This is a genomic window from Segatella maculosa DSM 19339 = JCM 15638 (assembly GCF_000382385.1).
Classification (GTDB): Bacteria; Bacteroidota; Bacteroidia; order Bacteroidales; family Bacteroidaceae; genus Prevotella; species Prevotella maculosa.
Genome location: NZ_KB908329.1, coordinates 1 through 57,671, shown reverse-complemented (window position 1 = coordinate 57,671; position 57,671 = coordinate 1). Strand labels below are relative to the sequence as shown.

General features: G+C 46.2%; 42 protein-coding genes, 1 tRNA gene, 1 rRNA gene and 1 pseudogene. 32 read left to right on the top strand and 13 right to left on the bottom strand.

The genetic code is table 11. The features are described from left to right. Positions 1 to 329: 329 nt before the first annotated feature. From queF to H164_RS0109785, 3 genes are all read right to left on the bottom strand, one after another. Complete coding sequence (gene queF / locus H164_RS0109800) at positions 330 to 785, bottom strand: preQ(1) synthase (protein ID WP_008564242.1); 456 nt, start codon at positions 783 to 785, stop codon at positions 330 to 332. Between the two features lie 279 nt (positions 786 to 1,064). Next, positions 1,065 to 1,841 carry an ABC transporter ATP-binding protein gene (locus tag H164_RS0109790; protein WP_008564241.1) on the bottom strand — a complete coding sequence of 259 codons (777 nt, stop codon included), beginning with the start codon at positions 1,839 to 1,841 and terminating at the stop codon, positions 1,065 to 1,067. Further along, complete coding sequence (locus H164_RS0109785) at positions 1,838 to 2,596, bottom strand: MlaE family ABC transporter permease (RefSeq protein WP_019968455.1); 759 nt, start codon at positions 2,594 to 2,596, stop codon at positions 1,838 to 1,840. Before H164_RS0109785 ends, H164_RS0109790 begins: the two co-directional genes overlap by 4 nt. A gap of 136 nt (positions 2,597 to 2,732) precedes the next feature. Between H164_RS0109785 and lptB the strand changes: the two genes are divergently transcribed. From lptB to H164_RS0109765, 3 genes are all read left to right on the top strand, one after another. Beyond that, entirely contained in the window at positions 2,733 to 3,512 is a 780-nt protein-coding gene (lptB, locus tag H164_RS0109780) for an LPS export ABC transporter ATP-binding protein (protein WP_019968454.1), read from the top strand. A gap of 598 nt (positions 3,513 to 4,110) precedes the next feature. After that, a complete protein-coding gene (locus H164_RS0109770; RefSeq protein WP_019968452.1) occupies positions 4,111 to 4,530 on the top strand; it encodes a hypothetical protein in 420 nt (139 codons plus the stop codon). Positions 4,531 to 4,742: 212 nt separating this feature from the next. Continuing rightward, positions 4,743 to 7,061, top strand: a complete 2,319-nt coding sequence (locus H164_RS0109765) for an outer membrane beta-barrel family protein (RefSeq protein WP_026356331.1) — start codon at positions 4,743 to 4,745, stop codon at positions 7,059 to 7,061. 48 nt (positions 7,062 to 7,109) lie between these two features. Here H164_RS0109765 and H164_RS0109760 read toward each other — a convergent pair whose 3' ends face one another. After that, entirely contained in the window at positions 7,110 to 7,427 is a 318-nt protein-coding gene (locus H164_RS0109760; RefSeq protein ID WP_019968450.1) for a MarR family transcriptional regulator, read from the bottom strand. Beyond that, positions 7,421 to 7,867 (bottom strand): cupin domain-containing protein, encoded by a 447-nt coding sequence (locus tag H164_RS0109755; protein ID WP_025829913.1) that lies wholly within the window; start codon positions 7,865 to 7,867, stop codon positions 7,421 to 7,423. The genes H164_RS0109760 and H164_RS0109755 overlap by 7 nt, the downstream gene beginning before the upstream one ends. A 229-nt stretch (positions 7,868 to 8,096) precedes the next feature. Between H164_RS0109755 and H164_RS0109750 the strand changes: the two genes are divergently transcribed. The 7 genes from H164_RS0109750 to H164_RS0109705 all read left to right on the top strand — a co-directional run bounded on the left by H164_RS0109750 (position 8,097) and on the right by H164_RS0109705 (position 18,451). Beyond that, positions 8,097 to 8,465 carry a winged helix-turn-helix transcriptional regulator gene (locus tag H164_RS0109750; protein ID WP_025829914.1) on the top strand — a complete coding sequence of 123 codons (369 nt, stop codon included), beginning with the start codon at positions 8,097 to 8,099 and terminating at the stop codon, positions 8,463 to 8,465. A 53-nt stretch (positions 8,466 to 8,518) separates the two neighbouring features. Further along, positions 8,519 to 9,376, top strand: coding sequence for a BRO-N domain-containing protein (locus H164_RS0109745; protein ID WP_019968447.1), 858 nt, complete (start codon positions 8,519 to 8,521; stop codon positions 9,374 to 9,376). Between the two features lie 214 nt (positions 9,377 to 9,590). After that, the gene (locus H164_RS0109740; protein ID WP_008564232.1) at positions 9,591 to 11,780 is read left to right on the top strand and encodes a glutamine synthetase III family protein; all 2,190 of its coding nucleotides are present in this window, start codon (positions 9,591 to 9,593) and stop codon (positions 11,778 to 11,780) included. A 729-nt stretch (positions 11,781 to 12,509) separates the two neighbouring features. After that, positions 12,510 to 15,326, top strand: coding sequence for a M16 family metallopeptidase (locus tag H164_RS0109730; RefSeq protein WP_019968444.1), 2,817 nt, complete (start codon positions 12,510 to 12,512; stop codon positions 15,324 to 15,326). Between the two features lie 631 nt (positions 15,327 to 15,957). Continuing rightward, positions 15,958 to 16,350 carry a TerB family tellurite resistance protein gene (locus tag H164_RS0109720; RefSeq protein WP_025829915.1) on the top strand — a complete coding sequence of 131 codons (393 nt, stop codon included), beginning with the start codon at positions 15,958 to 15,960 and terminating at the stop codon, positions 16,348 to 16,350. Positions 16,351 to 16,356: 6 nt separating this feature from the next. Then, complete coding sequence (locus H164_RS0109715) at positions 16,357 to 17,592, top strand: hypothetical protein (RefSeq protein WP_019968441.1); 1,236 nt, start codon at positions 16,357 to 16,359, stop codon at positions 17,590 to 17,592. Positions 17,593 to 17,770: 178 nt separating this feature from the next. Then, positions 17,771 to 18,451, top strand: coding sequence for a hypothetical protein (locus tag H164_RS0109705; RefSeq protein ID WP_019968439.1), 681 nt, complete (start codon positions 17,771 to 17,773; stop codon positions 18,449 to 18,451). 130 nt (positions 18,452 to 18,581) lie between these two features. Here H164_RS0109705 and H164_RS0109700 read toward each other — a convergent pair whose 3' ends face one another. Beyond that, complete coding sequence (locus H164_RS0109700; RefSeq protein ID WP_019968438.1) at positions 18,582 to 18,986, bottom strand: outer membrane beta-barrel protein; 405 nt, start codon at positions 18,984 to 18,986, stop codon at positions 18,582 to 18,584. Between the two features lie 812 nt (positions 18,987 to 19,798). Between H164_RS0109700 and H164_RS0109690 the strand changes: the two genes are divergently transcribed. The 8 genes from H164_RS0109690 to H164_RS0109655 all read left to right on the top strand — a co-directional run bounded on the left by H164_RS0109690 (position 19,799) and on the right by H164_RS0109655 (position 30,141). Next, positions 19,799 to 21,919, top strand: coding sequence for a protein-disulfide reductase DsbD family protein (locus tag H164_RS0109690; RefSeq protein WP_019968436.1), 2,121 nt, complete (start codon positions 19,799 to 19,801; stop codon positions 21,917 to 21,919). A gap of 11 nt (positions 21,920 to 21,930) precedes the next feature. Beyond that, positions 21,931 to 23,223 (top strand): L-cysteine desulfidase family protein, encoded by a 1,293-nt coding sequence (locus H164_RS0109685; protein WP_019968435.1) that lies wholly within the window; start codon positions 21,931 to 21,933, stop codon positions 23,221 to 23,223. A gap of 164 nt (positions 23,224 to 23,387) precedes the next feature. Then, complete coding sequence (locus tag H164_RS0109680; protein WP_019968434.1) at positions 23,388 to 24,656, top strand: ATP-binding protein; 1,269 nt, start codon at positions 23,388 to 23,390, stop codon at positions 24,654 to 24,656. 167 nt (positions 24,657 to 24,823) lie between these two features. Beyond that, positions 24,824 to 24,895 (top strand) — tRNA-Arg (locus H164_RS0109675). A 54-nt stretch (positions 24,896 to 24,949) separates the two neighbouring features. Next, positions 24,950 to 25,738: an ADP-ribosylglycohydrolase family protein gene (locus H164_RS0109670; protein WP_019968433.1), complete on the top strand. Its 789-nt coding sequence runs from the start codon at positions 24,950 to 24,952 to the stop codon at positions 25,736 to 25,738. 30 nt (positions 25,739 to 25,768) lie between these two features. Beyond that, positions 25,769 to 26,767 (top strand): bifunctional diaminohydroxyphosphoribosylaminopyrimidine deaminase/5-amino-6-(5-phosphoribosylamino)uracil reductase RibD, encoded by a 999-nt coding sequence (gene ribD, locus H164_RS0109665; RefSeq protein ID WP_019968432.1) that lies wholly within the window; start codon positions 25,769 to 25,771, stop codon positions 26,765 to 26,767. Positions 26,768 to 27,013: 246 nt separating this feature from the next. Next, positions 27,014 to 28,888 carry a DEAD/DEAH box helicase gene (locus H164_RS0109660; RefSeq protein WP_025829917.1) on the top strand — a complete coding sequence of 625 codons (1,875 nt, stop codon included), beginning with the start codon at positions 27,014 to 27,016 and terminating at the stop codon, positions 28,886 to 28,888. Positions 28,889 to 29,016: 128 nt separating this feature from the next. Further along, the gene (locus tag H164_RS0109655; RefSeq protein ID WP_019968430.1) at positions 29,017 to 30,141 is read left to right on the top strand and encodes a TlpA disulfide reductase family protein; all 1,125 of its coding nucleotides are present in this window, start codon (positions 29,017 to 29,019) and stop codon (positions 30,139 to 30,141) included. Positions 30,142 to 30,884: 743 nt separating this feature from the next. On the opposite strand, the gene H164_RS0109650 is transcribed toward H164_RS0109655, so the two are convergent. Beyond that, the gene (locus tag H164_RS0109650; RefSeq protein WP_019968429.1) at positions 30,885 to 32,429 is read right to left on the bottom strand and encodes an AraC family transcriptional regulator; all 1,545 of its coding nucleotides are present in this window, start codon (positions 32,427 to 32,429) and stop codon (positions 30,885 to 30,887) included. Between the two features lie 287 nt (positions 32,430 to 32,716). On the opposite strand from H164_RS0109650, the gene H164_RS0109640 reads away from it, so the two are divergent. Next, entirely contained in the window at positions 32,717 to 34,195 is a 1,479-nt protein-coding gene (locus tag H164_RS0109640) for an L-fucose/L-arabinose isomerase family protein (protein ID WP_019968427.1), read from the top strand. 125 nt (positions 34,196 to 34,320) lie between these two features. Here the strand turns inward: H164_RS0109640 and H164_RS16105 are convergent. Beyond that, a pseudogene (locus H164_RS16105) lies at positions 34,321 to 34,401 on the bottom strand (transposase); the annotation flags it as partial. A 422-nt stretch (positions 34,402 to 34,823) separates the two neighbouring features. Here H164_RS16105 and H164_RS0109635 point away from each other — a divergent pair. Then, positions 34,824 to 35,324, top strand: coding sequence for a DUF192 domain-containing protein (locus H164_RS0109635; protein WP_248616197.1), 501 nt, complete (start codon positions 34,824 to 34,826; stop codon positions 35,322 to 35,324). A 294-nt stretch (positions 35,325 to 35,618) separates the two neighbouring features. Here the strand turns inward: H164_RS0109635 and H164_RS0109630 are convergent, their stop codons facing one another. From H164_RS0109630 to H164_RS0109610, 5 genes are all read right to left on the bottom strand, one after another. Further along, the gene (locus H164_RS0109630; RefSeq protein WP_019968425.1) at positions 35,619 to 35,810 is read right to left on the bottom strand and encodes a hypothetical protein; all 192 of its coding nucleotides are present in this window, start codon (positions 35,808 to 35,810) and stop codon (positions 35,619 to 35,621) included. Positions 35,811 to 35,821: 11 nt separating this feature from the next. Further along, positions 35,822 to 37,195 (bottom strand): leucine-rich repeat protein, encoded by a 1,374-nt coding sequence (locus H164_RS0109625; RefSeq protein WP_019968424.1) that lies wholly within the window; start codon positions 37,193 to 37,195, stop codon positions 35,822 to 35,824. Between the two features lie 412 nt (positions 37,196 to 37,607). Further along, the gene (locus H164_RS0109620) at positions 37,608 to 39,272 is read right to left on the bottom strand and encodes a putative transporter (protein WP_019968423.1); all 1,665 of its coding nucleotides are present in this window, start codon (positions 39,270 to 39,272) and stop codon (positions 37,608 to 37,610) included. Between the two features lie 5 nt (positions 39,273 to 39,277). After that, a complete protein-coding gene (locus H164_RS0109615) occupies positions 39,278 to 40,096 on the bottom strand; it encodes a bifunctional hydroxymethylpyrimidine kinase/phosphomethylpyrimidine kinase (protein WP_019968422.1) in 819 nt (272 codons plus the stop codon). A gap of 118 nt (positions 40,097 to 40,214) precedes the next feature. Beyond that, a complete protein-coding gene (locus H164_RS0109610; RefSeq protein ID WP_019968421.1) occupies positions 40,215 to 41,450 on the bottom strand; it encodes an XAC2610-related protein in 1,236 nt (411 codons plus the stop codon). A gap of 182 nt (positions 41,451 to 41,632) precedes the next feature. Here H164_RS0109610 and H164_RS0109605 point away from each other — a divergent pair, with 182 nt between their 5' ends. The 12 genes from H164_RS0109605 to H164_RS0109545 all read left to right on the top strand — a co-directional run. After that, positions 41,633 to 42,007, top strand: coding sequence for a pyridoxamine 5'-phosphate oxidase family protein (locus H164_RS0109605; RefSeq protein ID WP_019968420.1), 375 nt, complete (start codon positions 41,633 to 41,635; stop codon positions 42,005 to 42,007). Between the two features lie 946 nt (positions 42,008 to 42,953). After that, positions 42,954 to 43,508 (top strand): RNA polymerase sigma-70 factor, encoded by a 555-nt coding sequence (locus H164_RS0109595; protein ID WP_019968418.1) that lies wholly within the window; start codon positions 42,954 to 42,956, stop codon positions 43,506 to 43,508. Positions 43,509 to 43,658: 150 nt separating this feature from the next. Continuing rightward, on the top strand, positions 43,659 to 44,522 hold the full coding sequence (locus tag H164_RS0109590; protein ID WP_238315173.1) for a FecR family protein: 864 nt from the start codon (positions 43,659 to 43,661) through the stop codon (positions 44,520 to 44,522). Between the two features lie 683 nt (positions 44,523 to 45,205). Then, positions 45,206 to 48,601 (top strand): TonB-dependent receptor, encoded by a 3,396-nt coding sequence (locus H164_RS0109585; RefSeq protein WP_025829922.1) that lies wholly within the window; start codon positions 45,206 to 45,208, stop codon positions 48,599 to 48,601. A 13-nt stretch (positions 48,602 to 48,614) separates the two neighbouring features. Then, positions 48,615 to 50,009 (top strand): RagB/SusD family nutrient uptake outer membrane protein, encoded by a 1,395-nt coding sequence (locus H164_RS0109580; RefSeq protein WP_026356329.1) that lies wholly within the window; start codon positions 48,615 to 48,617, stop codon positions 50,007 to 50,009. Positions 50,010 to 50,070: 61 nt separating this feature from the next. After that, positions 50,071 to 51,114: an MBL fold metallo-hydrolase gene (locus tag H164_RS0109575; RefSeq protein ID WP_019968414.1), complete on the top strand. Its 1,044-nt coding sequence runs from the start codon at positions 50,071 to 50,073 to the stop codon at positions 51,112 to 51,114. Between the two features lie 2 nt (positions 51,115 to 51,116). After that, positions 51,117 to 52,016, top strand: a complete 900-nt coding sequence (locus H164_RS0109570) for a glycerophosphodiester phosphodiesterase family protein (RefSeq protein ID WP_025829923.1) — start codon at positions 51,117 to 51,119, stop codon at positions 52,014 to 52,016. Between the two features lie 22 nt (positions 52,017 to 52,038). After that, entirely contained in the window at positions 52,039 to 52,938 is a 900-nt protein-coding gene (locus H164_RS0109565) for a glycerophosphodiester phosphodiesterase family protein (protein ID WP_025829924.1), read from the top strand. Positions 52,939 to 52,952: 14 nt separating this feature from the next. Next, complete coding sequence (locus tag H164_RS0109560) at positions 52,953 to 54,296, top strand: MFS transporter (RefSeq protein ID WP_019968411.1); 1,344 nt, start codon at positions 52,953 to 52,955, stop codon at positions 54,294 to 54,296. A 217-nt stretch (positions 54,297 to 54,513) separates the two neighbouring features. Then, entirely contained in the window at positions 54,514 to 54,639 is a 126-nt protein-coding gene (locus H164_RS16085; protein ID WP_019968410.1) for a hypothetical protein, read from the top strand. Between the two features lie 84 nt (positions 54,640 to 54,723). Further along, a complete protein-coding gene (locus tag H164_RS0109550) occupies positions 54,724 to 56,859 on the top strand; it encodes a heparinase II/III domain-containing protein (protein ID WP_019968409.1) in 2,136 nt (711 codons plus the stop codon). A gap of 434 nt (positions 56,860 to 57,293) precedes the next feature. Then, positions 57,294 to 57,671, top strand: a 16S ribosomal RNA gene (locus H164_RS0109545); the annotation flags it as partial.

The window sequence follows — 57,671 nt, the reverse complement described above, 5'->3', positions numbered from 1 at the left end:
TACCGTTGGCTGAAAGAAAACGAGAGTCTCCCGCGGCCCATTCAAAGCAGGGGAGCAAAAAACGGAAGCCTCCCCCAGCCCCTCCAAAGGAGGGGAGCAGAAACCGGAGCAGATTAGCCCGCAAGCTCGTTCTCCCCTCCTTTGGAGGGGTTGGGGGAGGCTCTCAGCTATTCTCCCTCCCTTCGGGAGGGCTGGGGTGGGGCCCATCTACGAATTCCCTCTTTCGTGAGGACTGGAACAGGGCCCTTTGAAAGCCGGTAGAGTTCGCAAGCTTGTTCTCCCTCCCCTTGGGAGGGTAGGGTGGGTGTTTAGGGGCGGGAAAGGCCCCTTCACTCTCTTTCCATCAGCCGCCGCTCTGCCATTGCGGCATACTTCGTCCCGGGCTTTCCGTAGTTGGCGTATGGGTGGATACTGATGCCTCCGCGCGGAGTGAAAAGGCCCGTGACCTCGATGTACTTCGGTTGCATCAGTCGCACGAGGTCTTTCATGATAATGTTCACGCAGTCCTCATGGAAATCGCCGTGGTTTCTGAAACTGAACAGATAGAGCTTCAGGCTCTTGCTCTCGACCATCTTCTCGGCCGGAATGTAGCCAATTCGGATTTCAGCGAAGTCCGGCTGACCGGTGATTGGGCACAGCGACGTGAATTCCGGACAGTTGAAACGCACCCAGTAGTCGTTCTCGGGGTGTTTATTGTCAAAAGTCTCCAAGATTTCGGGCGAATAGTCCGAGCGATACACCGTCTTCGTCCCTAAGGCCTTCAAGCCTTCGTTTTTTCTTTCCATTTTTATTGATTTGCTGTTTTCTACGCGTTGGGATTGATGGCAGACGCCGTCGGCCGTCTGGATTTTCCCGCAAAATTACGGAAAAACACAAAGAAACGCAAAGAAAACGGAGATAATTTGCAGGCGACAGCCCGTTGCCCCCGGAAACTGTGCGCGAAAGGCGCGTGAGGAGCGTGGGCGCGCGTCGGTCGGTCGTGAAAAGCGCACGAAAGGAGTGGGTGCGCGTCGGGCGGTCGTGAAAAGCATGTGAGAAAAGCGGGCGAGGCGCGCGCCGGGTTGTCAGTCGCCCGGTGGCAGTGTCTCCATCTCCACCTCTTTCACCTTTTTAAATAGGTTGCTGGCAAACACGAGCGCGTTGAGCCGTTTGTTAGTGGAGCTCATCACCTCGTCCTTCGTCCCCTGCCATTCCTTGCGCCCATTGTAGATGAAGATGATATTTTCGCCGATACCCATCACCGAGTTCATGTCGTGCGTGTTGATGATGGTTGTCATGTTGTATTCCTTGGTGAGCCCCGAGAGTAGCTCGTCGATCACCAGCGACGTCTTCGGGTCGAGTCCGGAATTCGGCTCGTCGCAGAAAAGATACTTCGGGTTCATCACGATGGCACGCGCGATAGCCACACGCTTCTGCATTCCTCCCGATATTTCGCCGGGGAACTTCAGCTGCGCGTCGATGAGGTTCACGCGGTCGAGACATTCCTGCGCCCGCTTCACGCGCTCGCGATAAGTCATCGCCGAAAACATGTCCAACGGGAACATCACGTTCTCGAGCACCGACAATGAGTCGAACAGCGCCGCGTTCTGGAAAATCATGCCCATTTCTCGGCGCATCGCAGCCTTTTCCCGCTTCGACATGGCGACGAAATTGCGCCCATCGTAGAGTACCTCTCCGCGCGTCGGCGCGAGCAGCCCCACGAGGTTCTTTATCAAGACCGTCTTGCCGCTTCCGCTCTGCCCGATGATGAGGTTGGTCTTCCCGGCCTCGAAAACGGTGCTGATATCCTTCAGCACCTCTTTGTCTCCAAACGATTTGTACAGGTGTTTGATTTCTATCATGACAGTAATTGGGTTAAGAACACATCCGAAAATAATATCAATACGCTACTGCAGACGACTGCATCCGTGCTTGCTTTCCCCACTTCGACCGAGCCGCCTTCCACCTGATAGCCGAAGAACGACGAAACACTCGCGATGATGAACGCAAAGAACATGCTTTTGATGATGCTCATCCAAATGAACCACGCGTTGAAGGAATGCTGGATACCGAGTGTCAGGTCGTCGGGCGGCAGCAAGTGGCCCACGTAAGCCGTGCTGTAAGCCCCAACGATGCCCATGGCCGAGCTGAACACAACGAGGAACGGCATCATCGTGACCAATCCCAAGAGCTTAGGAAGTATGAGATAATTCGCAGAATTCACGCCCATGATGTCCAGCGCATCTATCTGCTGCGTCACGCGCATGGTCCCGAGCTCGGATGCAATGTTCGAGCCCACCTTTCCGGCTAAGATCAGACACATGATGCTGCTCGAGAACTCCAAAAGCATGATTTCGCGCGTCGTATATCCCGACACCCAGCGCGGCATCCACGGGCTCTGAATGTTCACTTTCATCTGAATGCAGATCACCGCACCGATGAAAAAGGAAATCAAGAGCACGATGCCGATGGAGTCCACGCCCAGCTGCGACATCTCTTTCAGATAGCGCTTGAAGAACATTCTCATTCTGTCAGGCACGGCAATCGACCGCCCCATCAACAGCAGATAGCTTCCGAAAGTGGTGAGATACTTGCAAAGCAGGTTGAATATAAACATAGTTGTATCCTTAGTTCTTATTGGTTGCAAAAGTAACCAAATTCCTCTGAAAAACTGCTTAAACCATATAGTTTTTGTTTTTTTATTTTGTTATCCTCTTGAATTCAACTAACTTTGCAGCAAAACAAATGATTTTATGGACGAAACGCAGCTGACGACGCTCCGAACGGAGGGACTTGTGAAACGTTATGGCAAGCGAACGGTGGCCAATGGCGTGAGCATCAACGTCAAACAAGGCGAGATTGTGGGCCTTCTCGGGCCTAATGGTGCAGGCAAGACCACCTCTTTTTATATGACAACGGGCAACGTTGTGCCCAACGAAGGCCATGTTTATCTCGACGAAGAAGAGATAACCAACTACCCCGTTTACAAGCGGGCGCGAGCTGGAATTGGCTATCTTCCGCAGGAAGCCAGCGTGTTTCGCAAGATGAGTGTAGAGGATAACATCATGGCAGTGCTTGAGATGACGAAGCTATCGCATGCAGAACAGCTTGATAAACTGGAGAGTCTTATCGGCGAATTCCGCCTGAATAAGGTGCGAAAGAACAAGGGAGACCAACTCTCGGGAGGCGAACGTCGGCGCACGGAGATAGCACGTTGCCTCGCCATCGACCCCAAATTCATCATGCTCGACGAGCCTTTTGCGGGCGTAGACCCCATTGCTGTGGAGGATATTCAGCACATTGTGTGGCGCTTGAAATACCGAAACATCGGCATACTCATCACCGATCACAACGTTCAAGAGACGCTTTCGATTACCGACCGCGCCTATCTCTTGTTCGAAGGTCGCATTCTTTTCCACGGAACACCCGAGGAATTGGCCGCCAATCCCGTGGTACGCAAGAACTATTTGAGCGAGAACTTCGTCTACAGGAAGTTCAAACCCAACGAAGAAGACGAGGCTTATGAAAAGTAAGAAGAGGCTCCCTCTTCGGAGAGGAACTTCAGACGAGGCTCTATTTTTGTAAATTTTATAACTCTGTTTTTAACACTTCAGCAGGCTATCATTCAGAGATGAGAAGCCCATGAAGGCCGTATTCCCATACGATAGTGTAGGGGAAAGCGAGCCAAAACAAGACATTTCGTTGAGAAAAGTAATCGGATAACGATGCCGTATGGGCCGTTCCGCCTTGCAACATCACCCATTTTATACGTCAAAGTGACCCATTTTGCGCGCCGAAATGGCTGATTTTGCAGTGCAATTCCATTGAAACAGGAACGGATTTCGCAGGATTTCATGCCCGAAACTACATCATTTCCGATAACCATTTGATTGTCAGTGCCTTGCAAAACCACAAATTCCGGCGCGTATTTCGGGCGAAAGTGCATCTTGTTTCAAATACGCAAGCTGTGCGAAAGCAATTGTAAACATTTGCGATTAGATTCGATATGTCTCACACGCTAGCGGTCCATGCAAAACAAAATATCTGCCGATACATTGAATTTTTCTCGAAAAAATTTGCAGGATTGGTGCTTTCTCTCTATATTTGCACCATAAATATCTAAAAGATTGTATGATGAAAAGATTATTAATTATCTGTACAGTAGTGTTAACCGCTTGCACCACTTTCACACAAACAGGGGGTTTGGTGAAAGATTTGAAACAACAGAAGAAGGTTTTGATGCTTAATGCTAAGTTGAAAAAGCTTCAAATAGACTTTGAAAAGGAAAGAGCTAACTTCGATAAACTAACAAAAGAGGCTGCAGAGGCTAATGCAACAGCTAATTCTGTAACCACAGACTTCAGCACTTCTGATGCATCAAGCACCGTGGAAGATGCTAAAGCAACGATTAAGAAGCTTAAGGAGGCAAAGAAAATAAACAAGAAGTTGGCCAAGAGTCAGAAGAAGTTGGACTGCTTGCAAAAGAAGATTAGCAAGACACAAGACGACATTGACAAGATGGACAAGACGGTCGAGATTTATAACAAATGATGCATAACAGGCCGTCTGCCCATCGTTAGGCATTCACAACGTCCGGATAGCAGGGGCGAAGCATAGAAAAAATGCTTCTCCCTTGTTTTTTTTGAATGATTATGTCACAAAAAACGTGTTCCTGCGTATAGGAGATAGACACCGAATATCCACATCGTGGCATCAACTTTTCGGTGAGTTCAACCGTCAAAGACCATAAGAACGAAACATATATGAAAACATTTCTCCTTGCAACCTGCCTCTTTTTGCGCGTTTTGAGCAGTGCTTCGGCTACGCCGACCATTGTAGGAAAGGTGGTCAACGCGCAGCAACAACCTTTGTCTTTGGTGAACGTTGTGGTGCTGAACCCCACCGACTCAGCCTTCATTCAAGGTGCAGTGACCGACGAAAACGGGCAGTTTCGCATTGAAGTTCCCTGCGGACAGGCCTACCTTTTGAGGCTCACTTCGGTGGAATATGAGCCACTTTTCAAGTCCATTACGTCCGATGATGCCGGCACGTTGACGCTGAAAGCGCGGCATTATGCCCTGAAAGAGGTGGTCGTAAAGGCCGACCGACCACAATATAAGGTTGTTACGGGAGGCCTTTCCGTAGATATATCAAACACCATTCTGGCCCATTCTGGAACGGCAACCGACGTACTTCGCCAGCTTCCCCGGGTCAATGTGGAAAACGACGGCAGCGTGAATGTGTTCTCAAAAGGCACACCCGAGATCTATATCAACAACAAAAAGGTGCAGGATAAAAGCGAACTTGAGCAGCTGAAGTCCACGGATATAAAAGCCATCGAGGTCATCACGAGTCCCGGCGCCCGCTATAATGCCACCGTGAAGAGCGTCATTCGCATCAAGACAACGCGGCTTCAAGGCGACGGTTTGAGCTTCCGTGCCGACAATAATGCCAAATATAACACCTACTGGACGGGCTTCCAAGAAGACTATTTGAAGTATCGTCACGGCGGATGGGAGGCCTTTATGGACGCCTATGTCTTCACTTTTGTCTCCGCACAAGACCCACATCTCCGCGAAGAAATACAGGGATCGGACAACATTGTGGTTGACCAACACATACGAAACATGAACCGCATGTGGGGACTTCACGCCAAATGGGGCACCAATTACGACTTCAATAGCGACAATTCCCTTGGATTTAGTTATGCCTTGACGCGCTATTTCTACGATAAAGGGCATTCCATTGAGGGCTCACAAGACGTCATGAAGAATGGCAATCCGATAGGGCATATCGACCATGACTATACTTCTGACGGATTAGTCGGGCCTAACCACGAGGCCAATGCCTACTATATCGGGAAGTTGGGTAAGCTGGGTATCGACCTCAATATGACCTACCTATGGAACAAAAACAACGAGAACAAGTTGAGCAAAGAGACGAGTTTGCAACTCCATAGCCAGAATGTGACGACGCATCATGCCCAAAACAACCGGCTTGCGGCAGGCAAATTGCTGCTCTCTTATCCGCTTTGGAAGGGCACAATCAACATGGGAACCGAACTCACAAGCACCTATTCAAAGGGCGAATACCGCAACGATGAGGGCATTGTGAAGAGCACTTCGACCGAGATCAAAGAGCGAAATGCAGCCGGATTTGCCGAATATCAACTCACGTTTGGCAGCCTTTCGGCTAATGCCGGCCTGCGTTATGAGCACGTAGTCTCTGATTATTACGAGCAAGGAGCATGGCAAAAGGGGCCCAGTCGCCGCTATTCGGACTGGTTCCCCTCGCTCTCTTTGGCTTGGCATAAAGGCAAATGGGGCCTGCAGGGCAGTTATGTCTACAAGACGAAACGCCCAAGTTACGACATGCTCAGCAACGAAGTGCAGTATGACAACCGCTATTTCTACGAGGGAGGTAACCCCTATCTGCGCCCGCAAATGGTGAAAAGCCTCAGCTTGATGGCCAGCTATGCGTGGCTAAGTGCCGAGGTTGGGCATGAATATACCAAGGATGTGGTGCTCTGGACGGCCACACTTTACAACGGACAAAACATCGGTTTCAGTCGCAATCTCAATTTCGATAGCTTCCAATATCTCTATGCTTCGGTCGTGGCCTCGCCCAAGTTCGGTTGCTATCAACCCACGTATGAGTTGAATTTCAGTCGCCAACATTTCGATGCCAAGGGCTATGGAAGTGGCAAGAACATGAATAAACCGAACTTTTTCTTCTCTCTTCGCAACCGATTTTCGTTTCCCCACGACTTCACGGTCTATGTGAATTTCCGTCATTCCTTTGGCGAAGACTACGGTTTTAATCACATGTCGCCGACTTCCAACCTGGGTCTTCAACTCATGAAGCAGTTCTGTAACAAGGCATGGACGGTCAACCTGTTCGTCAACGACCTGCTGAAGACCAACGAAGTCAAGTCGTATACTTATGCCGACCGCGTTAACCTTAGCAAGTATGGCTATGAGTATAGCCGCCGCGTGAGCCTCACCGTGACCTATAACTTCAATACTTCGCAAAGCAAATACAAGGGAACGGGCGCAGGAAATGCGGAGAGAGGGAGGCTATAAAAACCTCGTTTCCGGCTCAAACAAAAGAGACGGAACTTCTTTCCCGGCCTATTTTTGAAAGGAGTCGGGGGAAATCTGTTGCTCACACCAGCTCACCAGCCCTTTTATATAGGGCACAATCGATGCTCCCAAGGCTGAAAGCCGGTAAGTATTCCGGCAAGACGCAATGATATTGTCCGCTTTCAAGACGGTGATGGCAGCCGAAACCTCGCTTCGCTTCGTCCCTTTCATCTCCTGTTCAAGTTCGTCTTGCGTCATTGTCTGCCTTTCGTTCAGCAGGTGAATGACCCATAATGTGTTCGGTCCGCAAAGCCTTGCGAGGACATTGCGGACCGGACAATCGGGGAAAAGCGGGTCGGTTACCATTTCAATTCATCGTTCAAGATGGTGCCATCTTGAGCATCTTCTTTTGTAAAAGCGTTGCCTTTGTACTGTACACAGAGCATCAATAGCTCGCTATTTCCCGTGTTTTTCAGTGCTCGTTTGCCTTCCGGGGCCACGCGAATGACGCATCCCTCGCTCACGGGTATCAGCTCTCCGTCCACTTGATACAGGCCTTCGCCCTTCAAAATGAAGTAGAGTTCCTCGTGATTCCTGTGCTTATGCAGGAAACCACTGTCCTGTCCGGGCGCAAAAGCTTGGAAAGAAAGCTCGCTACCCGTGGCATGTAGTGCTCCGCCGACAAACACTTTGCCCGGTATTTCAATATTACCCAACGGAAGAACATAGTCCTTAATGCCACTGAGTTTGCCCACGTTCACTACCGTAAAGTTCTTACCTTCTTTGATTGTTTCAACTGTTTTCATCATCTTGTTCCTTAAAATTGTTGTTTATAATGTTTCTTATTCGCTGCAAAGGTATGCTTTATCAGCCGATGATACAAGTAGGCACGAAAAGGAAAGACAGTTACAAAGAGGTAAGTAATGGGCAAACAGCGCGTCTTTCTGGCTGATGTTTTACATTGTTTAACCATAAAACTTTCGTGACCTACACTCCATTGGCTAATTTTGTGAAACAATTCAAAGAAGAATGACAATGAAACACAACGAAATCCGTAATGCTCTTTATCCCGATTGCCCTGTTCGAAACGTGCTGTCGCGTGTGGGTGATAAGTGGTCGATGCTGGTTCTGTTCTCCTTGGAGGGCCAACCAAGCATACGGTTCAAGGAGTTGCAGCGCAGCATTCCCGACATTTCGCAGAAGATTCTCACCGCTACGCTCAAGATGCTCGAGGCCGACGGCTTGATAAATCGTGAGGCTTTTCCCGAAGTTCCGCCGCGCGTGGAGTATTCTTTGACCGAGAAAGGCAAGAGCCTTCTGCCACTTATCGACGCACTCCTCTCGTGGGCAACAGACAATATGGAGGATATCATCGCCTCGAGGACACAATTTTATCTTAAATAAGGCTTACCTTCGGAGCAAAAGCCATCAAAATAAATTCGTAATCTGAATTACACATGACCAAAAAAGAAATTATCAAGCTCTTTGAAGAACGCAAAGTACGTACCGTTTGGGACGACAAGAAAGAGAAATGGTACTTCTCCATCGTTGATGTTACAGCTGTGTTGACCGATAGTAAGGACTATACCACGGCCCGTAAATACTGGAATAAGTTGAAACAGCGGCTCAAAGAAGAGGGCAATGAAACGGTGACAAACTGTCACCAGTTGAAACTTCGCGCGGCTGATGGCAAGATGCGACTGACCGATGTGGCCGATACCGAGCAGTTGTTCCGTCTCATACAATCCGTTCCGTCGCCCAAAGCAGAGCCTTTCAAACTATGGATGGCACAGGTGGCAAGCACACGTCTCGATCAAATGCAGGACCCTGAGCAATCTATTGAACAGGCGGTTGCCGACTATCGGCGCTTGGGTTACTCGGAAGCATGGATCAACCAGCGCATTAAGTCAATTGAGGTGCGTAAGGAACTGACCGACGAATGGAAACGAACCGGTGTGAAAGAAGGAATTGAGTTTGCCTCGCTCACCGACATCATCACCCGTGAATGGAGTGGCTTCTCCACCAAACAATACAAGCAATTCAAAGGTTTGAAGAAAGAAAACCTACGCGACAACATGACCAATTTGGAAATGGCATTCAATATTCTTGCCGAGGCTTCGGCCACAGAACTTTCCAAACAGTGCGAGCCCAATGGCTTTCACGAACAAAAGAAGGTGGCGAAAGACGGTGGAAGTGTGGCTAAGGCCGCCCGACAGCAGTTGGAAAACAAGCTGGGACACACGGTCATATCTCCTAGAAAGGCTAAAGATTATCTACCACCCCTGCAAGATTCCGATGCCATTGAAGAGAAATAAAAGACCGGCAAACCAAAGTCGGAGGGAAAATATAGGGTCTTCCTATATTTTTATGGTGTCCTCTAGGCATACAATCCGTGCGGCCACAAAGCTTTCCGCAAGAAAAAACATCGTATTTATGCGTGTAAAAGATTAGAACTTCAAAGAAAAAACGTATATTTGCAACCATAATTGCAGAAGTGAATCACGCAGGTTCAGAATAAAAATGAAGAAAATGGTAAACTTAAGATTTGAGGCTGTAGCCCAAGCGTTCAGGAAACGCCCGATAGAAACGGCAGTAATGAAGGAGCGTCCGTCTGAATATTTCGCAAAATATGTGTTCAATCGGCAGAAGATGTACAAGTATTTGCCGGTTGATGTGTATGAAAAACTGGTGGATGTTATTGACAATGGTACCCGACTCGACCGTTCGATAGCCGACGCTGTGGCTGAAGGTATGAAGCAATGGGCGCAGGAACACGGCGTGACTCACTACACTCACTGGTTCCAACCCCTTACGGAAGGTACGGCAGAGAAGCATGATGCCTTCGTGGAACACGATGGAAAGGGTGGCATGATTGAGGAGTTCTCGGGCAAACTGCTGGCACAACAGGAGCCGGATGCCTCTTCTTTTCCCAACGGAGGCATCAGAAATACGTTTGAAGCGCGTGGATATAGTGCATGGGACCCAACGTCTCCGGTGTTCATTATTGATGATACGCTGTGCATACCTACCATCTTCATCTCGTATACGGGCGAAGCCTTGGACTACAAAGCGCCCTTGTTGCGCTCACTACATGCTGTGAACGTGGCCGCAACAGAGGTGTGCCATTACTTCAATAAAGACGTGAAGAAGGTCAGCACCAACTTAGGTTGGGAGCAAGAATACTTCCTTGTGGACGAAGATCTCTACTCGGTTCGCCCCGATTTGATGCTGACCGGCCGCACTTTGATGGGACATGACTCAGCCAAGAACCAGCAGATGGACGATCATTATTTCGGCACCATTCCCGAAAGAGTGCAGGCCTTTATGAAGGATTTGGAAGTACAAGCCCTCGAACTCGGCATACCTTGCAAGACAAGACATAACGAAGTGGCACCCGGACAATTTGAGTTGGCACCGATATTCGAGGAATGTAACCTCGCTGTTGACCATAATATGGTGTTGATGAGTCTAATGAAAAAGGTGGCTCATAAGCATCATTTTAGGGTGTTACTTCATGAAAAACCGTTTGCCGGAATCAATGGAAGTGGAAAGCATAATAACTGGAGTTTGACCACAGATACAGGCATTTTGCTTCACAAATCGGGTAAGACGGCCGAGGACAATCTGCGGTTTGTGGTCTTCATTGTAGAGACATTGATGGCCGTTTACAAGCATAATGGCTTGCTGAAAGCCAGCGTAATGAGTGCCACCAACGACCATCGGCTCGGTGCAAATGAGGCTCCTCCGGCCATTATCTCGTCGTTCTTGGGCAGGCAGCTCAGCGATTTGCTCGACCATATTGAGCTGGCCGACAAGAAAGACCTTTTCACCGTGGCCGGTAAAAAAGGCATGAAGCTCGACATACCTGAGATACCTGAGCTGCTTATCGACAACACCGACCGCAACAGAACATCGCCTTTTGCCTTCACGGGTAACCGTTTTGAGTTCCGTGCCGTGGGCAGTGAGGCCAATTGCGCCAGTGCAATGATCGTGCTGAATGCCGCAGTTGCCGAGGCACTCACCAACTTCAAGCAGCGCGTTGATGCCCTTATTGCCAAGGGAGAAGACAAAACCGGGGCGATTATCGACGTGATTCGCGAAGACATCAAGACCTGTAAACCAATCCGTTTCGACGGTAACGGCTACAGCGATGAATGGAAAGAGGAAGCACGGAAGCGCGGACTCGATTGCGAATCGTCATGTCCGGCCTGCTTCGACCGCTATTTGAACGAAGCCAGCATCAGGATGTTTGAGACCACGGGCGTGATGAAACGCAACGAATTAGAAGCCCGCAACGAAGTGAAATGGGAGACCTACACGAAGAAAATCCAGATAGAAGCACGTGTCATGGGCGACCTTGTGATGAATCATATCGTGCCTGTCGCCACACATTATCAGAGCCAATTGGCCAAGAACGTGCAAAGTATGATCGAAATCTTCGGACATGAAGAGGGAAAACAGCTCACGGCACGCAACATCAACATCATCAAAGAGATTGCAGAGCGCACACAACTCATCGAAACGGGCGTGGAAGAGCTGGTCAATGCCCGCAAGGTGGCCAACAAAATCGAGGGTGCCCGCGAGCGAGCCTTTGCCTATCACGACACCGTTGCGCCCAAGATGGCGGCCATTCGCTATCAGGTGGACAAGTTGGAACTCGTGGTGAGCGACGAACTTTGGACGCTTCCGAAGTATCGCGAGCTGCTGTTTATCCGATAAAAGAAAAGCAAAAAGATAAAAAAGTAAGAAGGTAAAAGGGTAGAAACAAGCGCAACAGCCTTCGTCTTTAGCATCTGATTTTCTATATCAGTTCATTTTATTTTGCAAACTCAGCTATTTTGTGCGGCAATATGGGCCATTTTGCACGCTAATCTCACCCATATTAGCGCGCAAAATGGGTGAGTTTGAGACGTAAGGTTCAAGTCGTTGATAATCAATTCGGTTGACAGTCGACGAGTAAACGGGGTGAACAAGTTGATTGTTCATGCAACGCATTCGCTTGTCAACTGGTTTACTCGTCAACTGTGCTGGAGCGGACGCACGAGCCGTGCGTCCCTACACGCCTCTTGCCTGCAAATCATTTTTTAATAGAACTAATCATAAAGTTCAAAATTCAAAATTCAATGTTCAAAGTCAAGGTCCCTACATGCCTCTTGCTTACAAATTATCTGGTCATTCGGCTAATCCTAAAGTTCAAAACTCAATGTTCAAAATTCAAAGTCAAGAACCTCAACGTTCAAAGTCAAAATTAATACATGCCGAAAAACGCTTTCTGAATGATAAATTCATACTGAAACAGCATAAAAAAATGATAAAAACGAACACAATTACATTATTTATATTACCTTTGCAAGTGTCCGACGGCACGCAATAAGCGCAAGACAAACGCGCATGGTGCAGACTTTCGGCATGGTAAAGCGATTTATTCACTAACAAAAATACTTATACATGAAACTTAAAAACTTATGGGTAGCTGCGCTACTGATGCTGGCCGGTACGGCTCAGGCACAGCCGCAGATGACTATCCCTGTAGACAAGGACGTGAGAATAGGCAAGCTCTCGAACGGGCTTACCTATTATATCCGTCACAACAACTGGCCGGAGAACCGTGCCAACTTCTACATTGCCCAGAAAGTGGGCTCCATTCAGGAGGAAGAAAGTCAGCGTGGCTTGGCTCACTTCTTGGAACACATGGCCTTCAACGGCTCCGACCACTTCAAAGGCAACAACCTCATCGAATGGTGCAGGGCAAACGGTATCGAGTTCGGGGCCGATTTGAACGCCTATACCAGCATCGATCAGACGGTATATAACATCAGCAACGTGCCTACACAGCGTGCAGGGGCCATCGATACCTGCCTGATTATCCTGCGCGATTGGTCGACCGGGCTGACACTCGACCAAGAAGAAATCGAGAAAGAGCGCGGCGTTATCCACGAAGAATGGCGGCTTCGCACGAGTGCTTCAAGCAGAATGTTCGAGCGTAACCTGCCCGCACTCTACCCCGGCAGCAAGTATGGTCTGCGTTATCCCATCGGTTTGATGAGTGTGGTGGACAACTTCAAGCGCAAAGAGCTTGTGGATTATTACCACAAATGGTATCATCCCGACCATCAAGGCCTCATCATCATCGGTAATGTAGACGTGGATAAGGTCGAAGCACAAATCAAGAAGCTCTTCGGCGACATCAAGAATCCCGAGAACGAGGCTCCTATCGTTGACGAACCCGTGCCCGACAATGCCGAACCCATCGTTATTATCGACAAAGACAAGGAAGAACAGAGCTCAAGCGTAGACTTGATGTTCAAGCACGACGTGTTCCCCGACTCGCTGAAGGGCAACATCAACTATCTGATTTACGAATATCTGAACAATGCTATCGCAAGCATGCTCAACAACCGCTACACCGAGGCTGCGCAAAAGGCCGACTGTCCGTTCGTGAATGCTTATGCCGGCGATGGCAACTACATCTTTGCAAAGACCAAGGATGCCTTCTCTATCGATGCTTCGCCTAAGGATATCACCCTCACTGCTGCCGCTTTGAAGGCCGCATTCATCGAAGCTCGGCGTGCAGCAACGTTCGGTTTCACCGCTACGGAATATGCCCGCTTCAAGCAAGATTACCTAAGTAGGCTCGATAAACAATACAGCAATAAAGACAAACGCTACAATTCACAGTTCTATCGTGAGTGCCTTGGCCACTTCTTGAACAATGAACCAATGCCCGGAATCGAGTACACTTATCAAACAATGAAGCAGATTGTGCCGATGATTCCGCTGGAAGCTGTCAACCAACAAATCAAGGAACTCATTCCAGAGAACGACAGCAACATGGTCATCATCAACTTCAACAACGAGAAAGAAGGCAATGTTTATCCCACAAAAGAGCAGCTGCTCGACGCTGTGAAGGCTGCCCGCGCAGCACAAATCACAGCCTACGTGGACAATGTGAAGAACGAACCGCTCCTCAAACAGCTGCCCAAGGCCGGCAAAATCGTGAAAGAAACCAAGAGCAAGAAGTTCAACTACACCACACTGCAGCTCTCCAACGGCGTGAAAGTTATTCTCAAGAAGACCGACTTCAAGAAAGACCAAGTGCTCCTGAGCGGTAATGGCGGCAGTGGTTCTACCACATACGGCCTCAAAGACTTTGCAAACTTCAACACGTTCGACGATGTTATCGGCATCAGCGGACTTGGAAACTTCTCCAGTACCGAGCTTCAAAAGGCCCTCGCCGGCAAGATTGCCAATGCAAACTTGACGATGAACGAGCGCAAGATGAGTGTCGACGGCAACGCAACGCCCAAGGACGTAGAGACAATGTTGCAGATGGTATATCTCTACTTCACCAACATCAAGAAAGACAACGACGCCTTCAACAACCTCATGCAGCAGTATGAGCTGGCGTTGAAGAACCGCGAACTCTCTCCGGAGACAGCTTTCAGCGATTCACTTTCAGCCACCCTCTACGGTCACAACCCCCGTGTTGCACCGCTACTCTTCAAAGATTTGAAGAACATCAGCTACGACCGCATTCTGCAAATGGCCAAGGAACGCACCGCAAGTGCACGCGGTTGGGAGTTCACCGTCATCGGCAACTACGACGAAGCAACCATTCGTCCGCTCATCTGCCGCTACCTTGGCTCGCTGCCTGCCAAGACCATCAACACTGCCTCAAAGCGCAACCGCTTCATGGTAAAGGGTAAAGTTGAGAACATCTTCCAACGTAAGATGGAAACACCAAAGGCCAACGCCTACATGGTTTGGCATAACGAAAGCCTGCCCTACACACTTGAGAAGAGCATTCAGATGGACATGGCAGCCCAAGTGCTCTCCATGCTTTATCTGAAAGAAATCCGTGAGGAAGCAAGCGCAGCCTACTCGTGCGGCGCATACGGCGGTTCTTCCCTCGCCGACGACGGTTACAAGAGCTATCAACTCATTGGTGTCTGCCCAATGAAGCCCGAAAAGAAGGACATCGCCCTGAAGATTATGACCGAAGAGGCTGACAAGCTCGCCAACGCCTGCGATGCAGAGATGCTCGGCAAGGTGAAAGCCGTCATGCTCAAGCAGATTGACGACAAAGCCAAGACCAATGGCTTCTGGAACAGCACCATCTACGAGTATGACAAGCTGGGCATCGATACCTACACCGACTACAAGAAGCTCGTTGAGGCACAGACCCCGCAAAGCATCTCGGCCTTCGTGAAAGCCTTCCTCGCAACAGGAAGCAAAATCACCGTCGTGATGTTGCCGAAGGAATAAGATAAGCCTTTATACCTTTTTATATATATGACGGAAAGGTAAACAATTCGCTTTCGACAATTTGGATAGATTGTGGATTAGTTGTAGTTGGTCCACAATAAGAATAAAGAGCTTTGCATATTGCTGCAAGGCTCTTTCTCGTTTATAACCAACGTTATCAAAACGCAATAGTAAGCGGTTTATAATAGCCTTTATGGAGAAAGTTATTACGTCATCGCTTGCGAACAATGATATTTTTAAGTATGAGAAATTACCTTTCTGCATAAAGTTTTTTCAGAAAAGAAACTTTTAGTAAGGAAATTTACCTATCTTTGCAATTGAATCTCCAGTACATCTGTGTGAAGGTGTGCGTTATAAAGAGTTCAACTTTTGAAAAAGAGCGTTTGAAATATTGTCCTTCACTGAAATGTGGAAGTTTCAATGTACCGAGGATAATGGCAATACGCTCACGCTTGGATTATTATACCTTTCTCAAAAGGCATGATATATCTATAGGCGTGGGCTATTGTTTGTTATTCGGTACAGGTACTTCCACAGCCTCAGTGAGATAACATTCAATAGTTCCCACGCTTTTTCCATTTAATAATCGCTTACTTCTGGGAAACAGTGGGCAAAATATATTTAAACCTTTATGGAAATAAGCAGGCAAACGCAATTCCTTGAGCTATACCGCATGGTTATGGCAGACGGAATCGCACATCCAAAAGAAATGGAAACACTCTATCGTATCGGATTAGAGAAGTATGGACTGACCAATGAGATGATGGGGCATATCATATCTTCTGGAGGAACTTCTGCCACCATGCCCAAACTACCTCAAGAGCGAATACAGATTCTCTACGAAATGGCATTGATTGCATGGGCAGATGGTGCGATTGAAGAGTCGGAACGGAGCTTATTGCGGCGCTATGCCTTGATGTATGGCATCAAAGAAGAAGAAATAGAAAATCTTATAGATTTTCTTCTTACGAATGCAAAGGAGAATACCGATGAAGATGAAGTTATAAAATCTTTAGAAAAATAAGAAACTATGGCAAACATAAAGATGAAAATCAGTGAGCTCTTCAACCAAACCACTGCTACTCCGGCCAAACCAGACGAAAACCTCAACACTCAAAATCCGAACAACAAGCAAGAAGGAGAAACCTATCATCATTGGGGTTTAAGAGTCTGTGCTATTGCTAATGGAAGTAATTACACTTTAGTGCCCTATTTGCACAACGTCTATAATTACATTCACCATGAGCAAGTTCAGAATGAGTATTTACAAGAGCAGCAACATAAAAATTTAGAATGCCAGATAGAACAGAAAAGAAACGATATTGAATGCCTCAACCAAAAACTGAACGTCTGCAAGCAGGCACAAACTGATTACAAAGAAAACATTGATGAGCTGAAAAATGAAAAGAATAGTTTACGGAATAAGGCTTATGAAGTAAACAAGGGAGCAAAAATAAAATTGCTATTGGGGCTTGTGATATTAATTCCTCTTACGATATATTTGTTCTTATTTTATAGTTCCACTTTCTATTCCGCTTTCTTCAAAGATTTCGGAGAGGGCGCAAACCTCATGAACTCAATGTTTGATGCCAATGCCTTGAGTAAAGCATTGGAAACAAGCATCACAGAACTCTGCTTCGTCTTGTCTGCTCCCGTCATTTTCATGGGACTTGGTTTCAGTCTTCACTTCTTTACCATTCAGAAAACGTGGACGAAGTATATCAAAATGGGAGCTATTCTCGGCATAACATTCCTTTTTGATGCCATATTGGCATATATGATTGGCAAGCATCTCCACGACATGGAAGTGATTATCGGTACAGCAGGACTGGATAGCACCTACGGTATAGGAGATGCAATAGGAGATATCAACACGTGGGCCGTAATCTTTTGCGGTTTTATTGTCTACATCATCTGGGGAATTGTCTTCGATATGTCCATGAGTGCATATGACCAATTAGATCTCAACAAGATCAACATCAAGGCTATCGATAAAAGAATTGAAGAAATAGAGCAACAAGTACGTGAAGAAAAAACAAAAGAACAATCCATCAATAAAGAAATCAACGAGCTAAACAATAACATCAGCGATTTAACCTCTCAAATAAGCAGCAACGTTATCATAGATAAAGCTGTGATACGTACGGAAATGACAAACTTCTTTGCGGGTTGGATTGCTCAGATGAACGTACTTGGGCAGGCAAATATCGACCAATTGTCAGCCAACGAAACTTTCAAAGAAACATTAAATTCATTATCCATCTAAATACTGACAAGTTATGCAAAAAGTATTATCAAAAATTTTCAGCGTTGCAGCGTTATCATGTTTCATGCTTATTGTCTCTGTAAGCTGCAGCAACTCTCCTAAAAGTAAACAGAACGCAACAGAGAGACCATTGAACATATCCATTTTTCTGGATTTGTCAGACCGCCTGACGAGAAGCATGGAACCCTCACAAATGAGCCGCGACACAGCGATCATCGGTTATATTGCAGATTATTTCAAGGCCCACACTTTAGGCCCACAGATTTTACAGAGCAAAAACAGCATCAAAATCTTCTTTTACCCCACGCCACACAGTTCCGACATCGCCACACTTGCCAGTGAACTAAGCGTAAACCTGGAACAATATAAAGGAAAGGATAAAAGAATCGTACTTGAAAAGATGAAAACGAAGTTTCAAAACAACCTGACTCAAATCTATATTAAAACCATATCCGAGAAGAATTGGATAGGCTGCGACATTTGGGACTTCTTCAGCAGCAAGAAAGTTGATTCGCAATGTATCAAAAAAGATGCAAGAAACATATTAATCATTCTCACAGACGGCTATCTGTTTGCCGAAAACAACAAAATAAAAGAAGGAAATTCCTACTCATACATCCTCCCACAAACATTACAACAGAAAGACGCATCACTCATCGTAAAGAGAAAGGGATTGGACAACTTAGAAGTTAGAATTCTTGAAGTTAATCCATATACCAAAGAACAAGGCTATAAGATGGTACCCATTCTCGAAAAGTGGCTGAGAGACATGGGAGTAAGTGGAGAGAATTTAACCGTTGCAGAGACCGACTTACCGACTAACACATACACCGTCATTAAAAGTTTTCTTGAACAATAGCATGCTATATATAAAGAAGCCGGACGCTCAATGCGCCCGGCTTTTTCGTTGCCTGTATCTGTCTGGAAGACGATTACTATGATTTTACAAGTCCAACTACTTTTCTTTTAGACTTACCAACCTTGAGCTATCAGTAATTCAAGCCAAAACCAATAGAGACATAAAAGCGCGTATAATCCTTAGAATACGAGTTCCTCGAATCATAATAGCGAACACCGAGACCTATGATGGGTTTCACTTTCGAATTACCCAAGTGTCCATAAATACCCGCATCATAGTAGCTGTATCGCCAATTCTCGCTCTTTCTGAAGTTATCTCCAAAACCCAATCGCCCATCAATGTCGATGAGGCTGCTTTTCAAGAAGGTATATCCTGCATTGACCCCTGCAACAGGACAGTCATCATAGCTCTTCACGCCGTCTTTTTTGAACATATTGATGGCATACTCACCCTTTACGTTCACAAAGAAGCGGTCGGTGATGTTATACCCAAGGCTTCCTCCAAACGCGTAAGGCTTGAAATCGCTATAAAACATACACCCTTGTGTTGCAACCTCAACTCGAAAGTTATCAGACTGTGCGAATACTCCCAATGGAAGGAGCCAAAATACAAACATTAAATATTGTTTCATCATTTCTGTTTTTTAAGAATATTCCCGTTGTTCATGATTAAATGCGCTTCGTTCATCACTGTTCCATGAGTGAACAAACCAAGAACGAAACACGCTCCATAGCAAAAACACTTCTCCATAAGCATTAATTTATAAGTTAAACCCTGCGGCAGACGATGATTTGTTACAGATAACCGTCTGCTTTCGCAAATATAAACAATAAAGCAACGCAAAACAATAAAACTATAAAAAACAGCTTGTAATTTGAATTAATTAACGCTCTTGTCGCATCATATACGCTTATCTCCCCCTTGAAAAGGGCAAGATGCGCTTCCTTATGAACCATCTGTCCACTTTGATTTTATAGGAAACAGGAGCCCCAACGACATATCCAAGCTCGAGATAACGCAGCTATAAGACCCGAGATAGCGTGATGTTGCCTCGAGAGATATAACACATTGCGAATTATCACCATGGTGAGACGAATTTCTCTGCATGCAGAGAAATATTTATCACCATGGTGATAAATATTTCTCACCATGGTGAGACAAATTTATCTGCACGCTGATAATTCGCAATGTGTTATATATCTCGAAGCAGAATCACGTTGTGGGCAGCGTCGAAGTCCTTATATCATGGCCAAAGGAGAGCCTTCTTCTGTCTTAAAAAACATTTATCGGGGGCGCAATCTGATAAGTATTTCGTATATTTGCAGCTAAAACAAACAACGACAAGATATGAAAAAGATAACTTCAATCGCCGTGATGCTGATGCTGGTTGTCATGGCAAGTGCACAAATCCAGTCGCCCGTGAAGTTCAATGCCCGGCTGAATACGGGCAAATCGGCCGAGGCCGAGCTTGTGTTCACGGCTAAGATTGCCGCCGGATGGCATGTTTATTCAACGCGACTTGGGGCAGAAGGGCCTACTTCGGCAGCGTTCAAGGCCACGAAGATGGACGGTGTTGAACTCGTGGGACGGCTGCAGGCGCACGGGAAAGAGATATCCAACTACGACAAGAACTTCGACATGACGCTGCGCTATTTCGAACATGGCGTCACGTTCACGCAGAAAGTGAGGTTCACAAAGCCCAACTATGTGCTGCAAGGCCATTTGGAATACGGTGCCTGCAACGACCAAAGTTGCCTGCCACCCACGACGGTTGAGTTCGAGAAGTCGGGGAAGAGTCCGGCCGTTGCGGCTGTGAAAGAGGCGAAAGCCGAGGCCGGAAAGGAAGCGCCTTCTGCTGAATTGTTGGCCGCTATGACCATGGCTGCCACACAGGGCAACCCAGATGCGCAGGAAGGTTTGGCGAAATTGCAGGCCGACAGCATGGCAAAAGCACGACAAGACAGTGCAGCAAGCATGGCTGCCGCAGCCAATTCGTCGCTCTCGAAGGCCGAGAAAGACGCGCTATGGCAGCCGGTCATCAAGCAACTCAATGCACAGAACGGCAACGACGGCACAGAACATCAAAGCTGGAGCTACATCTTTCTGATGGGCTTCTTGGGCGGTTTGCTCGCGCTGTTCACCCCTTGTGTGTGGCCAATCATACCGATGACCGTGAGTTTCTTCCTCAAACGGGCGAAGGACGACAGGCGAAAAGGCGTGCGTGATGCCATCACCTACGGCATTTCCATCGTGGTTATCTACCTCGCATTGGGCTTGGCCGTGACGCAAATCTTCGGTCCTTCGGCCTTGAACGCATGGTCTACGAAGCCTTTCTTCAACATGGTGTTCTTCCTGATGCTGGTGATTTTCGCCGTAAGCTTCTTCGGATGGTTCGAGATAAAGCTGCCCGAGAAATGGGGAAATGCCGTGGATTCGAAGGCATCTTCTACCACCGGACTGCTCTCGATCTTCTTGATGGCGTTCACGTTGACGCTGGTCAGCTTCTCATGCACGGGCCCGATTATCGGCTTCCTGCTTGTGGCTTCCACCACATCAGGCTCGCTTCTCGGTCCGGCTTTCGGCATGTTGGGCTTTGCAGTGGCCTTGGCTTTGCCGTTCACGCTGTTTGCCATGTTCCCAAGTTGGCTGAAGAGCGCTCCGAAGTCGGGTGCGTGGATGAACACCATCAAGATAGTCTTGGGTTTCATTGAGCTGGCCTTCTCGCTCAAGTTCTTTAGTACGGCCGACATGGCGTCGCATTGGAACCTGCTTAGTCGCGAGGTATTCTTGGCTATATGGATTGTAATCTTTGCGGCATTAGGCCTTTATCTCATCGGAAAACTCAAGTTCCAGAGCGATGCTGTGGGCGGAGATATCAACAAACCGATGCCTGTTCCGTGCATCATGTTGGGCCTTTGCTCGCTCGCTTTTGCGGTTTACATGGTGCCGGGCCTGTGGGGTGCGCCCGTAAAAGCCGTGAGTGCATTCGCTCCCCCGATGGAAACGCAAGACTTTAACCTCAATACCAAGGTTGTGAAAGCCCACTATACAGACTACGAAGCGGGTATGGCTGCGGCGAAAAGCCTAAGGAAACCCGTGCTGATTGACTTCACCGGATATGGTTGTACGAACTGTCGTAACATGGAAGCTGCCGTGTGGACCGACCCACGTGTCATGGAAATTCTGGAGAAAGACTATGTGCTTATCTCGCTATATGTGGACGACAACATGCCTCTTCCACAGGAAATAGAAATCAAAGAGAATGGGCAGAAGCGCATACTTCGCACAATTGGCGACAAATGGAGCTATCTGCAACGCAGTAAGTTCGGTGCCAATGCCCAACCATTCTATGTGCCGGTAGACAACGAAGGCAATCCTTTGGCCGGCAGTTATGCCTACAATAAAGACGTAAACGCTTATATTAACTTCCTGAAGAAGGGCCTTGATGCTTATCAAAAGAAGAGATAATCCTTACCGAAATGCTCGATAAAGAAACGCGAAAACACATACTCGACCTCGTTAACCGCGAGGTCGTGCCCGCTGTGGGCTGTACGGAACCGATGGCAGTGGCCCTCTGTACGGCTCGAGCCACGGAGCTTTTGGGCTGTAAACCGGAAGGAATCAAGGTGCTACTCAGTACAAATATCCTGAAAAACGCTATGGGAGTAGGCATTCCGGGCACAGGAATGATAGGCCTTCCTATCGCCATTGCGCTCGGCAGTTTGATAGGAAAGAGCGACTATCAGCTTGAAGTTATCAAGGATCTTTCGCCCGAATCGCTCGAAGAAGGCAAGCAGTTTGTGGCCGAAGACCGCATCTGTATCGGGCTGAAGAGCAATAGTTGTGAGAAGCTTTACGTGGAGGTGACTTGCGAAAGTGAGGGACATCAGGCCACAGCCATCATCTCCGGGGCACACACCCGCTTTGTCTTTGAGGCGCAAGACAATAAGATTTTGCTTGACAAACGGCAGGCATGTAGTGAAGAAACGGCCGAAAACGATATTCAACTGAACATGAAGCTCGTGTGGGATTTCGCTATGACAGCACCGACAGACGAGCTTCGTTTCATTCTCAAAACCAAGGAATACAACCTCCGGGCAGCCCGCGAAAGCCGTAAGGGCAACTATGGTCACTGCCTTGGAAAGACCATGGACCGCCCTTTGAGCCATGGAATTTTCGGCAATAGTATCTTCTCTCATATCATTGCCACCACGGCTTCGGCCTGCGATGCACGTATGGGAGGCGCCATGATTCCTGTGATGAGCAACTCAGGGTCGGGCAATCAAGGCATCTGTGCCACCAATCCTGTGGCCGTATATGCCGAAGAAAACGAGAATACCGAAGAGGAATTGATTCGCGCACTCATGTTGAGTCACCTCACAGCCATCTACATCAAGCAAAGTCTTGGCAAGCTAAGTGCCCTCTGTGGTTGCGTGGTTGCGAGCATAGGAAGCAGCTGTGGGATTACTTATCTCATGGGAGGAAGCTACCAAGATGTGTGCCATGCGGTGAAGAACATGATTGCTAACCTCACCGGAATGATATGCGATGGTGCCAAACCCAGCTGCTCTTTGAAGATATGTTCAGGCGTCAGTACGGCCCTTTTGAGTGCACTTCTGGCCCGCGAAGGGCGACATGTGACCTCAGCCGAGGGCATCATCGACGATTGTGTGGACCAAAGTATCCACAACTTGACCAGCATCGGCAAGGAAGCCATGTGTGCAACAGACGACATGGTGCTGCGAATCATGACGAGCAAGCAGGGATGTTGACTCCTTTGAAAGAAGTCTTTTGTCCCTTTATGCAAAGGAATCGTTTCGTCAATGTAGCCGAATGAATGGCAAATATCGGACAATCTGCATAAAAACGTCCATTAAAGTTGTTATAATGGACAAAAACATGTAAATTTGTCCAGTATAAACAAGAAAGTGTCCAAATGTTACAAGAGACCATTCTCCAGCAAAAGGTAGAGCGAAACAAGCTTATACAAATTGATTACCAGCCCAGATGCTATCACGAGCAAGTAGAGAAATACCTGAAATCTAACCTCATGAAGTTGATTACGGGGCCTCGACGTGCAGGCAAATCGGTGTTTTCTCTTCTCTTGTTAAGGGGAAAACGTTTCGCTTATCTTAATTTCGATGATGACAAGTTGCTCAAGGAATTTGACGAAGAGCATATCATGCAAGTCTTGAAAGAGGTCTATTCTGATTATGATTATCTTCTTTTAGACGAGCCACAGAACCTTCCCAATTGGGATTTATGGGTGTCTAAGCTCTACCGTAGAGGTTATAATCTTATCATTACGGGGTCAAATTCCAATTTACTTTCCAGTGAAATGGCATCCCTGTTAACAGGCCGTTATCTTTCGATAGAGATACTTCCGTTTTCTTTGAGAGAGACTCTTGAATACCGAAAAAGTAACTTTCAGCCGGCTCTACCCGAAGACAAAGCCGACTTCATGCTACAAGTGGAAGACTATTTTCACTATGGAGGCTATCCGGAAATCATCAACAACAGAGACATTACAGAGAGTTATTTGAAGACACTCTTCGATTCTATCATCATGAAAGATATCGTGCGTCGCTACAAAGTGAGGAAAGTGGAGGAGCTATATCAATTTGCCACCTACATGATCAGCATTTTTACAAGTCCTTTTACCTATTCTTCCATAACCGAAGAACTTGGCCTTAGCAGTAAGACCACCGTACAGAAGTTCTGTACTTACCTTAAAAACTGCTACCTTTTCTTTTATTTGCCAAGATATAACCACAAGTTGAAGCTCATGCAGAAAGCGCCTCAGAAAGTCTATATCGTGGATAACGGTTTCCTTTCTTCTTCAGCTTTCCAAATTTCAGAGAACAAAGGGCGACTTCTTGAGAACCTTGTTCTGCTGGAATTTATACGACGTAAATATGAAATCGGAAAGAACCTGTTCTATTATCGCAATCAATCCGATAAGGAAGTCGACTTTGTCGTCAGAGAAAATAATGTTGTTCGGCAGCTTGTTCAGGTTTGTTGGGATATGAGTAATCCTAAGACTCAAAAGCGAGAGATTGGTTCCTTAATGGCCTGCGCAAAGGATTTTCCCAATGGAGAACTGTTTGTCATCACGTGGAATGAGCAAAAAGAAATCACCATGAATGCGAAAATCATCCATGTCATACCTTATTATAAATGGTGTCTGTCGTATTCAAGAAATTGAATATGATAGAACAGAGAATTCTCTTCAAAATCTTTTTATGAAGTTTTCAAGCGGTTTTTCTCCAAATTATTGTATCTTTGCATAAGATATAGCTGCACTCGGCAAATTAGAACAAGTTCTCTTTGCGCTCGTTGGCAATATCTTTGCATATCATACGCTTGTAGTGGGGTCTCATAGTTCAATGGATAGAACAAGTCTCTCCTAAAGATTAGATCCGAGTTCGATTCTCGGTGAGACCACAACAAGGAGCCATGGCTCTGCAACATCTATCAACCCGTATTAACCTTACTGCCATGCTTGGAGCTATCATTGGAGACATTGTCGGTTCACGCTTTGAATTTTCAAAGCAAACAACATCGGATTTTGAACTTTTTACGCCTGATTGTAACTTCACAGACGACACGATTTGCACGGTAGCCATAGCTGATGCTATCTTGCACAATCAGCCATATGGCGAGACGCTTCACGCTTGGTGCCGCCGCTATCCCACCCCTATGGGAGGCTATGGTGACAAGTTTTCGCTTTGGGTGGAAAGTGAAAATCCGCAGCCATATGGCAGCAGTGGCAACGGTTCGGCCATGAGAGTGAGTCCCATCGGCTGGCTTTTCGATGACTATCATGACGTGCTTCGCGAGGCAGAAAAGAGTGCCGTTGTGAGCCATAATCACCCCGATGGCATCAACGGGGCACAGTGTGTGGCCACCCTTATCTACTGGCTTCGCACCTGTCGCATCACAAAAGACGAGATAGAAAGTGCCGTTCGGCGCAACTTCGGCTACCATCTTACGTCGCTTCGTGACATTTATAAGATCGGAAGTGAGGCCCATTTCGACGGCTTATGTAATGAGACTGTGCCTTATGCCATCAGTTGTTTCATGGAAAGTCAAAGCTTTGAAGACGCCATACGCACAGCAGTTGCGGCCGGAGGTGACACGGATACGAAGGCTGCTATCTGTGGTTCTATCGCCGAATCTTACTATGAAATACCTGAAGAAATGGTTGAGAAAGCCTATTCATATCTGCCGGACGAGATGCTTGATGTCATCACCTTGTTTCACGAAAAAATACAGAACGGACTCTGATATCAAAGATTTTTTGTAAGTTTGTAGGCGATGGAGCATGAATATTACATGAAACGTTGCCTGCAATTGGCCGAGAACGGACGGCTGAAAGCAAAGCCCAACCCAATGGTAGGAGCTGTGATTGTGGCCCAAGGTCATATCATCGGCGAGGGCTATCACATGCATTTCGGCGGGCCACATGCCGAGGTTAACGCCTTTACAAGCGTCAAACCGGAAGACAATCCCTTGTTACCAGAGGCCACAATCTACGTGTCATTAGAACCTTGTTCCCACTATGGAAAGACGCCGCCTTGTGCAGATTTGATCATCAGCAAGGGCATCAAGCGATGCGTCTGTGGCTGTATTGACCCCTTTGCAAAGGTGCAGGGACGTGGCATTCAACGCATGCGAGAGGCCGGAATCGAGGTCATCGTGGGCGTCATGGAGCAGCAATGTCTGGCTTTGAACCGCCGTTTCATCACGTTCAACGAGCAACATCGCCCCTACATCATTTTGAAGTGGGCACAGACCGCCAATGGTTTTATTGCCCGGAAAGACGGCCCTTTGCAGCTTTCCACGCCCGAAACACAGCTATTGGTGCACAAGATGCGGGCCGAAAATGATGCCATTCTCGTTGGTCATACCACCTTTCTGACCGATCATCCCCGTCTCGACGTGCGTCAATGGAGCGGCCCTAACCCTGAGCGCATCGTACTTTCGCCCTCCATGTCGGCTGCAAACGAACGGCCCGAAGGCTGGATTGTGGCTGCCACCATCGATGAAGTGCTGGCCCGACTTTATGCCGAAAAGAAGCAAAGTCTTATCGTTGAGGGGGGCAATAAGACCCTGCAAGCGTTCCTTGAACGCGGACTTTGGGACGAAATACGCGTGGAAACGGCTCCCACAACCATTGCTGAAGGCATCGCTGCCCCGCCCATTCCGGGCAACACATGCGTTATAAAGACAGAACAAATCGGCGGAAATCAAATCACCACCTTATGCCCGATTGTTCTCTCATCAACCAAGACAATAATGCCCAAACGGCCGTAATTGCGTCCTCTTTCTTCTGGAGGGGCCGGGTGAAACTCCCTCCCTTAGGGAGAGCCGGGGTGGGTATTTTATGCTTTTTTACCTTTTTTCTTTCTCCTTGTTCACGGAGAATGTTTACCTTTGCAGCCGACTTTGAGGAAGTTGGAGTTAAACATAGGTAATCAACTTCCATGGATTCAGAAGGTGAGTACGCCCGGATTAAATGGCTGGGAGGGCGTTTGTACCTTCACATTTAATCAGAAAAAATTGAAAACATTTGAAGAATTGGGCGTCAGCGAAGCGATTCGCCGCGCCATTGAAGAGTTGGGTTTCGAACATCCGATGGCTGTTCAGGAAGAAGTAATCCCTTATTTGTTGGGCAACAAGAACGATGTCATCGCACTTGCACAGACAGGTACGGGCAAAACGGCAGCCTTCGGACTGCCTTTATTGCAGAAGGTCGATGCACAAAACCGTGCAACACAGGCCATCGTTTTGAGTCCTACGCGCGAGCTCTGCGTGCAGATTGCCGACGACTTGAAGGATTTCAGCAAGTATATCGACGGTCTTCACGTGGTTCCGGTGTATGGAGGGGCCGATATTCGCCCGCAGATTCGCGCCATAAAGCATGGCGTTCAGATTGTTGTTGCAACGCCCGGACGATTGGTAGACCTTATCAATCGCGGCGTAATGGAGCTCAGTCAGGTCAATAACGTGGTGCTCGACGAGGCCGATGAGATGCTGAACATGGGCTTTTCCGACAGCATCAACGCCATATTCGAGCAGCTTCCGGAAGACAGGAACACGCTTCTTTTCTCAGCAACCATGAGCCGTGAGGTGGAGAAAGTAGCCAAAAGCTATCTCCACGACTATAAGGAAATCGTCGTGGGCAGCCGAAACGAGGGTGCGGAACACGTGAACCACATCTACTATCTTGTGCATTCCAAGGACAAATATCACGCCTTGAAACGCATCGTCGACTTTCATCCGCGCATCTTCGCCATTGTTTTCTGTCGCACAAAGCTCGAGACGCAGGAGATAGCCGACAAGCTGATCAAAGACGGTTACAATGCCGAAGCCTTGCATGGCGACCTGAGTCAGCAGCAAAGAGACCTCACCATGCAGAAGTTCCGCCGCCATACGGTGCAGCTACTTGTGGCAACCGACGTGGCAGCACGAGGGCTCGACGTGGACGACCTTACCCATGTCATCAACTACGGACTGCCCGATGACATCGAAAGCTACACACATCGAAGCGGAAGAACGGGACGTGCGGGCAAGAAAGGCACCTCTATCAGCATCATACACATCAAGGAGAAGTGGAAAGTAAGGCAGATTGAGAAGCAAATCGGCAAGGACTTTATCGACGGAGAACTGCCGAAAGCCGAGGAGATCTGCAAGAAACAGCTTTTTAAAGTGATGGACGACATCATGAAAACCGACGTTGATGAGGACCAAATCGCACCCTATATGGACGACATCATGCGCCGTTTTGAGTATGTTGACAAGGAGGACATCATCAAGAAAATGGTCACCGTCACCTTCGGACGCTTCTTGGATTACTACCGGAATGCGCCCGAAATAGAGAAGCCGATGGCCGGAAAAGCCAGCCGAAGTGAGCGAAGCGAGCGCACGATGCGGGGCAAAGTGAGTGGCGGACGCCGCAAGCATGAGGCCGAAAGCGGCTATCGCAGGCTCTTCATCAACCTTGGAAAGAGCGACGGTTTCTATCCCGGTGAAATCATGCAATACCTCAACAAGCATGTTCACGGGCGGCAGGAAGTGGGCCATATCGACCTGCTTCAGAAGTTCTCTTATATAGAAGTGCCCGAAGATGACGCGCAACGGGTGATGAATGCCTTGAACGGAACGAGCTATAAGGGCCGCGAAGTGCGCTGTAATGATGCCGATGACACCGGTCACGGACGCGGAAACCGGGACAACCGCAAGGAAAAAGGCAACCGAGGTGGGCGTTCCGGCAAGCGAACGGAGGAGCGTCAGCCCCGTCGTCAGCGTCAACATGAGACCGGAAACGAGACAGATTGGCGCAGTCTTATCAATGGAAGTGACTTCAAACTCAAGGGCGAAGTGCCCGATTTCAGCGAAGAAGGCTGGGCAAGAAGGCGTCCGAAAAAGAAATAAAAATACTTAAAGAAAGGCTCTGAATGCTACATTCAGGGCCTTTATTTTATATTTTTGCGTTTGTAAGAGCTGCGATGGCCCGACCATGGCAGCCGTTTTGCATCAATAATCACAAAAGACAAAGAAAGATGAATAAAATGTTTTTAGGCCTTTCGCTGCTGCTTTGCGCGCAGACGGCAGCTGCCACAGACGGCAATTTCACGGTGAAAGCCGAATTGAAGAACTTCGGTGACACCGTGGTGGCCCTTATTCCACAAGACAACGGCTACCGTCGCGACACCATTCTTGTGAAGAACGACCGGTTCAATGCAACGCTTCGGCTGGACGAACCCAAGGATATTTTCCTCGTATCGATGGGAACTTTGCACCGAACGGAGCGCAAACGACTCAACATTATAGCTGTTCCCGGCGAGACAGTCGAGCTGAAAGGCGACCTCAATTCGCGCTATGATATCGGCGGAAGCAGGTTCTATCAGCAGTATGGACAGTTCGACCGAGAACTCGAAGTGGCCCAGAAAGCACTTCAAGACTTCACGGAAAGTCTTTCAAAACGCATCGAAGCGGGAGAGGAACGCGCCAAGGTGATGAAAGAATATGAGGAAAAGGCGCCCGGGTTCGAGCAGAAAATCAACGATGCCATCATGGGTTTTGTCAAGTCGCATCCCGATTGGGAGGCCGCAGCCGCAGCCGTTACGTCTTTGGAAGGCGAGAAAATCGAGGAAGCGGCCAAGCTGCTTTCCGCCACAGTAAAGGCCGGACGAATGAAGAGTTACCTGCAACGTGCCATTGATGATTACAAGAAACAGGCCGAAGCCGAGGCTAAATCGAAGGCTGCACAGGCTGCCGGTGTCGTGGCACCTGACTTCACATTGAACGATATTCACGGCAAACCGCTGTCGCTTTCGAGCCTGAAAGGCAAGTATGTGCTGCTTGATTTCTGGGGTTCATGGTGCATTTGGTGTATCCGCGGCATGCCTCAAATGAAGGAATATTATAAGAAATATGCCGGAAAATTCGAGATTTTGGGCATCGACTGCAACGACCCGGAAGACAAATGGAAAGCGGCCGTGAAGAAACATGAGCTGCCTTGGCTCCATGTCTACAATCCGAAAGACAGCAAGGTGCTTTCCGATTACGGCGTGAGGGGCTTCCCCACGAAGATACTTGTAGGTCCCGACGGTAAGATTGTGAGGACGGTCGTGGGCGAAGACCCTGCATTTTATCAGTTCATGGACGAGACTTTTGGGAAATAACACGCTCTCGGTGCATCGCAATTTCAAATAAAACGCCCGTCGTTAGGCACGCATCAAAACATTGAATGCAAGTGGTTGGTTCGCAACAGCATGGGTATTGAGAACCAATAACTTGCATGCGATGTTTCAAAGTCAGCCCTATGACGTTTCAATCTCACCCATTTTACCGTGCAATATGGGTTATATTGCGCGGTGAAATGGCTGGGATTACCGTACAAAATGGCTAAGATTAAAACACGAGTTTCAAGTCGTTGATAATCAATAGGAGCGACACTCCACTCCATTCGAATGCATGTAGGGACGCACGGTTCGTGCGTCCGTTCTAACAATCCTGCACTTGTGTTTCATTCTCCTTGCGCGGACGCACGAACCGTGCGTCCCTACATACCTCGCAGCATGCAACTCGTCCACCCCGTCCACTTGTTTATTTGTCAACCGCACAGTGCGGACGCACGAGCCGTGTGTCCCTACATACCCACATTGTCCGTATTAATGCATAAAATAATTGATTGAACGAGCTGCTCGAATGCATGTAGGGACGCACGGCTCGTGCGTCCGTTCCAATGCTTCGGTACATTTGCCTCCAATTCCTCTTGCGCGGACGCACGGACCGTGCGTCCCTACATACCTCGCAGCATGCAACTCGTCCACTCCGTCCACTTGTTTATTTATCAACTACGCGGCGCGGACGCACAGGCCGTGCGTCCCTATATCGCTATCATGGGCATGTTGTGGGGCAACGGCTATTCGGCGTGCGTGCCCGATGCCGTAGGTTGATGGCCGAAATGCTCTTTGTAGCACTTCGAAAAATAGGAGGGAGATGAGAAGCCTACTTCATAAGAGACCTCCGAAACGTTCATTCCGCCTTGCCGGAGCAGTCGGTCGGCCTGCTGCAAGCGCGTGATGCGAATGATTTCCACGGGCGATGAGTCGGTGATGGTCTTCACCTTGCGGTAGAGCTGCACGCGACTCATGCCCAATTGTGCGGCCAATAGCTCGACACTAAAGGCTGAATCGGACAGGTTTTTGATGATGCAATCGAAGATACGGTTCATAAATTTGGTATCGGCATCAAGCACATTGTCGGCCGATTCGGCTGCGGGCAGTTGGGCAAGGCGTTCCATTCGGTTGCGCTGCTCGTTGAGTTGCATATAGTGTTGCAGCTTTTCGGTGATGGCTTTCTCGGTCATTCGGTGGCGATAGACGGCCATTCGGTAGACATAAATAAAGATGCCGACGAGCAGAATGAGGATAATCATCGTGAAAAGCAGGTAGACCTTTTGGTGATGATAGCGCACAAAGAAGAGGTCGAGCTTCTTGTGAAGGTCTTGAATGCGCTGTTGTTGCATGTTCATCTCGTCGGCCTGCATGCGCATCAGCGGTGCTTTGTCGGGCGTGACGAGGGCCGATTGTAACAGGTTTTCCTTGCTGTAGGGCCGGTGTTTCAGTATGTTCAGGGCCAGTTTCAGCACAAGGTCGCCGCGTGTGGGATAGATATAAGAGGCCGAGAGCACGCTGTCGGCCACGAGCCTCATACCACCTTCGGGACCGAGAAGGGCGTCGACGCCGCACAATTTGGTGTGTTTGCCGAGCACGCCTGCCTCAAGTGCGCCCATTGCCATGCGGTCGTTCTGAGCGAAAATATAGTCGATCGTGGCACAAAAGTCGGCTCCTTGGCGTCGTTTCAGGTCTAAAATGGCGTGCTTTCCGCTTGCTTTCGTCCAGTCGCCTTGCAGACTGACGAGCTTGATGCCCGGATATTTGCTGATGCTTTGCATGAAACCGCGGTGTCGGTCGGCCGCCGGAGAGGAGCCTTTCAGCCCCATGATTTCGACAACGGAACCGCGATGGCTTGTTTGTCGGGCTACAAAGTCGCCTATTTGCCGGCCTATTTCCTCGTTGTCCGCCCCGATGAAGGCCGTGTATGCACCGTCTGTGCGGCGGTCGAAAAGGATGACGGGAATGCCTTTCTGCATGGCTTTGTTGACAACGGGCGTGATGGCGTGTACCTGATTGGGCGAAATGACCAGCAAGTCTACACCTTCTTTGATGAATTGTTCTATCTGTCGGATTTGCAACGTGTCGTTGTCATCGGCCGAAGCAAACTGCAACGACACCTCATCTTCAGGGAAAGTAGCCGTCTTGAGCTCCTCGTTCAGCTTGTCGCGCCATATATCTTCCGAGCATTGCGACACGCCGATGACATACCGCTTCCCCTCTTTTCCTTGGCAGCAGCATAGGAGGAAGCACGCAAGAAAGGCTGTTATGATGACAAGCGACTTGTTCATACGTTCGTATTCTTGATGAAAACAATGACAAAGATAGCATAAAATCCGATAAGTTCAAAAAAACATGGGGGATATATGAAAAGCGTTCTGCCCGCATGCTCCATCGGTTTGCACGCTTGGAGGCTGCTATTGATAAAGAACGCGGGTTGTACAGTGTTGCCATTACACTAAAAGTTAAAGATAGTTAGAAGCAGCCAAGAAAACAATGAAAAAAGTATCACGACATTAAATTTTAGCTATCTTTGTCTTTGAAAACATAAACAATCTAACGAATAAGAGGAATTGATATGGTAAGTACGAACATCCCGACGGTCAAGCTGGGCATTATTGCCGTCAGTCGTGACTGTTTTCCAATCGCACTGTCTACTAAAAGACGCGAAAACATCGTAGAAGCTTACAAGGGCGAACTGTTTAATTGCAAAACAACCGTGGAGAACGAGCACGACATGCTCAAGGCTGTTGCCGAAGTGAAAGCGGCCGGTTGCAATGCATTGGTGGTGTTCTTGGGTAACTTCGGCCCCGAGACACCCGAGACATTGATAGCAAAATACTTCGACGGCCCTTGCATGTTCGTGGCCGCAGCCGAGGGAGATGGCGACCTGATCAATGGTCGTGGCGACGCTTTCTGCGGCATGTTGAACTGCTCTTACAATCTTGGTATGCGCCACATCAAGGGCTATATCCCCGAATATCCGGTGGGAACGGCCGAAGATGTGGCCCGAATGATGGCCGAATTCGTGCCCGTTGCGCGCACGGTCATCGGCTTGAAAGGCTTGAAAATCATTACTTTCGGTCCGCGTCCGCAGGACTTCTTTGCCTGTAACGCACCCATCAAGGGACTTTACGAACTGGGAGTAGAGATTGAAGAAAACTCCGAATTGGACCTCTTGGTGGCCTATAAAGCACACGAAAATGACCCGCGTATTGACGCAGTTTGCGAGGATATGGCCAACGAAATGGGCTGCGGTAAGTTCTATCCCGACCTGAGTCGGCGCATGGCTCAATTTGAACTTACGTTGCTGGATTGGGCAGATCAGCACAAAGGATCACGTGAGTTTGTGGCCTTTGCCGATAAATGCTGGCCCGCATTTCCAAAGGAATTCGGTTTCGAACCCTGCTATGTTAACTCGCGATTGGTGAGCCGTGGCATCCCTGTGGCATGTGAGGTTGACATCTATGGTGCGCTGTCTGAGTATATTGGAATGTGTGCTTCGGGCGACACAGTGACCCTTCTTGACATCAATAATTCCGTGCCTCAATACATCTATGACGAGGATATTAAGGGCAAATATGACTACCGTCTGACCGATACCTTCATGGGATTCCATTGCGGAAACACGCCCGAATGCAAGATGTGTAGCACACGTGCCATCAAATTCCAGCTCATTCAAAACCGCCTTTTGGAGAATGGAGGCACGCCAGACTTCACACGTGGTACGCTCGAAGGAGACATTGCAGCCAGCAAGGTGACCTTCTATCGCCTGCAATGTGACGCACAAGGCAACCTCAGATCATACATCGCCGAGGGTGAAGTGCTTGATGTTCCGACGCGTTCTTTCGGTGGTATCGGTATATTCGCTATCCCCGAGATGGGCCGTTTCTACCGTCATGTGCTCGTAGAGAAGGGCTATCCGCATCATGGGGCAGTGGCTTTCGACCACGTGGGCAAGACGCTTTTCGAGGTGTTCAAGTATCTTGGCATCAAAGATATCGCTTATAACCAACCCGCAAGTCTGCCTTATCCGACGGAAAACCCGTTTAAGTGATATTCACCCCAACTCTTCCAAAAGCCTCTCCCCCGACCCCTCCCCGAAGAGGGAGGGGGAGTAAAATGCAAATAGACCTTGCGAACATTCTAATCCGCAAGGTCTATTCAATTTATCATCCATCATTTAGTTAACTCGGCATCTAAATTCTTGCAGAACTCATCCAATATACAAAAGATTTCTGTAACTTTGTCTGTGGTAATCATCGCTATATATGTTTTGTAAATTATTGATTTTCAACTATAAAGTTACAAAATAATAGTGAGATTACCAACTTTTTAGGGCACTTTCTTATCCCGAACAGGCGTATAATGGTAAGCGTTCTGGTGCCTACACCATATTATTAACCTCTTTCCACATGCTTCTTCGCGTGTTTTTAGACATGCCCAACAGACGAACAGGGCAATCGATAGAACGAGGTGGAAAGGCAGCAAGTTACATTCTTAGTTATACCAAATTGGCCTTTGCAAGCATCTGCAACATAAACAAAATATTTGCTTTCAGCGTGGCAAAAAATAACCAAGAAAAACAACAAAAACTTTTTCGTGTTTTGCAAAAAATAGATTACCTTTGCTTTCGGATAAGCTGTTTCTTATCCACAACACCATAAATTACAGACCAATAAATAATGAATTGTATTATGACTTACAAAGGATTAACCACGAAAAAGTTTTTACAGGTGCATGCGAAGCTGGTGCTGAAAGGAGCGGTTGTATTGTGCTGCGCCATTTTTAGCGCATGTTCAACATCTGTGCTCGAATTTGAGAAAAAGGATTTGGCAATTACAAATCTTGACGGCAAGACCATTCCCATAACAGTTGAGCTTGCCCGCTCTCGCCGAGAGATGACAAAAGGCTTTATGGGGCGCACAAATATTCCCGATGGAACGGGCATGCTTTTTGTGTTTAAAAGAGACCAAAAGATCGCCTTCTGGATGAAAGACACGCCTACGCCCCTTTCAATCGCGTTCATCAGTGCAAGTGGCGAAATCTGCGAAACACGCGATATGGCTCCGTTCAGCAAGGCAAGTGTAGAGTCGTCGCAATCTGTGCGCTATGCGCTCGAAGTTCCGCAAGGCTGGTTCAAGAAGAACAACATTGGGCCGGGATGTACTATAAAGCTACCATAACCGATGCTGACGACACCTGCCGCACAAACGCAGCAGGCCAATTTGCCTGCGGTAAGCTAACAACCCAGGAGGGATTGGCGTAGTAATGGCAATTGAAATATAGGTGGTGTTTAGAGTCACAGCCATCTTATCCCGAATTGGCGTATTATTAGCTTGTAACTTCCCTCTCTTTGGGAGAGATTGGGAGGCTCCCCTTCCTCTCTTTTCAAAAAGATGGGGATGTTTTTGCAAAAAGATCTATATCTTTTTTTAATTAGATGGGGATGTTTCTGAAAGCCTTCCCATGGCTCATGCTCAATCTTCCCATGGGTTGTATTTCACAGTTGTGTTTTTTTCCTCCTCTTCTTCTTCGAAATCAGAGGACTCGGGCTTGGCCAGTCCTTCGTTTTCCCCTACTGATTTGGAGCTTACAACAAATTGTGCGATATTGTCGTTGGTGAGCAAATGGACGACTTCGATGACCGGTGTGATATATTTTCGTTTCATTGTCGTTTCGTTTATTTGAGAACTTTCTTTCCGTTGATGATATAGATGCCGTGCGTGGGGTGGAAGACGCGGCGGCCCTGCAAGTCGTAGATGATGTCTTCACCCGATGTCTTCGTGGTTCCGATACTGCGGAGGCCTGTGGTTTGGCCTGCACTGCGGGCGGCCTCGAAATCGACGATAAATCCTTTGGCAGGTGCTATGGCATCGGGCAGACAGAGACCTGCGCGATGAGCGGCCAGCTTGATGGAAGCTCCGTCGCGTGTGCCCTGCTTATAGAAGCCGATACCTTCGTCGCCATTGGCAAGGATATAATATTTATTGCCGGCGGAACTGAATTCCTGTGCTGTGGCGGTGCCGATGAGCATGTTTCCGGATACGCTTTCTTCCGTTCCCGTGACGGCTGCACGATATTCAATCGTTGTATTGGGTGCGCCTTGCAAGATGAAACCGGTTTGTTTAGGAATGATTTTACCTGCGCCGAATGCTTTCACTACGGCTTGGTCGGGTGTAGTGGGACTTCCGCTGGGCGTGATGCCCGTGATGATATAGGCCGTGCACCCCGTAGGCACGAGGAAGTTCTCGTTCTCAAGATATAGAGATGCAAAACCGGTAGCATTCATGTCGATGGCTTCTATATACTTCCCTGCTTCATCAGACCAGCCTCTTGCTGTTGCATAAAGTCCGGTCAGGTCGGTGTTGACGTATATTTTGAGATTTGGGTCTGCACCTTCAAGAGGAGAGCTGTCTCCAAATGCAATACTCAAATCACTTATAGGAACGACAGGCACCTTGCGGAGATTGACTATTTTCAGCATTGGGTTTTGCCCAAAGGCACCACCATTCATTACTTTTACCGTAGAGGGAATATCAACTGAAACTAATTTATTGTCATCAAATACATGCTCACCAATTTTTTCCAATCCCTCGGGCAGAGAAAGCTTGGTAATACTTCCACGATGGAAATTCAGTCCTTCGAGTTTTTTCAGCTTGGTACATTTGCTTAGGTCCACTTCCTTAACGTCATAGGCATGAGCGAATGCCATCCAGCCAATCTCCTCCAAACTCGACGGAAAGGTTATTGTTACGGACCCACCACCTGGAGACCAACCGTGCCCTAATGTTCCATTGAATATACCGCCTGCTATCTTAGTAATGGTGTAGGGTTGAGTCTCTCCTGATTTGTACACCGCTTCAGGAAAGGTCAGTTGTGGCGGAGTGAATACTCCACCCGATTGTGCCGACACTTCAACATGGCGGTTGGCTTGGTCTATGATTTTATAAGTGATGGTCACGCCATTGATGTTCTGTGTGAACTCCGTGGGCGATTGTGCTTTGGTCGTAAATATTACGATAAGCGAGAAGATGAGTAAATACAATCTTTTCATATTATTTTTGATTAAATGATTATACGAAGAGTGCTTGTTGTTTCCTCTTTCCCGATTGGGGAAAAAGGAAACAAAAAATCTTGGAAAATCCTGTAAGGATATTCCGAAAAATAGCTTTGTAACCTATTGTTTTTACAATATGCTGCGTATATTACGCGCGCGTATGCGCGTACCTTAATATTTATAGGTCTGCATTGTGTGTGTGTGTGTGTGTGTGTGTGTGTGTGTTAGCAAATTATTTGGAACTGCCAAATAATAAGCGTTAAAAGATGCAGAGAAATCAAAGTTTCTTTGCATCAGCATTACACCTTTTTTATAATATGCTAACATCATAACGCCGGCAAAGGTAAGACAAAAAATCGGAATGGCCAAACAAATCAGAAAAGAAATATGGGGCGTGATGCCTACGTCATTACGTTGCGAAGAACATCACGATGATTTGGGCGATGATGACACGCACGAACATGCCCAAAGGATACACCGATGCATAGCTGATGCTGGCGGTATCGCCCTTTAAGGTGTCGTTGGCATAGCCCAAGGCCATGGGATTGGCCATGCTGCCGCACAGGATTCCGCAGATGGTTCCAAAGTCGAACTTCTTCGTTTTCAGGGCAATCAGCCCCACAATGAGCACGGGAACAATCGTAATCAAGGCACCGATACCCACCCAAAGCAGGCCTTGCGGACGCATAACCGTGCCAAAGAAGTCTTTTCCGGCATCAAGTCCGAGACACGCCAGATAGAGACTCAGTCCGAGTTTGCGTAGCATCAGCGAGGCCGAACGCGTGGTATAAGAGATGAAATGCAACTTGGGGCCGAGCGCACCGATGATGATTCCCATGATGATAGGGCCACCGGCAATGCCCAATCTGACGGAGCTTTCCATGCCGGGAATACTGATAGGGATAGTCCCAAGGGCCAAACCGAGAATGATTCCAAGAAAGATACTGCCGATATTTGGCTCGTTTAAGGTCTTAACGGAGTTGCCGAAGTAACCCTCGACGTGGTTGATTGCCTCACGTTGTCCTACGACTGTGACGCGATCCCCATATTGAAGACGGAGGTCTTCTGTGGCTAATAGTTTGATATCTCCACGAATAACGCGACTCACATTCACCCCATACGACTTGCGAAGGTGCAGCTCTCCGAGGCGTTTCCCATTGAGACCGGTGCGCGTAAGCACGAGAACCCGACTCTCAACCTGCGTGTCGATGGCATTCCAATCGATGGCTTCTTTATTCCAATCCTTATTGATTTTGCGACCAAAGAGGATTTCCATGGCCCCTTCGTCTTCCTTGTTGGTGATGACAAGCAGGTCATCATTGGCTTTCAAAACAGTCTCTGCGGTGGGCACAATGACCTCGTTGCCACGCCAAATACGCGAGATAATGAACTTCAGATGGGTCATATGAGACACATCCATGATGCGTTTTTCAGTCGTAGCCGGGTTGATTACTTCGAATTCGGCAATGTAAGTGTGGTCGTTACTGTCCACAGATCGCAATGCAAGGTCGGCCGGTTTGACAAAGCATTTGCGCAGAATCACCATCGCAATGATCACGCCCAAGACACCCAAGGGATAGGAAACCGCGGTGGCAAGTGCCACGGTTCCGCTGCTCATTCCCAAGTGGCTGAGGGCCTGAGTGGCTGCACCGAGGGCCGGTGTGTTGGTGGTTGCACCGCAAAGAAGGCCCACCATGTCGGGCAAACTGACCCCGGTCAGGGGGATAAGCAGCAGGGAAAAGAGCGTCCCGACAATGATAATGGCAAGGCTCCAAAGGTTCTCTGACATGCCTTCATGGCGTAAAGAACCAAAGAAATTCGGCCCGACATGCAATCCAAGACAGTAGACAAAGATGGCCAATCCGAACGTTTCAGCATAGTCAAGTACCACGGGATCGATACTAAACCCAAGGTGTCCGGCGAGGATACCCACGAAGAATACGAAGGCAATACTAAGGGAAACGCCCATCACTTTGAGCTTTCCTAATGCCAAACCACACGCGATAATCATTGACAGCACAACCACGGTCTGAATGGAAGAGTGCGTGGTGAAGAGGCTATTTATCCAGTCCATATCCGCTAAAGAATGTTCAAATACTGCTCAAGAGGTATACCTCGGTTCTTATCCGCATTGTCCTTGTTGCGGAGAATCAGTTCATATACGCCGTCCATGGCCTTTTGTGTGGCAACAGTCAAGGGCTTATCATCAAGCAAATGCCCGATGAGTATGGCCGAAAAAATATCGCCCGTGCCGGGGAAATGAACGGGAATCTCGTCGTAGCCCAGCCTGAAATACGTATCGTCCATGTGGTTATAGCCCACAACAGCGGGCTTTCCGTCTACGGGAATGCTCGTGATGAGCGCCGATTTCGCACCTATCTTGCGCAGATGATCCAACAGGCTATAAGCTTCATCAAGGCTCACACCGTCAGGATGATACGTGCAATTGGTCAGATAACAGGCCTCGGTGTAGTTGGGATAGCACAGATGTGCCACGCTCAACATGGCCCTCATGCTCTTGATGGCGGCTGGGGTTACGCCGTTATAGAGCTTGCCTTCGTCGCCCATGATAGGGTCCACGAAGATTGTTGTGCCCGTTTCTGCCTGTTCAAGACAGTAGCGTGACACGATAGAAGCCTGTCTTTCGCTGACGATAAAGCCCGTGGCTATGGCATCAAACCTAAAGCCCAAGGCCTTCCAAACGGGGAAAACGCCTTGTATATAGTCCGTGGTATCGAGAATATTAAACTTGCCATAGTCGAGCGTATTCGATACCAATGCCGTCGGAAGATTATAGGTCGGGTGGCCGAAATAAGACAGAATAGGCAGCATGGCGGCCGTGGCTACTTTGCCATAGCCCGCCATGTCGTTGATCAAAAGAATTTGTTTCTTGCTCATTCTTACTTTGCTGTAATCGCAGACAAAGGTAGTAAAAAGTTGAGATACAACGCCTTTATGGTGGAATTAATTACAACTTACACGCTAAAATGTTGGACAATGGGGCATGAAACCATTTCTATCCGTCGATATAATACAGCACGGCATACTTCTGCCAAAGCGGAGTAAACTGTTTGAATGTGGGGTTTTGCAACTCACGTACACGGTTTCCTGCTGCGTCATAAAAGATAAGTCGGTCGTATTCCGGATAGTAACCACGTTGCACCAAGGTGGAATGAAGACGGTAATTCTGCCCGTCATATTGATACATGACATGCTCAATACATTTGTCGTTGACGTAACGAGTGTCCACAATACAACGGGCATCTTTGAAGATTGTGGGTGACTCTAAGTTGTCGAAAAAGGGTTCATGCACATATTTTCCTTGCTTCTCAGACCACAAGAAGACCCTTTTGCTTTCTGCATAATCAAGCCAAACCGCGAAGTCTCGATGTCCGTCGAAGTTGTAATCACTCTGATCTACCCAGTACTCCAGAACATTTTCGCCCAAATTAAGTGTTTGGAGATAATGTTTATTGCGGTAAATGTCAAGCTTAACTGCCTCATTTTCTGTTTTCGATTGCCATGAAATAAAGACCTCTTTATCGCCTTTCCACCACTCACGGTCCTCTTCTGCCTGTGCTTTTTGGCCTTCGGGAGTCTCTGTTTCAAAGGCTTCCGTATAGCTTTCCCAGCCCAGATGCTGCTTTTTGGGGTCCACATGGAACTCTGCTGCCCCTACATCGAGATTGCCGGAGTCGGGAATTCGTCCTATGCCGAAATTCGCTTTCTTCGATATTTTCGTGCGATAAGAGGTCCAACGGCCCTCAAATTGGTTGTTATTATAGCCGTCCTCGCCACCTTCCATTTCGTCGAAACAAATGGAATCCCTATAGATGAAGAAGTCGGAAGTGAGTCGACCGGCAAAGAAACCCGAACCGCGTTGGTTGGCATCCTCATTCAACTGATACTGCGCTTTAAGATGATATCGTTTTACAAGACTGTCAGATTCTTCGTTCGGTGCAAAGGAATGAATGGTTATGCCCCCTGTGAAACTACAGAGGTTCTGCTTCACTTTGCTCTTGCCTTCTACGTGATAATACTGTGGTTTCACAGGGTCTTTATAGATCGTGTCAAAGTGCATATAGAGCCGTTGGCCGTTGCCGATGTAGCCTAAAAAGTCGTTCTCCATCAGCAGCTGGCTGTAGTCATAGCGCAGGAGCTGCTCCTTGAGCTTGTCGTTCGGCGCTTTCGCCAAACCAGTCCAGCCCATTAAAACCAGCAAGAGCACGAGAATCGTCTGTTTCTTTGTCATGATTTCTAAAGTGTTATGATAGCAATTGCAAATATAGGAAAATTATCATAGAATGCAAACCGTAGGAAAAGAAAATGCCCCGTCAACTGTTTCTCGCTGCAAATTACCAAGAAGACAGCACCGAACTCTCACTTTTATTTCGTAACTTTGCCCACCTGTTTGAACAAAATAGAGGAACAAAAATGCTTACAGAAAAGTTTTTCGAAGTCATTCGCAATGAGGGTGTCGTCTCAATCGTGTCATGGGGGCATGCAGAACCCCACTTAGCATGCACTTGGAACAGCTATTTGGTGGTGACGGATGACGAGAGAATCCTCATTCCCGCCGCTGGAATGAAGAAGACAGAGGCCAATGTCGAGGTGAACAACCGCGTCCTTTTGGCGTTAGGCACGCGCAACGTAGAGGGCTTCAACGGCTACCAAGGCACGGGATTTCGCATAGAAGGGCGGGCAAAGTTCCTCACCACGGGGCCCGACTACGAGATGATGCATCAGAAATATCCCTTTATCAGGAGCGTATTAGAGGTGACCGTAGACGTTGCCAAGCAGATGCTTTAGGTCCGTTCCGGCCAACATGGGCATGTAGGGACTTTGATTTTGAACATTGAATTTTGAACTTTGACCTTTGAGGTTTTTGACTTTGAACATTGAACATTGAATTTTGAACTTTAGGATTAGTTCTATTAAAAAATGATTTGTAGGCAAAAGGCATGTAGGGACGCACGGTTCGTGCGTCCGCTTTTGAAAGTCCAACGTATCTTGCTATTCCTGTATCCATGTAGGGGCGCACGGTTCGTGCGTCCGTCCAAGGTAAAATGCAAGTTTAGATGCATTGGCTCGTGCGTCCCACTCCGGTTGAATGTCAAACGATATGCAGGGTTGTTTCGACGGACACACGGGCCGTGCGTCCCTACATACCCACGAGCATGGAACTTGTCTACCAGCCTACTCGTCAGCTGTCAACCAAATTGATAATCAATAGCTTACATCTTGTGTTCCAATCTCACCCATTTTGCACGGTAATCTCAGTCATTTCGCACGGTGAAATGACCCATGTTGCAGTCCGATATGGGCCATGTTGCAAGCCGGGACACTTACTTCGGCCCTCCCAATACCTACCCCGGCCCTCCCAAAGGGAGGGAGCCCGAGCTTGCGGGCATGGCGAATGCTGCACAACGTCGGCGTCGTCATCGACTTTTTCTACTCTTTTCGTCTTGCTGAGCGCCGCCTGTCTTCTGCAAAGATACAAAATCTTGCACCCCCTTTGCAAGTTTTTCGGGAAGAAAATGAAATGGTATATGTTTTTGTCCGTATGTTGTTTTGGAATCAAGCTTGCCATGTTGATTCATAAAGTGGGTTTTATATGATTGATACCTATTACTTTTCCTTTTATCGTACGGAGTCCCCTCCGGACGAAAACATAAGAAATTCTTGGCGAACCAACTAATTTTAAGTATTTTTGTCACGAGAAAAGAAAAGGAATTTTATTAGCGGAAAAGAGCACATGAACTTTAATCAGAAAGAAATCAGAAAGTTGGCAGAGGGAGACGCACGCACTTTCGAGGCATTGCACCGGACCTTTTTCCCCAAGGTCCATCAGTTTGCCCTCATGCTGCTAAAGAATGCTCAGGATGCCGACGACGTTTGTCAAATCATCTTTATGAAAGTGTGGCTGAGGCGAGCACGACTTTTAGAGGTCGCCAGCTTGGACAGCTATCTTTTCATGCTTTCAAAGAATTCCATTCTGGATTATCTGTCTTCGAGAAAGATGAAAAATAATGGCTCGGACAAGATACCGGAGAAAACGGATGCCGTAACCCCTCACGACAATCTGGTGGCAAGTGACACGCAACTACTGATAGAAATGGTCGTAGAGAATATGCCCGAGCAGCGACAAACGATCTATCGCATGAGTAGAGAGCAGCATCTGAAAAACGAAGAGATAGCCTCAAGGCTCGGCATACAGAAGAAAACGGTCGAGAATCATCTCAATCTTGCGCTAAAAGATATTAAAAATGAACTGTTCCTGATACTGTTCGTCTCGCTCTTTTGGGTGTAGCTCGTTCCCGATATGTCTTTATAGAATAAAAGAATGATTTTCAGAAAAAGGAAAAACAAATCATAAGCGTTTCATATGACAGACACGATAAGAAAAATAATCGCATATTACGCTCATCATGAGGTAAGACCGGAAACAAGAGAAAAGATTTTGAGGCGGTTGGTAGCGACGAAAGACGACAGTATCGCTACGGAAGCCTATCAGCAATTGTGGGATGAGATAGAAACGGAGGAACGTATAGAGAAAAAGCGTATGTTCTTGCGAAACCGTTTGTGGCTGAAAGTCGCAGCAGTCTTCCTGCCTGCACTTATATTCGTCGGATTGGCCGAGTTTTATGTCATTAATAACATGAAGCAGGCAGAAGCCTTTACCTTACAATATAAATATACCCGAGAAGGAGAACGCAAGGCATTCGTGTTGCCCGATGGGACGAAGGTGAATATGAAAGGTGGAACGGTAATTCAATATCCGACAACCTTTGATGGCAAAGAACGCAGACTTTACCTTGTCGGTGAGGCTTTCTTCGACATTCATCACGATAGTGCGAAGCCGTTTCACGTTATAACGCCCTATTTTGATATAACCGACATCGGCACTTCGTTCACCGTGTCGTCCTACATGACGACAGATGAGGTCTACGTCTATGTGAAAACCGGCTGCGTGGAACTCTATCCGGAAAAGGGACGCACCACATACAGGCTCTCGCAAGACGAGAGTCTTTCGTACAACGTGAAGAACGGAAGCGTCAACGTGGGCAGAGGACTTCCAAAGTTAGTGCCCGCATGGAAAACGGCACAGATCACCATTGACAATATGACGTTGGAAGAAACGATGAACAAGCTTTCTGAGGTTTATGGCGTTAAAGTTTCTATCCGTTCAAGGAAGAACCGTCGTCAATGTGTCACTGCACACTTCAACCGTGGGGAGACTCTTGAAGGAGCCCTTAGGGTCATAGGCAACATCTTTCCTGATTTCCAATACAAAATTGATGGAGACAGTGTCGTCATATACTGAGGTTTATCGGTAAACGCATGACGGGTGAGCGAGGCACCATGTTGCCTGCCGTGTGTAAAATGGCTGAGATTGCTCGGTAATACGAGTCATATTGCGCGATGAGACCAGCCATATTGCACGACGAAATAGCTGAGATTGGAAAACGAAGTGTAGGTCGTTGATTATCCATTTAGTTGACAGTTGACGAGCAAACGGGTGAACAAGTTGGTTGTTGTGCGGCATGTAGGGACTTTGATTTTGAACTTTGAACATTGAACTTTGACCTTGATGATTCGTCCTGTTATCAAGATGATTTGCAGGCAAGAGGCATGTAGGGACGCACGGCTCGTGCGTCTGTCCAACCGGTGTGCATAAATGACGAAGGAAAAGAGTGCTCTGCAGGCAGAAATCACACACGGGTTGTTGAGCGTTAGCGAAAAAATCGAAACAAATCGAACAAATATTGATGCATAAAAATATTTGGAATATTTGGATAGATTTGGTTGATTTCTCGGCGAGGTAGACTGCAACGGGAGACTTATCCAATACGGACAGACTTTTCAAAAACGGATTCGTGTTTACGGTTCTTGGTCTTATTTTTGATATTTTTTATTTTCTGTTGGGTGTAACGGCAACTTTTAAGGTCTTTAGAAATATAAAAACCCAAAAAACAAAAGAAAACCAACAATCAAAAGTCAAAGTTTATGAACACACGAAGACTCTCGGCCCTTGTCGCAGGGGCTTTTCTTGCAGGCTGCATGACAGTTCATGCCCAGACAGTCTTTCTGGGATCGAACAAAGTGACACTAAAGCAAGCGTTTGAAAAAATCGAGAAAGCCTCGAAGTACCGCATTGTCTACAACGCTACATTGATAGACACGTCACGCACACACTCCGTCTCTAAGACAGAGGGCGACGCTTTGGAATTACTCAAGCTTGTATTGCAGAGTGCCGGCTGCGAATACGAGATCAATGGGAATTACATTACCGTACGCCCAAAGTCATCAAAGACCCCCTCCAAATCTTCAAACACGAACAAGAAAAAGATTTCAGGACAGATTACGGATGCCACCGGCGAACCAATCATCGGCGCTACGGTGATGGAAAAAGGAACAACTAAAAATGGTGTTATAACAGATTTATCTGGTAACTATACCATAGAGATTCCGTCTGATGGAATGTTGGCAGTGTCTTATATCGGTTACAAGGGTCAAGATATAAAGGTAAAAGGGCGCGATATTATCAATATTACTTTGGAAGACGACAATAAAGTGCTTGATGAAGTGGTCGTAGTTGGCTATGGCGTACAGAGAAAACGCGATGTGTCTACGGCTGTATCTTCAGTGAAAGCAGAGGCTTTGGCAAATAATCCATCAACGGATTTCCGTCAGACATTAGCCGGTAAAATGCCCGGTGTACAGGTAACTGTGCCAAGTGGTGACCCGGAGGGGAGTGTAAGCATCCGTGTTCGTGGTGTGAGTACAGTCAATGCAGGCAGTGATCCACTTTATGTTGTGGACGGAGTGCCTATGGAACGTGGCTTCGCCAACCTGAACATCAATGATATCGAGTCTGTTGAGGTTTTAAAAGATGCTTCTGCTGCAGCAATCTATGGTAGCCGAGGTTCTAATGGAGTTGTTCTCGTAACAACAAAAATGGGAGTATCAGACAAGCTGGCTATTTCGTACGACGGATATGCCGGAACTCAGACCATTTCTAAAAAACTTGACATGATGAATGCCTATCAATATGCAGCGTTTGTAAAGGATGCACATGACAATGCTTACTTGGATAAAAATCCCAGAGGAAGTGCAAGTGACCCTAATAATCTGCGTAAAGAAGGGTATATGAAGATCCCTGATATGTTAGTTCCCTATTTGAACGGACAATCAGGGCTTGTTGACACGGATTGGCAAGATGCCATCTTTCGTACAGCAATGACCATGGGACATAATATTTCTCTTTCCGGCAGGTCGAATAGTATAAACTATTTCGTATCAGGTAACTATATGAAGAAAGATGGTATTATCATCGGTTCTGATTTTGAAAAATATAGTGGTCGTTTAAATCTTTCGGGTCAGCATAAACGTTTGAAGTTCGGTATCAATTTTGCACCATCTTATTCTGTATCTAATTCTGTGGACGCTTCAGGAGCAAATGGAATCGTTCAATCTGCATTAATGATGCCTCCTATATTTCCCATATACAATGATGATGGTTCTTATAATTATCAGGGAAACGGTTACTTACGTATCGGTACTGACTATCAGATTAATGAGGTGTTAAACCCTGTAGCCATGGTACATTTGCAATCTAATGTAACAGATCGCATGTCTATAACAGGAAAAGCTTTTGCTGAGTTGGAATTGCTGAAAGGATTATCCTATAAGTTCTCCTTGGGTGGTGACTATTATGGGGCACATAACGACCAATATCGTCAATCCTCTTTGCCTTTAAGGGGAAAAAACTATTATACTACGCCTTCCAACCCTACAGGCTATAGCTCATCTTCTTTCTATTTTAATTGGTTGGTGGAGAATCAACTCACCTATAATACAACCATAAATAAGAAGCACAATATCGCGGCAATTCTGGTGCAGTCTGCCCAGAAAGAGACAATGAAGTCTAACAATGTAACGGCTACGGATTATCCAAACGACTATATCCAGACAGTAAATGGCGGTACGGTAATAAACGGGGGATCTAATAAGACGCAATGGTCAATTGCTTCATATCTGGCTCGTGTACAATATAACTATGAAGGACGTTATATGCTTTCTGCAGCAATCCGTACTGATGGTTCTTCTCGCTTTGGCAAGAATAATCGTTGGGGATACTTCCCATCTGCTTCTGTTGCATGGCGTATTAGCGATGAACTATTCTTTAAGAATGTAAAATCTTTATCGTTCATCCATGACATGAAGATTCGTGTCAGCTATGGTGTGACTGGTAATTTTCAGATTGGCAATTATGACCATTTGGCAACCATGTCTATAGATAATTATATTTTGGGGAATGGTTTGGTTTATGGTTACAAACCTGATAATATCAAGCGTGATGACTTGAGCTGGGAGAAAAACCAAATGATAAATGCCGGTATTGATCTCCAGATGTTTGATGGTTTTCTTGGCGTTTCTGTAGACTATTATAACACGAATACTTCAGATATGTTGCTTTATGTGCCTGTACCTCTTTTGACAGGCTATAGCACTTCCTTACAAAATATAGGTAAGGTAAATAATCGTGGCTGGGAAATATCCTTAACTTCACAACACACTTTTGCTAATGGCTTGGGCTATTCTTTCAATATCAACTATGCAAAAAACACCAACGAGGTAAAGGCTCTTGGACCAGGGAATGCACCAATCATTTCTTCTGGTAGTGTAACACATGCTTATTATATAACAGAGGTTGGTAAGTCTATCGGAAATTATTACCTTATGCAACAAGACGGTGTGTTCAAGACACAGGAGGAATTGAATAGCTATCCACATCTTTCCAACACAAAAGTCGGGGACTTTAAGTTCGTGGATGTTGATGGAGATAAAGTGATAGATCTTGACAAAGACCGTACAATCTGCGGTAACTATATGCCAAAGTTCACATATGGTTTTGGTGGTAAATTATGGTATGCCGGATTTGATATTGATTTCAACTTCCAAGGTGTATATGGCAACAAGATATTAAATTTGAACCGCCGTTACATTGATAATATGGAGGGTAATATGAATGGCACTAAAGTGGCTCTTGATCGTTGGAAGAGTATTGATAATCCAGGGAATGGTTTGGTTAATCGTGCAAATCGCAAGCAAACAGGAAGTAATGGCCGTACTTCTACATGGCACTTGGAGAGTGGTTCGTATCTTCGCCTTCAGAACCTTTCTTTCGGCTATACTCTACCAAGAAGTCTCACTCACAAGTTTAAGATCGAGAAGCTGAGAGTTTATGTTTCCGGTCAGAACCTCTTTACTATCACAAACTATAGCGGTTATAATCCGGAGGTGAACGCTCGACCTTCCCAGAACTTGACTCCGGGCGAAGACTATGGTACTTATCCTTTAGCAAGAACATATATGTTTGGTTTGAATCTCACATTATAAAGAATTATACGATATGAAAAAGATAATAATTTTGTTGTCATTAACAGCTTTGCTTATGTCTTCTTGTGGAGAGAACTTCTTTGAATTGGAGCCAGCAAGCAAGGTGACGATAGACAAAATATATAAAACTGCAAGTGATTATAATGTTGCTGTTGTTGGCTGTTATTCAAAACTGCAGTCTCAGGTGGACTTTTATAAGGAATGCTGCGAGTATCGCAGTGACAATATGGAAGTGAAAGCCCCGACAGCCGGGACACAAGATCGTTATGACATCAATCATTTTGAGGATAAACCCTCTAATTCTATTTTGTCTGAATATTGGGCAAACTTTAATAACAATATTTACCGTTGTAATTTAATACTTGACCAAATCGATGGTGCTCAGTTTGATGAAACATTGAAAAAGCAGTATAAAGGTGAGGCTATGTTCATTCGAGCATTGAATTATTTCAATATGTATCGCGTTTGGGGTGGTGTCCCTGCTACTAAGCATGTAGTAAGTGCAGCAGAGGCCTTGAAAATGGCAAGATATAGCAATGAACAGATGTTTGATTTAATAGCTGGCGATTTGAAAGAGATAGTTGACAACAACTATCTTCCTGAATCCTATGCTTCAACAGAAACAGGTCGTGCTACTTCTGGCGCAGCAAAGGCGTTATTGGGTAAGGTTTATCTGACATTCCATAAGTGGATGGAGGCAAGAGATATTCTCTCACAATTGATAGGAAAATATAGATTGTTGACTTCTATTAGGCAGGTTTTTAATGCAGAAAATAAAAATAATGCAGAAATCATTTTTGCAATCCAGTTTAACAAAGACATTGTCAATGAGGGACATTCTTATTGGTATGATATCACCAACTTGACAGATGAAATTGGTCAGGCAGACGCTCTTCGGGATTGTTTTCCTGCAGGTGATGCCCGCAAAGCAATGATTACATATGTGAAAGTAGATAGCAAAACCTATCTGATGGGTAAGTTCTTAGATACCAAAAATATATCTTTCAATCAAGTTGGAAATGACATGATTCTCCTTCGTTATGCAGACGTTCTATTGATGCATGCAGAAGCTCTAAACGAAATTGGTTATGACGCCTCTAATGGCTCTATTGCTTTACAGGAAGTAAATGCCATAAGAAATAGAGCCGGACTTGCCAGTTTGACGGCAACGGATGTGTCTTCACAAGAAACTTTCCGTAGGGCTATATTGGATGAACGCCAAAGAGAGTTCCCGTATGAAGGACACCGTTGGTTTGACTTGGTAAGAATGGGGTATGCCAAGAGTGCAATAGCTTTGCGCGGTTTGAACATAGAGGACTATCAGCTACTTTTCCCTATCCCTCAAGCAGAGATAGAGAAAGTTGGTAACACTTCTATATTGTGGCAGAATCCCGGTTACGATAAATAAAGTCTCATACATTTAAGAGGGCCAATTGGTTTGGTCCTCTTGAATTAGATAAAGAAGCGTCATGAAAAAGATATTTTTACTTCTATCTTTACTCACTATTGCTTTATTTTCGTGTAAAAGTGAAAATACAGGAATACCCAATACGCAGACCGTAGAAGGAAAAACTACTCAGATGAATATTGCAAGGACGATAGCAGAACGTTTATGGGCTACCTCTTCTTTGCAAGTTCCTCTTGAAGAAGCAAGGATTTCGGTATTTAATGATATTCAGAAAATGGCAGATGATTGTTCAGCAGATTTCTTTAAAAGCTACTTGGCTTGCTCTGACAAGAATGCCGAATTACGGGAAAAGTATGACTTAATGTTAGCTTTTTATCGTTTGGCATTTGACCATGTGTTACAAGCTGTGAAAACAGAACATGTAGAGAAGGGAACTGTTTGCATTTGGAATCTATACAATATGGGATACATCATTAAAACTCCATCTATTTGCTTTGGAATAGATATCAATCATCGTTGGGCAAAGTTATTAGAACCTTACTTGGAATTCCTTTGTGTAACTCACAACCATAAGGATCATTACGATACAGAACTTATTAACGCAATGTTAAAAGCAGGGAAACCTGTCTATTCTAATTTTATAAAAGGTGGACGCACATCAAAGGTAGCTACAGATTATCAATATAATAATGTGAAGATACATATATCTATTACTGATCACAACAATTCAGGTTTATCTAATTTCGTTTCGGTTTTTACCATTGAGTGTGGTGATGATAGTGGAAACTTTACCTTGTTACATACAGGCGATTCAAACTTTAAGCCAAAGCAATATACCAATATTCTGCCACATGTTAATGTGTTGATAACCCGGTATGCACCAAATGCACTTACTGAGAATAATATTATAGGAACAGGCAAAGGACAAACAATTCCCGATTATGTATTGCTTTCACACTTATTGGAGTTAACACATATTGATGAGGATGATTGCAGATGGAGTTTAAAGTCGGGCTTGATAAGGGCTGCAAATCTGAATTGTAAAAATTCTATAGTGCCTATTTGGGGTGAGAAATTAACTTGGAATAATAACAAATTGAACTAAAAATGAAGAAATTATATGTTTTATTGATACTTTGCATGTCTGCTATAGCGAATTATGCACAGCAAAATATGAAGGAAGTATTGGAGGACTTTTATAAGCCTGCAAAAGAAAGGATAATGGTGGTTTCGCATCGGGGAGATTGGCGTAATGCTCCTGAAAATTCTATTCAAGCTTTTAAGAATTGTATTGACATGGGTGTTGATATGGTTGAATTAGACTTGAAGAAAACAAAAGACGGCATCTTGATTGTGATGCATGACAAGAAGATAGATCGTACCACAAATGGCAAAGGATTCGTAGAGAATTTCACGTTGGATTCTTTACAATCTTTACATCTAAAGAATGGCGCAGGCTGCAAAACACGACATCAGATACCTACCTTCCGTGAGGTAATGCAACTATGTAAGGGTAAAATCATGGTGAATGTGGATAAAGGTTATGACTACTTTGATGATGTTATGAAGGTGTTGAGGGCGTCAGAAACCATTGAGCAATGCATTATAAAAGCAGAGTTACCTTATGAAGTTGTAAAAGCAGAGCATGGTAAAGAACTTGATAACATTATATTCATGCCTGTAGTCAATCTTTGTAAACCCGGTGCGGAGGAAATCATAGATAGCTATATTGAGAATATGAAGCCTAAAGCTTTTGAATTGGTATTCAAAACAGACGATGCAGATGTTCTTAGGCTGATAAAGAAAGTCCGTGATAGCGGTGCAAGAATTTTCATCAATACATTATGGCCGGAACTTTGCGGTGGACATGATGATGATCGTGCCGTTGAACTCAAACAACCGGATGAGAGTTGGGGATGGATAATCAGTCAAGGTGCAAAGCTAATTCAAACCGATCGACCGGCTTTGCTTCTTGAGTATTTGAAAAGTAAGAAACTTCATAAGTAGAATTCGGTTATTAAAATAGAACATGAAGAAACGATTTTTGTGTTTTTATTTATTGTGCATGCTTTTCACTGTAAGTTATGCACAACGACTAGAAGAAATTCTTTCTGATTTAGCTGCCCCAGCAAGTCATTCCGTTTTGGTTGTTTCTCATCGTGGTGACTGGAGAAATGCGCCCGAAAACTCACTTCAAGCCATCAAGAACTGTATTGACATGGGCGTAGATATGGTTGAAGTGGATTTGAAAATAACGAAAGATGGAGAACTTATTTTAATGCACGACAGTACTTTAAATCGCACAACTAATGGAAAAGGTAGACCAGAGAATTATACGCTTAACGAATTAAAGCTGCTTCAACTAAAGAATGGTGCTGGAGGCCTGACTCGCCATCAGATACCTACTTTTAGGGAAGCGATGTCATTTTGCAAAGGAAAAATATTAGTAAATGTAGATAAGGGGTATAAATATATAAATGAGGTGTATAAAATATTGCAAGAGACCGGAACGTCGAACCAATGTGTTATAAAAGAATGCTTGCCATATGATACCGTAAAAGTTCAGCATGGCAATATCCTTGATAAAATTATATTTATGCCAAAAGCAGATTTATGTAAAAGTGAAGCAGAGCGTATTATCGATAGTTATATCAAAAATATGATCCCTCTGGCTTTTGAGGTTAGGTTTTCTAAAGTTGAGAATAATGTCACGCGTCTCATTAGTAAATTGAGAACTAACGGAATACAAATATTTGTCAATGCTTTGTGGCCATCGCAGAATGACGGACACGATGATGACCGGGCAGTAGAACTTAAACAGGCGGATGAGAGTTGGGGATGGCTTATCAAACAAGGTTTCAAGCTGATTCAAACCGACCGACCGGCTTTACTTCTTGAGTATTTGCGAGCACATAAACTTCATAGATAATAATAGAATAATAAATGTTTAAGAAGATAATAGATTTTTATAAAGTTTCAAAACCTGCACCTGTAGGAAATCTTAACGAAGCGGAGAATGCTCGCAAGCTAATACGCTTGCAGTGGGCGACATTCCTTTCAGCAACTATAGGCTATGGCACATACTATGTTTGCAGATTAAGCCTGAATGTTATCAAGAAACCAATTGTAGAGAATGGTATATTCTCAGAGACAGAACTCGGTATCATTGGTTCGGTTTTATTCTTTACATACGCTATCGGTAAGTTTACCAACGGCTTCTTTGCTGATAGAAGCAATATTAAACGGCTGATGTCTACAGGCTTGTTGATTACGGCATTGGTCAATCTGGTTTTAGGCTTTACTGACTCATTCATTCTCTTTGCCATATTGTGGGGATTAAGTGGATGGTTCCAATCTATGGGTGCAGCATCTTGTGTGGTTGGCCTATCTCGTTGGTTTACCGACAAGAATCGTGGAACCTTCTATGGATTTTGGAGTGCAAGCCACAATATTGGTGAGGCAATGACTTTTGTTTTTGTAGCTTCCATTGTTAGTGCTTATGGTTGGAGGTATGGTTTTATTGGTGCAGCTGTTATCGGTTTTCTCGGAGTTATTATACTCTTGACTTTTTTCCATGACACTCCCGCAAGTAAAGGAGTAACGCTCCCCGAACAACAAATAGTACCTCATAAGCAGCAAAATATTACGTCTTATAACAAAGCACAAAAAACAGTGTTGAAAAATCCTGCAATATGGATTCTTGCTTTAGGATCAGCTTTTATGTATATTAGTAGATATGCTGTTAATAGCTGGGGGATTTTCTATCTTGAGATTATGAAAGGCTATTCTACGATTGACGCAAGCTTCATCATTTCTATCAGTTCCGTTTGTGGTATAGTTGGAACCATATGTAGTGGGATTATCTCAGATAAGTTATTTAATGGCTCTCGTAATATCCCCGTTTTAATATTTGGATTAATAAATGTAATCGCTCTATGCTTATTCCTCCTCATACCTGGTGTACACTTCATAATTGATGTTATTGCCATGGTACTTTTTGGATTGAGCATAGGAGTGCTTATTTGTTTCCTTGGTGGGCTGATGGCTGTCGATCTTGCACCGAAGAATGCATCTGGTGCGGCACTCGGAATTGTCGGAATTGCCAGTTACATAGGTGCAGGTATTCAAGACATCATGAGCGGGTGGCTTATCGAAGGCAATAAGCATATCGTAAATGGTTCGGAAGTGTACGATTTCACCTATATCAACTATTTCTGGATTGGCGCGGCATTACTTTCTGTCATTCTGACGCTTTGTGTTTGGAATGCGAAACCCGATGGTAATTAAGCTGTGGGAGTTGTGTATAATCGGTAGGATATGTTAGACTTCCGATTATACGCAGTATTTTATTTCACGCCCCCCCCGATTGTTCATCAGGATTTTTCCATGTTCTGTCATTTTTTCTTTCATCTTCCATGGAGGAAAAGGGTCGATTGTTAATTGTTAAAAGAAATGTTTTCTTCGTGGAGGACGATTTTTCCTTTAGTTTCTATTAACTTCTGCCATGGCAGAAAGAACTATTCTTCATTTTTTCTTTGTAGACCTTTTTCTGGCTTGTGGCGAAGTCGTTAAACGGTTGTTCCTCGATCACATGACCGACTTACATGACTACATGTACGACTCCGCTTGATAGAAAAATATGGAAATAAAGACTCCAATCTGATTGAAAAGTTGTATCTTTGTGCGGATAAGGACCTGAAAACTAAATCTGTATATGAGAAAAACATTGTTTACCATGGTTTTGACAGCCGCTTTGTCGGCAACGATAATGACGGTTTCGTGCCGTAATCCTGTAGATGTCCCTGACGACAAGGGTACGGTGTGTCCTGTATATTCTGTGCGTGCCGGCCATCCGCGGCTTTTCGTCACCAAGGAAGATATTCCGAATATAAAAAGTGCGGCAAAGACTTCGGCTCGCAATACCTATTGGCAAACCAAGGAAGACGTAGACAATCTGCTGCATGGGTCTATTTCGTTCCCGAATCCTACGGCGGTGAACGGTACCGAGAACGGGTGGGTCATATCCAAGGTCTCGCAGGTGGCCATGTTATATCTCATAACCGGCAAGAAAGAATATCTGGATTACACCAAAAAGTTCTTGCAAAAGATTACCGAATATTACCGAATTCGTATAGACAATAATCTGAATGCCGATTGGTATGTGTTTCCGCAAATCAGTACGCTATGCGCCTACGATTGGATTTATGACGCTCTGACACAAGACGAACGCGAAAAGATAGGCAAGCCCCTCTATCAGGTGATGATGGATATTGCTTGGCACGGTGAGGGTCTGCGTCCCCAACGCATTCGTGAGAATACGGGCGGATACAATACGGGGTTCTATGGGACGGATGCCCTGCCGTGGTATATCGCCATCACCTTTTACAACGACGGCATCGATGACGCACGGTGCGAGAAAATGTTCCAAAAAGGATTGCAGCTGAATATGAAAATGACGCAATTCCGCAGCGAGTTAATCGGTAAAAACGGCGGAGGGTCGACCGGTTGTGTAGGTTATGCGTTGGGTGCCTACCCTGTCGCAGACTTCAACTTTATCAGAAGCTACCGGGCGGCGACAGGCATAGACATGTCTCAGAAGCTGGATTATGTACTCGGATACTTGAATTTTATCGATTGGAACCGCTTGCCGGGCAACCGCGAATTTGGATTCGGCGATAGCTATCATTACGATTGCTTGCTTCCCGAAAAAGAAATCAATTATCACCTCAGAGAGATTGCTACGCTTTATGGGAGCTCTCCCAATGTGCAACGTCTGTTAGGCTTGTTCAACAAGAAAAACTATACGGAACGCCTTCCCTTTATGCCTTTTTTACAAAAGTATCCTCAAGGTACGCCGGGTGCGTCATCCCCGGGTAAAGGAGCCATGTATTTCGATGGGACGGGAGAAGTCATCATGCGTTCAGGCACGGGTGTAGACGACACTTATGCTCTTTTTGTGAGCGGGGGAAGAACCTCTTACCATAAGCACTTCGACAACAACCATTTCACGATTTACAAAAAAGGTTATCGTGCGTTAGATACGGGTACCCGCCCCGAACCCGGCTGGCATCTGTCGCATTACTATGCCCGTACGGTGGCCCATAACTGCGTAACCATCAGAATGCCCGATGAAAGAATGCCCGGATATTGGGGTGGAGGGGCCTCTACCGAAAACAAGTTCGAACCTATCCCCAACGACGGCGGGCAAAGCAGCACATTAGGCTCTGTGCTGAAAGAAATGCGTACCACCGACGATTATGTATATCTCGCCTCCGATGCTACCAAAGGCTATAACAGTAAAAAAGCCTCGTTGGTAGTGCGTGAGTTTATATATTTCTACCCCGACCTTTTCGTGGTGTTCGACAGAGTGACGGCTACCGACAAGAATTATCCCAAAACGTGGTTGATACACACCATCAACGAGCCTACGATGAAAGGCGACAGAGAGTTCTCGGAAACCTCTGACGGAGGCAAGATGATTTGCCGTACATTATACCCTGCCAACGCCATGCTTACTAAAATAGGCGGAAGCGGGAAGGATTTTTGGTCTGACGGACGCAACTGGCCACTGCCGAAACTCACTCCACAGGAGTACGGATATAATATGAACCTCCCGCCCGCCAACCACCCACAGTTGGGGCATTGGCGTATGGAAGTGAGTCCCCAAACGGCTTCTAAAGAAGACTTGTTCATGCATATTATCCAAGTAGGCGATAAGAACCTTTCCGATTTGCCTGATACCGAAACTTTTGAGACTGCAACACAAATAGGTGTAAAATTCACTTATCTGGGCAAATATCACACTTTAACTTTCGATAAAACAAAAGCATATGGTTGTCGAATTCAGTAAGAATAGGTTTGATATATCGGCAATTAATGATGAAACCTATAACTTATATAAGCTAAAAACAAATGTCTTCTGTCTTGATTTCTGAAAATTTTTCCTATCATATAAACTTTTCTTTAAAAAGATTTGGCAGGTATTGATAATTGTATTACTTTTGCATTCGCTTTCCGAGCCTGATGTTGTTCGGAGGCGAGATGAAATAGCGTTCTTTGATAGGATTAAGATAAACAGAGAAGTAGTACAAGAAGCGAGGTGCATATTTATTTATGTACCTTGGGTAGAAGAAACGAACCGTTCAATTATTTGAAAAGAGTTTGCTTTAGACTTCGATACTAAAGAAGGAATTCGTTCTGAACAGATTAACTAGAGGTAGAGTGAGAGAGTAGAAGTGTTTTTGCTTTTTACTTTTTGGCATTTTACCTTATGATTTCTATTTTACAATGGAGAGTTTGATCCTGGCTCAGGATGAACGCTAGCTACAGGCTTAACACATGCAAGTCGAGGGGAAACGATGAGAGAGCTTGCTCTCTCAGGCGTCGACCGGCGCACGGGTGAGTAACGCGTATCCAACCTGCCTCTGACCAAGGGATAACCCGTCGAAAGTCGGACTAATACCTTATGCAGTCGTCGGAAGTCATCTGATGACGACGAAAGATTTCATCGGTGAGAGATGGGGATGCGTCTGATTAGCTTGTTGGCGGGGTAACGGCCCACCAAGGCGACGATCAGTAGGGGTTCTGAGAGGAAGGTCCCCCACATTGGAACTGAGACACGGTCCAAACTCCTACGGGAGGCAGCAGTGAGGAATATTGGTC

What these genes read in the sequence shown, in the direction of transcription:
- H164_RS0109685 (WP_019968435.1), top strand. Translation starts at nt 21,931, where the DNA reads ATGCTCGATAAAGAAACGCGAAAACACATACTCGACCTCGTTAACCGC.
- H164_RS0109565 (WP_025829924.1), top strand. Translation starts at nt 52,039, where the DNA reads ATGAAGAAACGATTTTTGTGTTTTTATTTATTGTGCATGCTTTTCACT.
- H164_RS0109605 (WP_019968420.1), top strand. Translation starts at nt 41,633, where the DNA reads ATGCTTACAGAAAAGTTTTTCGAAGTCATTCGCAATGAGGGTGTCGTC.
- H164_RS0109580 (WP_026356329.1), top strand. Translation starts at nt 48,615, where the DNA reads ATGAAAAAGATAATAATTTTGTTGTCATTAACAGCTTTGCTTATGTCT.
- H164_RS0109560 (WP_019968411.1), top strand. Translation starts at nt 52,953, where the DNA reads ATGTTTAAGAAGATAATAGATTTTTATAAAGTTTCAAAACCTGCACCT.
- H164_RS0109760 (WP_019968450.1), bottom strand. Translation starts at nt 7,427, where the DNA reads ATGGTAACCGACCCGCTTTTCCCCGATTGTCCGGTCCGCAATGTCCTC.
- H164_RS0109640 (WP_019968427.1), top strand. Translation starts at nt 32,717, where the DNA reads ATGGTAAGTACGAACATCCCGACGGTCAAGCTGGGCATTATTGCCGTC.
- H164_RS0109785 (WP_019968455.1), bottom strand. Translation starts at nt 2,596, where the DNA reads ATGTTTATATTCAACCTGCTTTGCAAGTATCTCACCACTTTCGGAAGC.
- H164_RS0109635 (WP_248616197.1), top strand. Translation starts at nt 34,824, where the DNA reads ATGAATTGTATTATGACTTACAAAGGATTAACCACGAAAAAGTTTTTA.
- H164_RS0109655 (WP_019968430.1), top strand. Translation starts at nt 29,017, where the DNA reads ATGAATAAAATGTTTTTAGGCCTTTCGCTGCTGCTTTGCGCGCAGACG.
- H164_RS0109770 (WP_019968452.1), top strand. Translation starts at nt 4,111, where the DNA reads ATGATGAAAAGATTATTAATTATCTGTACAGTAGTGTTAACCGCTTGC.
- queF (WP_008564242.1), bottom strand. Translation starts at nt 785, where the DNA reads ATGGAAAGAAAAAACGAAGGCTTGAAGGCCTTAGGGACGAAGACGGTG.
- H164_RS0109630 (WP_019968425.1), bottom strand. Translation starts at nt 35,810, where the DNA reads ATGAAACGAAAATATATCACACCGGTCATCGAAGTCGTCCATTTGCTC.
- H164_RS0109715 (WP_019968441.1), top strand. Translation starts at nt 16,357, where the DNA reads ATGGCAAACATAAAGATGAAAATCAGTGAGCTCTTCAACCAAACCACT.
- H164_RS0109765 (WP_026356331.1), top strand. Translation starts at nt 4,743, where the DNA reads ATGAAAACATTTCTCCTTGCAACCTGCCTCTTTTTGCGCGTTTTGAGC.
- H164_RS0109595 (WP_019968418.1), top strand. Translation starts at nt 42,954, where the DNA reads ATGAACTTTAATCAGAAAGAAATCAGAAAGTTGGCAGAGGGAGACGCA.
- H164_RS0109610 (WP_019968421.1), bottom strand. Translation starts at nt 41,450, where the DNA reads ATGACAAAGAAACAGACGATTCTCGTGCTCTTGCTGGTTTTAATGGGC.
- H164_RS0109680 (WP_019968434.1), top strand. Translation starts at nt 23,388, where the DNA reads ATGTTACAAGAGACCATTCTCCAGCAAAAGGTAGAGCGAAACAAGCTT.
- H164_RS0109620 (WP_019968423.1), bottom strand. Translation starts at nt 39,272, where the DNA reads ATGGACTGGATAAATAGCCTCTTCACCACGCACTCTTCCATTCAGACC.
- H164_RS0109585 (WP_025829922.1), top strand. Translation starts at nt 45,206, where the DNA reads ATGAACACACGAAGACTCTCGGCCCTTGTCGCAGGGGCTTTTCTTGCA.
- H164_RS16085 (WP_019968410.1), top strand. Translation starts at nt 54,514, where the DNA reads ATGGCAGAAAGAACTATTCTTCATTTTTTCTTTGTAGACCTTTTTCTG.
- H164_RS0109745 (WP_019968447.1), top strand. Translation starts at nt 8,519, where the DNA reads ATGACCAAAAAAGAAATTATCAAGCTCTTTGAAGAACGCAAAGTACGT.
- H164_RS0109615 (WP_019968422.1), bottom strand. Translation starts at nt 40,096, where the DNA reads ATGAGCAAGAAACAAATTCTTTTGATCAACGACATGGCGGGCTATGGC.
- H164_RS0109705 (WP_019968439.1), top strand. Translation starts at nt 17,771, where the DNA reads ATGGAACCCTCACAAATGAGCCGCGACACAGCGATCATCGGTTATATT.
- H164_RS0109625 (WP_019968424.1), bottom strand. Translation starts at nt 37,195, where the DNA reads ATGAAAAGATTGTATTTACTCATCTTCTCGCTTATCGTAATATTTACG.
- H164_RS0109650 (WP_019968429.1), bottom strand. Translation starts at nt 32,429, where the DNA reads ATGAACAAGTCGCTTGTCATCATAACAGCCTTTCTTGCGTGCTTCCTC.
- ribD (WP_019968432.1), top strand. Translation starts at nt 25,769, where the DNA reads ATGGAGCATGAATATTACATGAAACGTTGCCTGCAATTGGCCGAGAAC.
- H164_RS0109700 (WP_019968438.1), bottom strand. Translation starts at nt 18,986, where the DNA reads ATGTTTTATAGCGATTTCAAGCCTTACGCGTTTGGAGGAAGCCTTGGG.
- H164_RS0109755 (WP_025829913.1), bottom strand. Translation starts at nt 7,867, where the DNA reads ATGAAAACAGTTGAAACAATCAAAGAAGGTAAGAACTTTACGGTAGTG.
- H164_RS0109740 (WP_008564232.1), top strand. Translation starts at nt 9,591, where the DNA reads ATGGTAAACTTAAGATTTGAGGCTGTAGCCCAAGCGTTCAGGAAACGC.
- H164_RS0109790 (WP_008564241.1), bottom strand. Translation starts at nt 1,841, where the DNA reads ATGATAGAAATCAAACACCTGTACAAATCGTTTGGAGACAAAGAGGTG.
- H164_RS0109750 (WP_025829914.1), top strand. Translation starts at nt 8,097, where the DNA reads ATGAAACACAACGAAATCCGTAATGCTCTTTATCCCGATTGCCCTGTT.
- H164_RS0109720 (WP_025829915.1), top strand. Translation starts at nt 15,958, where the DNA reads ATGGAAATAAGCAGGCAAACGCAATTCCTTGAGCTATACCGCATGGTT.
- H164_RS0109570 (WP_025829923.1), top strand. Translation starts at nt 51,117, where the DNA reads ATGAAGAAATTATATGTTTTATTGATACTTTGCATGTCTGCTATAGCG.
- H164_RS0109690 (WP_019968436.1), top strand. Translation starts at nt 19,799, where the DNA reads ATGAAAAAGATAACTTCAATCGCCGTGATGCTGATGCTGGTTGTCATG.
- H164_RS0109550 (WP_019968409.1), top strand. Translation starts at nt 54,724, where the DNA reads ATGAGAAAAACATTGTTTACCATGGTTTTGACAGCCGCTTTGTCGGCA.
- H164_RS0109670 (WP_019968433.1), top strand. Translation starts at nt 24,950, where the DNA reads ATGCTTGGAGCTATCATTGGAGACATTGTCGGTTCACGCTTTGAATTT.
- H164_RS0109575 (WP_019968414.1), top strand. Translation starts at nt 50,071, where the DNA reads ATGAAAAAGATATTTTTACTTCTATCTTTACTCACTATTGCTTTATTT.
- lptB (WP_019968454.1), top strand. Translation starts at nt 2,733, where the DNA reads ATGGACGAAACGCAGCTGACGACGCTCCGAACGGAGGGACTTGTGAAA.
- H164_RS0109730 (WP_019968444.1), top strand. Translation starts at nt 12,510, where the DNA reads ATGAAACTTAAAAACTTATGGGTAGCTGCGCTACTGATGCTGGCCGGT.